The organism is Candidatus Skiveiella danica, assembly GCF_022705245.1.
GTDB classification, from domain to species: domain Bacteria; phylum Pseudomonadota; class Gammaproteobacteria; order Burkholderiales; family Burkholderiaceae_C; genus Skiveiella; species Skiveiella danica.
In genome coordinates this window covers 57672-112673 of the sequence record NZ_JAKJEW010000012.1, presented here as the reverse complement: position 1 = coordinate 112673, position 55002 = coordinate 57672, and the positions used below count along the sequence as shown (strand labels likewise).

Sequence of the window (55002 nt, the reverse complement as noted above, 5' to 3'; positions counted from 1 at the left end):
TCTGCGGCCGCGCCCAGTCCATCACCGCGGCCAGCGGCACGGTGTCGTCTTGCTCGCCGTGCACCACCAAGGTGCGATCATGGGCCTCGGGTGGCAGGGGTGCTACGTCAAAGCGCGACGCCGCGGTGCCGACCAGCACGATCTTTTCCAGCGGGCGCTGCGGCCACAGCGACGCCACCGCCTGGCAGGTGGTGAACGCGCCGAATGAAAACCCGCCCAGCGCCAGCGGCACGCCGGCCGGCGCCACCTGGTCCACCACGGCCAGCAAGTCGGCTGCCTCGCCCACACCGTGGCCGTGTACGCCTTGGCTGGCGCCCACACCCCGGAAGTTGAAGCGCACCGCCGCAAAGCCGCATTGCACGAAGGCCCGTGCCAGCGTCTGGACGACTTTGTTGTTCATGGTGCCGCCATACAGCGGGTGGGGATGAGCGATGACGGCCACGCCGCGAACCGACGCGCCTTGCGGGGCGTGCAGCGGCTCGTCGCGCAGGGCCTCGATAGCGCCGGCAGGACCGTTCAGGCGCAGTCGCTGGGTCTGGATGTTCACGAATCGGTATTGAATTGATAGCTGACAATGACCCGGCGACGCTGGGTTGGTGCCAAAAAAGCTGAAAACTATTGAAAAACCCGGTTTTTCAACGCCCCAGATGCGCCGGGGTGAGCAGACGCTCGACCACCTGGCCGTTCTTCAGGTGCGATTCGACGATCTCGTCGATGTCGCTCAGGTCGACATAGGTGTACCAGACGGCCTCGGGGTACACCACGGCCACGGGCCCGGCGGCGCAGCGGTCCAGGCAGCCGGCCTTGTTCACCCGCACCGCGCCCGGCCCGGCCAGCCCGGCCGCCTTGACCTGGGCCTTGCAGCGGTCGAACCCCGCCTGCGCATTGTGCGTGGCGCAGCAGGCTTCGCCGTTGCTGCGCTGGTTCAGGCAGAAGAAGATGTGGCGCTGGTAATAAGAAGAGGGGGTATCGCTCATGGGGGGATTCTAGTTTTCCGCATCCCGCCCCGACAGCCGCAGCAGCACATAGACCAGCGCCGCGTAGGGCCAGAGCCAGCCCAACCACTGCGCCAGCCCATGGAAACGGATGAAGCGGCCCTGCTCCCATACCTGCAGGGTTTGCGCGAAATAGGCGCCGATTGGCGCGTTGTTCAGCAGGCTCAGGTGCAGCACCAGGGCCAGCAGCGTCAACGCGGCGCAGGCCCGACGGGGCACGGCCACCAGCAGCAGCGCCACCACCAACGCGGTTCCGAGGCCGAACTGCACCGGCAGGGTCAGCCACGCCCAGGCGTGGGACGGCCCATAGCTCAGCGCGGCCGAAAGCGCCGAGACGCCCACCCCGACACCGATGGCGGACACCGCCAGCGCCACGCGCCGGCCGGCCGAGCGGGCGATGGAGTACGCCAGCAGGCACGGAATCAGCGCACCCAGCATCACGCACAGCAGTTCCGCGCCGGGCAACAACGGCTCCAGCTCGAAATCGCGCACCGGCACCCATTGCAGGAAAGGCGTTTCAGCCAGCCAGGCGGCCAGTGCGTCCTCGGCCCGCTCCAGCACCTGCCCCAGTCCCAGCGGCACCGAGGCCGGAAACAGCAGTGCCACCGGCCACAGGGCCAGCAGCACCAGCGCGCCGCGTGAATGGGCGGCAAACCAGCGCTCCCGAAAGCGGCTCCAGCGCGCGATGGCGCCCGCCTTTTCCAGCGCGAAGGCCATCAGCGCGCCCAGCCAGGCGCCGGCGAGGTTCAGCAAGAGGTCCACGTTGGAGGCCACGCGCATCGGCAGGTAGGTTTGCAGGGACTCCATGACCAGCGACAGCAGGCCGCCGCCCAGCGCGGCCAGCAGCACAGCGGGCAGGCGCGGGCTGGTGCGCAGGGCACTCAGTGCCAGCAGGAAGCCCAGCGGCCCGTAGCCGAGCAGATTGGCGGCGACGTCAAAGCCGGTCCAGTAGCGAGGCACGGGCGCTGCGAGGAAGGTCCAGGGCGCGATGCCAACAGGGCGCCAGCCGTCGAACGGGTACAGGCTGGCATAGATGACCAGCGCCGCGTAGATCAGCGCCAGGGGCCAGGCTGCGGTCTTGTGCATCGCCGCCGGACCGGCCTCAGAAGGGCTTGACCACCACCAGCACGACGGCCGCCAGCAGCATCAGCACCGGCGCCTCGTTGAACCAGCGGTACCAGACGTGGCCGTGCTGGTTGCCGTAGGTGGTGAATTTGCGCAGCAGACGGCCGCAGGCATGGTGGTAGCCCAGCACCAGCAGCACCACGAACAGCTTGGCGTGCATCCAGCCATTGCCCGGCCCCCAGCCGATGCCATAACCGATCCACAGCCACAGGCCCAGCCCCAAGGCGGGCACGGCCAGCAGCGTGGTGAAGCGCATCAGCTTGCGGGCCATGAGCAGCAGCCGCTCGTGCTCCGCCACCGACTCCGGCGCCACCATGGCCAGGTTCACGAAGATGCGCGGCAGGTAGAACAGGCCGGCGAACCAGCTGGCGACGAAGACGATGTGAAGGGCTTTGATCCAGAGCATCGCCAAAGTGTAGCCCCCATGGGTGCTCTCGCGCCTGCGGACGCACCGGCGGCGCTGACGCAGCCCCCAGGCGAGTCTGCCCGACGCAGGGCAAAAAAAACCCCAGCACGTGGCTGGGGTGGTAAGCCTTTTTGCTGTCACACATCAAGGCCCCGCTCAGGGAGGAAAAGCGGGGGACGGCGAACCGCCCGAGGGGAATGTATCAAATTGCGACAGCCGGTTCAAGGACTTGTCTCGGAATTTTCCGATCCCCAACCAACACCTAGGGAAAACCCGGAACAAGTCCTGTCACTGGTGCGCCAGACCGGCCCCGCGCACCCCCGGCCGGGCAGCCCCGCGGCGGAAATCGCCGGCGCTGCAGCGAAATCAGGCACAATTTTCCGCATGACCCTGCACGCCCCCTACCCCCAAGGCCGCCCCCGCCGCCTGCGCCGCGACGAATTCACCCGCAACCTGGTGCGCGAGCATGCGGTCAGCGTCAACGACCTGATCTACCCGGTGTTCGTGCTGGAGGGCGGCAACCGCCGCGAGGCCGTGGCCTCGATGCCCGGCGTGGAGCGCCTGAGCCTGGACCTGCTGCTGCCGGTGGCCGAAGACTGCGTCAAGCTCGGCATCCCGGTGATGGCGCTGTTTCCGGTGATCAGCGCCTCGCTGAAAGACCCGGTCGGCAGCGAGGCCGCCAATCCCGACGGCCTGGTGCCCACGGTGGTGCGGGCGCTGAAGAAAGAATTTCCCGGCCTGGGCGTGATGACCGACGTGGCGCTGGACCCTTTCACCAGCCACGGCCAGGACGGCTTGCTCGATGACACCGGCTACATCCTGAACGACGAAACCGTCGAGGTGCTGGTGAAGCAGGCACTCACACAGGCCGAAGCCGGCGTGGACATGGTCGCGCCCAGCGACATGATGGATGGGCGCATCGGCGCCATCCGCCAGGCGCTGGAAGCCGCCGGCCTGATCCACACCCGCATCATGGCCTACAGCGCCAAGTACGCCAGCGCCTTCTACGGGCCGTTCCGCGACGCCGTGGGCTCGGCGGGCAACCTGGGCAAGAGCAACAAGAAGGTCTACCAGATGGACCCCGGCAACAGCGACGAGGCGCTGCGCGAGGTGGCCATGGACATCGCCGAGGGCGCCGACATGGTGATGGTCAAGCCCGGCATGCCCTATCTGGACATCGTGCGCCGCGTGAAGGACGAGTTCCGCGTGCCCACCTTCGCCTACCAGGTCAGCGGCGAGTACGCCATGCTGAAGGCCGCCGCGCAGAACGGCTGGCTGGACCACGACCTCGTGATGATGGAAAGCTTGCTCGCCTTCAAGCGCGCCGGCGCTGACGGCGTGCTGACCTACTTCGCCCGCGACGCCGCCCGGCACATCAAGAACAATAGCTAAAAATGACCATTCCACGCTGGGAACTGGCCATTTTTGTTGAAATTCCGGGCTGACCGGCTTTCAGGCGACCCCACAGGGCACCCCATGCGCATTTTCAGCATCAGCCCTTCCGGTGTGACGGAATCCGCCACGCTGCCCACGCAGACGCCGGATCAGGGCTATGTCTGGATCGCCTGCGCGCGCACTGAATTCGAGACGCTGCGGGAAGAGGTCCAGGCCACGCTGCAGGCCCTGACCGGAACCACGCTGGTCGATCTGCACATCTCCGATCTGCTGAACCAGCAGCTGCCCTCACGTTTCGACTACACCTCGATGTACGACCTGCTGGTCTTCCGCCGGCTGAGCAGCAGCGACGGAGAACCAGCGCCCGCGCCGGCTCCGACCGGCGAGCCCCCGCTGGTGCCCCGCAGGCGCGGCGGTCCGCCGGTGCTGCGGCGCATTGACACCAGCCCGATCGGTTTCGCCGTATTCGACCAGGTGCTGCTGACGGTGCACCCACCCGACTGCGCCGCGCGCGATGCCTACGCCACGCGACTGCTCGCGGCGGCCAGCGCCTCGGCCGAGACGCGGGCCGCCAACGTCGACCCCCGTCTGGGCGGCGCCCGGCTTCCCGCCAGCCCGTCGGACCTGATGCTGCGCATCGTCAACCAGATCGTCGACGGCTACCTGGCGCTGCGTCGCGACCTGTCGCGCCAGCTCGACCACTGGCAGGCCGAACTGCTGGACCCTCGCACGCGCTTCTCCAACTGGTCGGCCCTTCTTGAGGCCCGCATGGCGCTGCACCAGCTCGACGACATCTGCGAGGACCAACGCACCGCCGTGCTGGACTGGACCGAAGCCGTCAAGGGCTGGCCCGTGCCCGACAACGCCGATGCGCGGCACGAGCACGAACTGCTGATGGTGCGCAGCCGCGACGTGCTGGAGCACATTGAACGCGTGGTACGCCACGTAACCCGGCTGGAACACAACGCTGAGACCGCCGTGCAGATGCACTTCTCGGCACAGGGCAACCGCACCAACAACATCATGCGCACCCTTACCGCGCTCACTGCGATCTTCCTGCCCCTGAACCTGATCACCGGCTTCTTCGGCATGAACTTCGAGACCTTCCCCTTCATCCACAGCAGCAATGGACTGTGGTGGACGCTCGGCGCCATGGTCTGCATCGCCGCGACGATGGGCCTGCTGTTCTGGCGCAAGCGTTACCTGGCGCGCACCGGGCGCTGAAAGCGGAAGGCACCCACAAAAAAGCCCGGCGGCGCCGGGCTTTTTTGTCACGCATGACCCGTGAAGGATCACATCATTGTGGCTTCGCCGCGGTGTGCATCCCCCGAGCGAGCGCGCTCGACAGCTTGGGCGTGAACCGTGGAACGGTCCACTGTCGAGGCCATCGGCGGCAAGACATCAGAGCCCGCCGGATGGAAATTGCGGGTGGATGACACTGTCGACGCTTCGGCCTGCACTTCGGCGCGGGTGCGCTGGCTGGTGACCTGCGCGGCAAACTGGGAACCGTCGGCCTCATCGGCCTGCGCCATGGAAGCGAAAGCTGCAAGGGCGGTCAGGACGGCAACAGCGAAAAACTTGGATGATTTCATGATGGTTTCTTTCAAAAGTAAAAACAGGCTCTATCTGTGAAAGGCGCCGGTGCCTTTCCCTCTCAGGCTTGCAGGGCTGCTTGCCTGTGAGAAGCAGATCGGTCCGGCCGGGCCCTTTAAAACAGGTCACAAACGCACCACAGCGTTGCCGCAACGGAAACAATGGACACCCTTGAACTGATACGAACTTTCCGTGAAGTCGCGCAACGCGGCAGTTTCTCGGCGGCGGCGCGCACGCTGGACCTGTCCCGGCCCAACGTCAGCAAATACGTGGCCGAGCTGGAAACCCGCGTGGGCGTGCGTCTGCTCAACCGCACCACCCGCAACGTGAGCCTGACCGACGCCGGCAGCCTGCTGCTGGAGCGCAGCACGCCGCTGATGGAAATGATCGACCTCACCCGCGCCGAGCTGCAAGGCCGCGCCCTGGTGCCCAGCGGGCGCCTGCGGCTGACCGCCCCGCACGGCCTGGCTCAGACCGGGCTGCCGGGGCTGCTGGGCGAGTTCATGCGCGAATACCCGGCGGTCACCCTGAGCCTGCACCTGGACAACCGGGTCACCGACATGGTCGACGAAGGCATCGACATCGCGCTGCGCGTGGGCCGCATCGGCGACGACAACCTGATCGTGCGAAAACTGCAGGCCGTGCCCTTCGTGGTGGCGGCGTCACCCGGGTATTGGGCCGAACGCGGCCTGCCCGGCCACCCCGACGATCTGGCCGGCCACTACGCGTTGACCTATTCCGTGCTCGGCCCGAATCCCGAATGGCGTTTTGAAGTGGGCGGCGAACCCCTGTCAGTGCCCGTGAGCAGCCGCATGGATGCCAGCGATGCCGCGCCGCTGGTCAGCGTGGCGCTGCAGGGGCTGGGCATGGTCTGGCTGCCGCGCCTGCTGCTGCAGCCGCACATCGACAGCGGCGCGCTGCAGCCGGTGCTGCAGGACTTCTCGCCGCGCGACGTGTGGCTGTACGCCGCCTACGTGCAGCGGCGCCACAACAGCGCCGCACTCAAGGCCCTGCTGGCGTTCCTGGAGACGCGCTGGCGTAATGCGTGATCCGGCCGCCGCGCGCAACGGTCAGACGAAGGGCGGCGCCAGCTGCTCGGCCGCCAGCACGCGTTGCACCGCCGGGCGGGCCAGCATGCGCTGAAGGTATGGGCCCAGGTGCGCCCGCCCACGCGCCGGCACCGAGGCGAAGTTGCGCGTCCAGCGGCACAAGGTGAAGACGTACGGGTCCAGCGCGCTGTAGGCGGCGCCCATGAACCAGACCTGGCCGTGGCGGGCCAGTTCGCCATCGAGCTGGTCCAGCAGGCCGGCGATCTTCGCTTCGGCCGCCGCCTTGACCTCGGCCGCACCGGCCGCGTTTCCCTGCGCGACCCAGCGCTCCGGGTAGAAATAGACGATCAGCGTGGCCTGCAGCGTGTTGGTCAGCCACATCAGCCATTTGTAGAAATGCGCCCGCTCTGCGCTGCCCACCGGCGGCGCCAGCCCTGCCCCAAGGTGCGTGTCGCACAGGTGCAGCACGATGGCTGCCGTCTCATACAGCACCAGCGGCGCGCCCGCCCCGCCCGCCATGCCGTCCTGCACCAGCACCGCGATCAGGCCGTTGGGGTTGAGCTTCAGGTACTCCGGCGACTTGTGCGCATTGACCGCCCGGTCCACCAGCACGCGCTGGTAAGGCACTGCGAGTTCTTCGAGCACGATGTGCGGCACCATGCTGGCCGTGCTGGGGTAGTAGTGGAGGTGAAGCATGGTTGATGAAGGTTGATCTCTCGAGAAAAGCCGCGACGGGCCGCTCATTTCACCCCGAACAGCCCCGCGCCGTTGTCCCAGGCCACCTTCTTCGCCACGTCGGGCGGCAGGTCGCCCAGCCAGGTGCGATAGCCCTTCATGGTGTCTTCGTAGTACATCCAGCGCTGGTTGACCCAGGTGTCGGAGCCGACCATGAAGCGCCCCGGGTACTTGAGCATCAGCGCGCGCCACTCGGGGCAGAGCTTGCCGCTTTCGCAGGTCAGCCCCGGCCGGTAGGAGAGCTCGCCCATCAGGCCCGGGTATTTCGCCAGCAGCGCGTCCACCCGCTCCACCGGCGCGCCGCCGATGCCGGTATGGGCCCAGATCAGGCGCGCTTTCTGCCCTTTGGAGGGGGTGGATGCCATCAGCAGGTCGATCGCCGTGTCGTCCACATGGGCCAGCACCACCAGTTGTTTCTCCTCTGCCAGCGCCATCAGCTTTTTCGCGACCGGGCCATTCGCGTTGGCACTGTCGTAGAGGTGGAATTCACCAATGCCGCGGTACGGCCCGGCGGGCGTGCCGCGTGCCAGCTCGGACTGGACCATTTCGTAGATGGTCTCGTCGCGGAACCAGCTGTCGTAGTCGGCGCGGTTGCGGTACAGGCGGATGAAGGGCACGACGGTCACGCCGGCGGCGCGGGTCTCGGCACGCGCCTCGGCCAGCGCACGGGTACCGTCGTTGGGCCGTGAGTTGGCCACGATGGCCTTGACGCCGCTGCGCTGCATGCGCGAGAGCACATCCGCCAGCGGATGCGGGCCGGAGCGGCCGTTCCAGGCTTCCTCGTTGTAGTGCAGGTGCGCGTCGAACAGCGGGCCGGTGTAGTCGGCGGCCATGGCCGTCGCACCGGAAGCTACAAAAAAAATAGCTGCCAACGACCGTCCGACGCTGGGATACCGCCAAAAAGGCTTAAAAAATTCAGTGAAATGCATGATCCGGCCTTTCAACAAATCAAACCCGCCGTTTCTGGCGACGTGCCGTGCGGCGCGGCTATCGCCACGCCACCCGACGCCCCTCAGCCGACGTGTTGCGCAAAGAAGGCCAGCGTGCGCTCCAGCGCCAACTTCGCGGCTTCGGCGTTGTACGAGGCCCGGTGGTCGCAGTTGAATCCGTGGTTGGCCGCATAGACCTTCACCTGCACGCCCGGCTGTGCTTTCTCGAAGGCCTGCACGGTGTCCAGCGGGATCCAGCCGTCCTGGTCGCCGAAGTGCGCCAGCACGGGCACCTTCGGCTGGCGGGCCGCCTCGGCCGGGGCGGTCATGCCACCCCCGTAATAGGGCGCCGCGGCGCTCAGTCCCGACAGCGTGCACGCGGCGCGCCAGGTGAGCAAGCCGCCCCAGCAGTAGCCGACGATGCCGACCTTGCCGCCGCTCGTTTTGGCGGCATGGTCGATGGCGGCCTGCAGGTCGGCCATCACGCCGGGCGCGGGCAAGGCTTCCACCGCGGTCTTGTAGCCGAAGCCTTCGTTCATGTCGGCCTCGGCGTAGCCCAGTTGCACATCGCCCTTGCCGATGCGGGCAAAGGTGGCGGGCGCCACGGCCAGGTAGCCGGCGGCGGCATAGCCATCGGCCACGGCGCGGATGTGCGCGTTGACGCCAAAGATCTCCTGCACCACGACGATCGCGCCTTTGGGCGCGCCGGCGGGTTGGGCCACGTAGGCAGGAAAAGCAAAGCCGTCTGCGGCCGTGAGCGTGGTGAAAGAACCCATGGGATGCTCCTTGAAGTGTGCGAGGTGGATGAAAAAAGGAGGGCTCGACGGCGCGGTTCAGGCGCGACCCAGCTTGCGCTCCACAAAGCCCAGGCGGTCCTGGCCCCAGAAGATCTCACCGTCGATCACATAGCTGGGCGCGCCGAACACGCCGGCGTCGATGGCTTGCTGGGTGTTGGCGTCGTAGCGTTCGTGCGCCGCCTGGCTGTGCGACTGCTCCAGCCGCGCGGGGTTCAGGCCCTGCTCGGCCAGCAGCTCGGCCAGCACCTTCTCGTCGTCGATGTGGCGCTCCTGCGCCCAGACCGCCGCCAGAATCGCACCGGTGATCTTCAGCGCGGCCTCGGTACCGTCGTGCAGGTCCACCGCGACGATCAGGCGCGCCGCATCGTCGCCGTTGACCGGGAAGTATTTCGGCTTGAGGTTCAGCGGCGCATGTAGAAACTCGCTGTAGCGCTGCAATTCCACCAGCCGGTAGGCCTGGCGCTGGGGCGCACGCTTGCCCACGGGCAGGCCCCCCGAGATGGGAAACACCTTGCCGCCCAGATCGATCGGCAACACCCGCACGGCGGCGCCGCTGGCGCGGGCGATGTCGCAGAAGCGCTGGTGGCCCAGGTAGGTCCACGGGCTTTGCGGGGCAAAGTAATAATCCACAGAGCGGCTCACGGCGTTCTCCTCGAACGGTTGTTGTTTTGGCAGGCACGGGACCCGTGTTGTAACCGGGTCGCCGATATTTTGCAGGAGACAGGACATGGACAAGGTGCTCTTGGTGACCGGCGCCAGCCGTGGCATCGGCGCCGCCACCGCGCGGCTGGCGGCGCAAGACGGCTGGGCGGTGGCGGTGAACTACACCGCCAACTCGCTCGCCGCCGACGAGGTGGTGCGCACCATCCGCGCCACTGGCGGCAATGCCATCACGGTGCAGGCCGACGTGGCCGACGAGGCGCAGGTACTGCGCATGTTCGAGACCCTCGACGCCAAGCTGGGCCGGCTCACCGGCCTGGTCAACAACGCCGGCGTGGTCGACGTGACCGCGCGGCTGGACGAAATGAGTGTGGCGCGCTGGCGCCGCATGTTCGACATCAACGTGATCGGCAGCCTGCTGTGCGCCCGCGAGGCGGTGCGGCGCATGAGTCCCCGCCACGGCGGCACCGGTGGAGCCATCGTCAATGTGTCGAGCGCGGCCTCGCGCCTGGGCTCACCGGGCCAGTACCTGGACTACGCCGCGGCCAAGGGCGCGATCGACGCTTTCACCATCGGCCTGGCCAAGGAGGTGGCTGCCGAGGGCATTCGCGTCAACGCCGTGCGTCCGGGGCTGATCGAGACCGAGATCCACGCCTCGGGCGGCCTGCCCGACCGGGTGCGCGACCTGCAACATCTGGTGCCGATGCAGCGCGGGGGTACGGCCCTTGAAGTCGCGCAGGCGATCGTCTGGCTGCTCTCGGATGCGGCAAGCTACACCACCATGAGCCTGCTGGACGTCTCCGGCGGACGCTGATCCTTTCCTACGTCTTCATGCGGCCCACGCGCCGCCCGAGCACCCCATGACCGAAAAATCCATCAAGTACTACTGGGAAGACATGCCCGTCGGCTCCACGCGCGACCTCGGCACCATCACGCCCACCGCCGAAGAAATCGTAGCCTTCGCCACCCAGTTCGATCCGCAGCCCTTTCACCTCGACGAAGAGGCCGCGAAGCAATCGGTGTTTGGCGGCCTGTGCGCCAGCGGCTGGCACACTTGTTCCATGGCGATGCGGCTGATGGTGACCAACTTCCTGCTCGAATCCTCCAGCCAGGGCTCGCCGGGGCTGGAGAACATCAAGTGGCTCAAGCCCGTCTTCCCCGGTGACACGCTGCGCCTGCAGCACACGGTGATCGAGTCGCGGCCCATGACGAAGCGCCTGGACGTGGGCCTTGTGCGCACGGTGTGGGCCATGTTCAACCAGCGCGGCGAGCAGGTGCTGCACATGGAGGGCTGGGGAATGTTTCGGCGAAGGACGCCTGGCGCGCCACAATAGCCCATGGACTTCAAGCCCCTCATCACCCTGCTGGCCATCGTCAATCCGCTGGCGATCGTACCGTTCTTCATCCATTACACGCAGGGCTTCTCGCGCGAGCAGCGCATCAAGACGATCTGGATCTCGTCCTTCAGCGCCTTCGCCGTGATCGCCACCAGCGCCCTGCTGGGCCTGAAGATCCTCGAATTTTTCAGCATCTCGCTGGCGAGCTTTCAGGTGGGCGGCGGCATGCTGCTGCTGATCAGCTCGTTGAACATGCTCAACGCGCAGCCCGCTGAATCCAAGCCGGCCAGCCACGAGCTGGAAGACGGCGTGGCCAAGGCCGCCATGGGCGCGAGCATCGCCGTGGTGCCGCTGACCATTCCGCTGCTGACCGGCCCGGCCACCATGTCCACCGTGGTGATCTATGCCGACCGGGCCAAGACCTTCTGGCAACTCGCCACGCTGGTGGGCTACGGCGCGGTGATCGCGCTGGCGACCGCGCTGAGTTTCGCACTGGCCGGCCCGATTGCCCGCGTGCTCGGCAAGACCGGCATCAACGTCATGACCCGCCTGATGGGCCTGATCCTGGCCGCGCTGGCCGTCGAGGTGATGGCCGAGGGGCTGCACAAGCTGTTCCCGGTGCTGGGGCGCTGAGAGACCATACCCCGGGGCGAGCATGGCCAAGCTGTTGTTGCTGGAAGACGACCCGGCCATTGCCCGGACCGTCATTTACGCGCTGGAGCGCGATGGCTTCACCGTGCTGCATTGCCTGCTGCTGGGCGACGCCCGCCGCGCCCTGCAGGCCCGCACCTTTGACCTGCTGATGCTGGACGTGGGCCTGCCCGATGGCAGCGGGCTGGACCTGTGCCGCGAGGTCCGCGCGCAGCGCCCGACCCCCATCCTGATGCTGAGCGCCCGCAACGAGGAGATCGACCGTGTGCTGGGCCTGGAACTGGGCGCCGACGACTATGTGAGCAAGCCTTTCAGCCCGCGCGAGCTGGTGGCGCGCGTCAAGGCGCTGCTGCGGCGCAGCGCGATGGCGCCGGCCTTGAGCAACAGCGCACCGGGTGGGTTCGAGGTGGACCTTGCAGGCCAGCGCATCCTGCTGCACGGCGTGCCGCTGACGCTGACCCGGCGCGAATACCGCCTGCTGGGCGCGCTGCTGCGCGGCCCCGGCCGCATCCACTCGCGCGAGCAACTGCTGGAGGCCGCCTGGGGCGACGACAGCGACAGCACCGACCGCACCGTGGACACCCACATCAAGACGCTGCGCGCCAAGCTGCGGCAGGTCGACCCGGCGCGCGAATACATCGTCACCCATCGGGGCATGGGTTACAGCCTTGAGCTGCATCCCATCTGAGCCATGAAGCTCGGCATCCGCCTCCTGTTCGTCTTCTTCCTGCTCAACGGGCTGGCGGCGTTCTTCGTGCTGCGGGTGTTCGTGGTGGAGATCCGGCCCAGCGTGCGCGAGGTCATGGAAGACATGATGGTGGACACCGCCAACATCCTGGCCGAACTCGCCAGCGACGACCTGGCCGCCGGCCGCCTCACCGAGGGCCGGTTTGCCGCCCATGTGCGCAACTACGCCAGCCGCCCGGTCGATGCCCGGATCTGGGGGCTGGACAAGCAGTCGCTGGACTTCCGTGTCTATGTCACCGATGCCCGGGGCCTGGTGCTGTTCGATTCGGAGAACACCGCGCAGGGGCAGGACTATTCCGGCTGGCGCGACGTGGCCCGCACGCTGCGCGGCGAATACGGCGCGCGGGCGACCCGCACGGTGCAGACGGACGAGCGCACCTCGGTCATGTACGTGGCCGCGCCGGTGCTGCGCGACGGCGCCATCCTGGGCGTGCTGACGGTGGCCAAGCCCCAGAGCACCGTGCAGCGCTTCGTGGACCGCGCGGAGCGCAAGGTGCTGCTGGGCGGCCTGCTGCTGCTGGCGCTGTCGGCCGGGGTGGGTGTGGCCGTCACGCTGTGGGTGGTCTGGAGCATCCGCAAGCTGCGCCGCTACGCACTGAACGTGCAGGCGGGCCAAAAGATGGACGTCCCCCTTGTGCCGGGCGAGCTGGGCGAGCTGGCGCAGGCCATGGAGGCCATGCGCGCCCGCCTCGAAGGGCGTGACTACATCGAAGGCTATGTGCGCGCCCTGACGCATGAGCTCAAGAGCCCGGTGGCGGCGATCCGCGGCGCAGCCGAACTGCTGCAGGACGACCTGCCGGAAGCGGACCGCGCCGTGTTCGCCGGGCAGATCGAGCAGCAGGTGCAGCGCATCCAGCGCCTGATCGACCGCCTGCTGGAACTCAGCAAGCTGGAGCAGCGCCAGAGCCTGCTGGTGGATGCGCCGACGTCCCTGCGCGACTGCGCCGAGGCGGCCATTGCCGAGGCGCAGGCCCGCGCCCGCCAGAAAAACGTCGCTATCACCCTGCAGGGCGACGGTGGCAGCGGGCCTTTCGAGGCCGCGCTGGTGGCGCTGGCCGTCAGCAACCTGCTGGACAACGCCATCGACTTCTCGCCCGTCGGCGGCAGCGTGCGGGTGGACCTGGCGGGCGGGCGCATCAGCGTGACCGACGCCGGCCCCGGCGTGCCCGACTATGCCCTGCCCCGCCTGGGCGAGCGTTTCTTCTCAACCCCGCGCCCCAACGGCGAGCGCACCGGCTCGGGCCTGGGCCTGGCCATCGTGCGCCAGATCATGGCGCTGCACCACGGCAACCTGAATATCGTCAACCTCGACCCGGCGGCCGGGCCGGGGCTTCGTGCTGAATTGAACTTCGCGATCTGAGACTTCACACCGGCTTCACACAGTTCATCAAGCCCTCACGCACGGACCGGAAACTGGCCTTCCATTCATCACGGAGGCTCTCTTGAAACACCCGGTATTCCTCAAAATGATGGCGGTCGGCGGTGTGCTGCTGATGCTCATCTTCGGCCTGGCCCTGATCGGCGGCATCGTCCGAGACCGCCAGGTTCACCGTGAAGCGGCAACCAGCAGCGTGGCGCAGAGCCTGGCCGGCAGCCAGACGCTGATCGGCCCACTGCTCCACCGAAGCTGCGTCGAAACCTGGGACGTGACAACGGGAAGTGACGCCAGCCAGACTCGCACCGAACAGCGCCGCGAGTTCGCTCTGACGGCCCTGCCCGACGACCTGAACGTGACCACCGGCGCCGCCATGGAGCCGCGCGCCCGGGGGCTGCACAAGGTCAACACCTTCGCGCTGAAGGCCCACCTGACGGCCCGCTGGGCCGACCTGGCCAGCCTGCAGCCCCAGGCCACGGTCAAGAACTCGCGCCTGCAGTGCGACCCACCCGTGCTGATGGTGGCGGTGGGCGACGCGCGCGGCATCCGCACCGCCCGGCTGCGCCTGGACGCTCAGGACCGAGCGCTCAAGCCCGGCACCCTGCACCGCGCCTACCCCCGCGGGGTGCACGCCACGCTGCCCGAAGCGACGCTCCAGAGCGGCGAGCCCTTCACGGCCGAGGTGGCGCTGGAACTGGCGGGCACCGAGCGCTTCTCGGTGGTGCCCCTGGCCGGCACCACTGCCGCGCGCTTCACCAGCGGCTGGCCGCACCCGTCGTTTGACGGGCGCTTCCTGCCCACCGAGCGCACCGTGGGTGATCAGGGCTTCGACGCGGTCTGGCGCCTGTCCGCGCTGGCCACCACCGCGCCGCAGGACATCGCCGCCGGCAAGCCGGTCTGCCTCGGGGCTGCGGCGGAAGACAGCCCCGCCCAGAAAGGCTGCACCGACGCCTTCGGCGTCAGCTTCATCGACCCGGTGAATCCCTACACGCTGAGCGACCGCGCCACCAAGTACGGCCTGCTCTTCGTCGCCCTGACCTTCGTCGCAGTCGGGCTGTTCGAGTTCATGAAAAACCTGCGGGTCCACCCGGTGCAATACCTCCTGGTGGGCAGCGCGCTGTGCATCTTCTTCCTGCTGCTGGTGAGCCTGGGCGAACACCTGCCGTTTGGTCTGGCCTACGGCATCGCGGCCACCGCGTGCGTCACCCTGCTGGCCTTCTACGCAAGCCACATGCTGGGCAGCGTGCGCCGCGGAATCCCCTTCGGGCTGGGCATCGCCGCGCTGTACGGCACGCTGTACCTGCTGCTGCAGCTGGAGCAGACCGCGCTGGTCATCGGCGCCGTGGCCTTGTTCGTCGTGTTGGCGGCGGTGATGGTGCTGACCCGGCGCATCGACTGGTATGCGCGGCTGGCGCCGGCTGCAGCGTCCACACCAGCGACCTGACACGCGGTGCAGGCCGTGGGCTGATCGCCTGCGGCCTGCACAGGCTGCGTCTGTACCAGGACGCCGTGTTTTTGATGCTTTCAAGCTTTTTTGGCCTTTCCCCAGCGCGGGACGGTCATAGTCAGCTATGGAAACAGTAGCTATCCCGCTTGAATTCCAGCGGCCTGCGCGGCATCGCCAGACTCAAGCGCTAGGTTCACCGAGACCGCCTCGCCCTCGACCCGCACCGGGTAAACGCGAACCGTCAGGCCTGCTTCCCCGCGCATGCAACCCGTGCGCCGGACAGCGCAGGACGGTGCCGCTGAGTGTGCCGCCACCCAGCCAGGCGCCGGCATGCGGGCAGCTGTCGGCAGCGGCGTGGAGGCCAACGTCCACGTTGAACAGCAGCAGGCTGTGACCGTCGATCCGCACGAGCTTGCGGCTGCCGGGGGGCAGATCCGACAGCCCCGCCACCGGTCTCCATGAATCGCTCATCGCACGCACCCTCAAATCACGCAGCCGCCATTGGGGCTGATGATCTGGCCCACCAGGTAGTGCGGGTCGCAGGCCAGGTGCACCACCGTGGCGGCGTACTCGTCCATCGTGCCCAGGCGCCCGGCGGGGATCAATTGCCAGAACCGGTTGCGTCCCGCCTCGTCCAGGGTCTGCAGGTAGGCCTCGAAGTCCGGCGTAAACACGCCGCCCGGCGCGATGGCGTTCACCTGGATGTTGGCGCCGGCCACCTCGGCCGCCATGGCTTTGGTGAAAGCCACGACGGCGCCCTTGGTCGCGCTGTAGTGCGGGCTGTGCACGCTCATCGCGGAAATGCCCGCCACCGAGGCGATGTTGACGATGCGGCCGTAGCGCTGCGGCTCCATCATGCGCAGGGCCGCCCGGGTGCAGTAGAAGACGCCATGCACGTTGACGTTCCAGAAGCGCAGCCATTCTTCGTCGCTCATGGCGCTGGTGAAGCCCAGCGAGCGGCGCGGCTCGGGCGTCGTGAGGTAGGCGTAGTGTTCGCTGCGGCGCTGCTGGTCGACCGGGCGCGCGGGGACCAGGGCGGCGTTGTTCACCAGCACGTGCACCGTGCCAAAGTGCTGCGCGGCCTGGGTGAACATCGCGTCCACGGCGGCGCTGTCGGAGACATCGCAGGGCAGGCTCAGGACCTCGCCACCCATCGAGCGGATCTTTTCTGCCGTGCCATTGAGCCGGTCTGGGTCGATATCACAGATCACCAGCCGGGCGCCGGCCGCGGCCAGCGCGATGGCCAGGGCGCCGCCCAGACCCGGGCCGGCGCCGGTGACCAACGCGACCGGTTCCTTGACCGACAGGGGATTACGCACCTTATTCCGGCTTGAAGCCGACCGCCTTGAGCGTGGCGACCTGGCGGTCGGAGGCGGCGCGCAGCGAGCGGGCCAGTTCGTCGGCGGACGCCGAGGGCACCATGTCCAGCCCCATGCCGGCAAAGCGCTGGCGCACGGCGGGCTGCTCCAGCACCTTCACCACGGCCTCGCGCAGGCGGGCTTGCGCGGCAGCCGGCACGTCGGGCGTGACGAACAGGCCCATCCATGCGGTTTCGGTCAGGTCCTTGTAGCCCAGTTCGGCAAAGGTCGGAACGTCGGGCAGCATCGACAGGCGCGCCGGCGCGGTGGTGGCGAACACCTTGATCTTGCCGCCCTTGATCATCGGGATGGACGTGGCGGGGCCGTCGAACATGAAGGACACGTGGCCGCCGATCAGGTCGGTCAGCGCGGGCGGCGAGCCTTTGTAGCCGACGTGCACCATGTCCGTGCCAGCCAGCTTGTTGAACTCCAGGCCCAGAGTGTGCGACAAGGTGCCCGGGCTGTAGGAGGCGTAGTTGACCTTGCCCGGATTGGCCTTGATATAGGCGACTACTTCCTTGACGTTGCTGGCCGGCACGTTCGGTCCGCCGACGAACAGCAGGCCGGTGCGCGCGATCTCGGCCACCGGACGCAGCTCCTTCATCGGGTCCACCGGCAGCTTCATCGCGTGCGGGATTTCCGAGATGATGCCGTTGACCGAGACCAGTACCGTGTGGCCGTCCCGCGGCGCCTTGAGCACTTCCTGCAGACCGATCAGTCCGGCGCCGCCGGGTTTGTTGTCGACCATGACCGGCTGCCCGAGCTGCTGCGCCAGGCCTTCAGACAGGGTGCGGGCCACGATGTCGGCTGTGCCGCCGGCCGGCGCGCCGACGACAATTCTCATGGGCTTGTCCGGGAATTGCGCCAGGGCGGCACCGGTTGCGGCCAGGGCGGCGCAGGCCAGGGCGGTCAGGGAAAGGACGCGGCGTGTGAAATTCATGGGTGTCTCCTCGGTGTTCAGGAAATGAAAGTTGGATACCTGCAGGCCAATCAGGCCGCCAGGCGCAGCGGCATGCCGCGCACGCCGGCAGGCCGGTTGGGCGCCAGGCCCAGGCGCTCCAGCGTTTCATCGGCGCTGGCGTAATGCTCGCCGATCCTGTAGATGGCCTTCGCCTGCGCGCCGGTGGCCACGTCGCGGTGCAGTTCACGGGCAATGCGCACCAGCTGTTCGACCTGCTGCACGCTGGTCATGCGCTCGCCCTTCCGGCCCCAGAGGTTGTCCTCGATGCCGCAGCGCACGTGCAGGCCCATGGCGATGGCCATCGCGCCCAGCGGCGCCACGGTGCGCATGATGCCCTCGATGGTCAGCACCGCGCCAGGGGGCGTGCGGCGCACGAACTCCATCAGGTTGTAGGGGCTGGGGCCGTCGGCACCGCCGCCAATCATCACGTGGTTCAGCACCAGCGGGCCGGTGTAGACGCCGCGGCGGATCAGCCGCTCGACCGTCTCCAGCTGGCCCACATCGCCCAGCATGAAATGCGGCTGGATGCCCGCAGTCTGCAGGCGCTTGAGGTGCTCGGCCACGAAGGCCGGGCCCGAGGGAATGGTCATCTCGCTGTAGGCAGCCTGGTAGGCCGGCAGCGCGAGGGACGTGCCGGCCACGTCGTCGGCGCTCATCAGTTCGCAGACATTCATCTGGTTGGTGTTGATGGCGATCGTCACCTGGTCCGGCGCGGGTGTCAGCTCAGCCAGCATGTGGCGGGTGTCGTCGCTGAGCCATTTGGCGTCGCCGCCCTCGTCTTCCGGCGCGAACGAGATCGACCCGCCGACCTGCAGCAACATGGAAGGCACCGCTTCACGCAGGCGCGCCAGCATCTCGTTGAACAGCGACAGGCGTTTGGAACCGTGGCCGTCGGCTTCGCGGCAATGCACGTGCAGCACGGTCGCACCGGCGTTGTAGCAGTCCACGGCTTTCTGGATCTGCTCGTCCATCGTCACCGGAATGTCGTCCGAATCGCCGGGCAGGAACTCGGGGCCGTACGGGGCGACCTGGATCACCAGGGGTTGCTGGTTTTCGGGGAGCAGGGAGTCGTCGAAGAATTGCATGGTGGGGTCCTTTGGGTGAGGGGAATAGTGGGGGCGAAAGATCAGGCGTGAGCGGCGTCGGCGTGAGCCTGTGAGCGGGTCTGGTATGCGGCCATCTCCTCCTGAAGGATGGGCGCGCCCAGGCTCATGGTGTGGATGCCGAGCACGCTGGTGAGCTGCAAGACGGCAGTGATCTGCTCCTGCGTGGCGCCCAGCTCCAGCGCCTTGCGGATGTGGCGGCGCACGCCGGGCGCGTACAGGTGGGTGCAGGAGGCATCGACCGCGATCGCGATGAACTCGATGGTCTTGGCGTCCAGCACCTTGTCCAGCATGGGCTTGAGCCCCACGGCCATGAAGCGCTCGGTCCACTCCGGGTCGAGCTCGGCAAAGGGGGTCCAGTTCGGGTTCCACTCGCCGGTGCGGCGCAGGTGGTCGCACAGCGGGGTGGTGGACGCGGCGGTGGGGGTATCGGCGGTGGTCATCGGGTCTCCGGCTCAGAAAGTGGACGGATTATTCGAGGCCGGGGCGTTTCTCGATTGACATAACGGGACATCGAATTAGCATTTCGGGACACCCTGTGAGAACCCCGATGCCTGAACTGGTCCGCTCTGCCGTGCTGACGAACTATGCCGAGATCGCGCGCAGCGTGGGGTTGGATCCCTACCAGATGGTCCGCTCGGTGGGGTTGAGCCAGGCCTGCCTGGTCGAGCGCGACCTGAAAATTCCCACCACGGCGGTGCGCCGCCTGCTGGAGGACTCGGCCGCCCTGTCCGGGGTCGAGAATTTCGGGCTGCGCATGGCGGAGACCCGGCGCCTGTCGATCCTGGGCCAGCTCGGCCTGGTGGCGCGTGATGCCCCCACGGTGCGCCACCTGCTGGACGTGATCGCCCAGTACATGCGGGTGCACAACGAGTCGCTGCTGCTGCGCATCGAGGAATCCGGCGGACTGGCGACCATCCGGCAGGATCTGGTGGTCGACGAGCCCGGGGCCATGCACCAGTCGGTCGAGCTGGCGCTGGGCGCCGTGATGCGCGTGCTGCGCATCTTTCTGGGTGACGACTGGTGGCCGCGGCGGGTGTGCTTCGTGCACCAGAGCCCGGTAGACCTCAGCCTGCACCGGCGCCTGTTCGGCCCGGCGCTGGAGTTCGGCTGCGAGTTCGATGGCATCGTCTGCAAGAGCAGCGATCTGGACACGCCCATTGCCTCCTCAGACCCGGTGATGGCAGGTTACGCGCGCCGGCTTCTGGAGAACACCGTCGGCATGGACCCCCAGTCGATCGACAAGGAGGTCCGCCAGCTGGTTCTGATCCTGCTGCCGACCGGACGCTGCTCCGTGGAGAACGTGGCCCGTCATCTGGGCGTCGACCGGCGCACGGTGCACCGTCGCCTGGAGCGGGATGGCATCACCTTTTCCGCGCTCGTCAATCAGGCCCGGCTGGATCTGTCCGAGCGCTACCTGGCGCACCCCACGCGCACCATGGCGGAGATCGCCGACCTGCTGGGGTTTTCCGGACCCAGCACCCTCGCCCGGTGGCACCAGGCGCAATTCGGGATACCCGCCACCCTGCGCCGCAAGGCCTTGCTTGCACAGGCCACCGGTCGGCCGGCCAAAGCCTGAGCGAGCCGTTCGATCAGCGGCCGCGCAGTTTTTCCACAGCGGCAGCGGTGACATCCGCCGCCGCCTGGTTGCCCCAGCTGATGCGCACGTAGTTGGCCAGGTCGGCAATCTGCTGGTCGTTCAGCTGCGAGGCAAAGCCCGGCATAGGGATGTACTTGCCTTGCGCCGGCACGCCCCCGAGCACCACCTTGACGATGTTGGCTGCATCGGGCGCTATCACGACCGGGTTGCCCGCCAGCGGCGGAAAGACGCCAGGCATGCCGCGCCCGCCTGCCTGGTGGCAGGCGCCGCAGTGGTCCATATACAGCGTGGCGGCCTGGGCGCGCGCCGGATCGGGCACCGGCTTGCCGGTGCGCAGCGAGGAGTTCGGCGGGATCGACTTGAGGTACTCGGCCATGGCCGCCAAGTCGGCGTCCGTCAGGTGCGAGGTGCTGTTGCGCACCACCTCGGCCATGGGGCCAAGCGCCGTGGTCTTGCCGGGCACTGCGCCGGTCTTGAGGTAAGTGGCGATATCGGCCGCCGTCCAGCTGCCCAGGCCGGTGTGCAGGTTGGACGACAGGTTCAGCGCAAACCAGCCATCGATGCTGGCGCCGGTGTAGGCCTTGTCTTTCTCGATGCCGCCCAGCGCGTTGCGCGGCGAGTGGCAGGAACTGCAATGGCCCAGGCCTTCCACCAGGTAGGCGCCGCGGTTCCACGACGCTGGTTTGCTGGCGTCGGGCTTGAAGGTGCCTTCGGTGAAATACAGCTCGCGCCACACCGCCATCGACCACCGCTGGTTGAACGGAAAGCGCAGCTGGTTGATGGCCACCGCGTTGACCACCGGGGCGAGCGTGCGCAGGTAGGCGTAGATCGCGTCGCTGTCCTCGCGCGTGATGCGGGTGTAGAAGTCGTAGGGCATGGCCGGGTACATGTCCTGCCCGTGGCGGTTGACCCCTTCGTGCATCGCCCGGTAGAACTGGTCTGCGCTCCACAGGCCGATGCCGGTTTTCGGATCGGGCGTGATGTTGGGCGCGAGCAGAGCGCCAAACGGTGTGTCCAGACGGTACCCGCCGGCAAAGGGCACGCCACCGTTGGCCGTGTGGCAGGAGATGCAGTCACCCGCTTGCGCCAGGTACTGGCCGCGCTGGGCCGGTGTCTGCGGCGCCGGCGTCGGCTGGGCAACCGGCTGTTGGGCTTGGGCGGCGGGGGCGGCGCTCAGCGACGCGATGAACATCAACGCCGCCGGCAGCACGGCCAGGGACTTGCGCAATGAATGAAGCATGGGGCTGATCCGTTTGGCGCACCCCGGCCATCCATGGCCCGGGCGCTGACTGTCGGTGGCGGATTGTGCCCGCATCCACGGCGTGCCGCAGCGGTTCTGGCGCGCTTGTCACGCGATCTTTTCAAGCTTTCTGGCTCGTTCCCGTCGTGGAACGGTCACATACTGCTACTTTTTCAGGACTTTCCCGGGCGCGCCAGGCGCATGCGGCAAGGCCCGCGCCTCGCGCACCAGCTCGCCGCAATCGCTGTCCTCGCCGGGGCCGGCATCGATCAACGGGATCAGCGCCAGCAGCGGGTTGATCAGGCCCAGCCCGACCGCGCCAATGGCACGCAGGGCCACACGCCCCTTGTCGACTTCGGTCGTCGGGCGGGCAAAGCTGCCGCGGATGTAGATGGGGCTGGTCAGGGCCAGCGGGCTGGTTTTCTTGGTCCTGGGGTTGAGCGTGAGGTCCAGCGTCTCATGGCCCAGGTCGATCGTGCCCGTGCCGATGAGGGTGGTGACCTGGGTGTCGAACACCAGCGCGCTGGCGGTCATCCGGCCCTGTTTCACGTCGAAGTCGGCCACGGCGCAGCGCAGCTTCACGAGCCGGTCGCCGGTCAGGTTCAGGCTCAGGATCTCCCAGAGGTGCAACCCGATTTTTTCCATCATCAGCTTGCTGACCTCGCCGCCCGCCACCACCAGCCCCAGCTTGCCGTTGGAGCTGGCCAGCAGACTGCCCACCGAATCGCCCTTGCCGGTCAGATCGAACTGCCCGTTGACCTGGCCGATGCTGTTCCTGTTCAGATTCACCGTCGGAAACAGTCGGGACAGCAACACCTTGCGGGCCCGCACCTGGGCATGCGCCTGGATCGGCTGGCTGCGCCCATCCAGCGTGACACGGGTGTCGAGCTGGCCGCCGGCCAGGCCAAAGTTGAGGGGGTCCAGGGTCAGCACCGCGTCCCGCAGGCTGAGGTGGGCCACCAGCTTCTCCAGCGGCAGGGCCTTGGCGTGGCGCAGGGATTTGGCGCTCAAGTCAACCTCGGCGTCCACCGAGTCCCAGCGGTTGGTCTTGAACGGCAGGTCGGGCAGCACACGAGCCCGCCCCACCGGTGACGCCGCCGCCCGCGCCGCGCTGCCCGGGCGCGCGCCAATGACCGGGCCCAGATCTTCCAGGGCGAGCACGCGAGAGGTCAGGCCGGCCGTCAGCGCGGGGCGTTTGCCCCCCGTGACCACCTGCACGAAGCCGGCGATGTCGCTGGCACCGACGCGCCCGGTAAATTGCTCGTAGCGCCAGGTGCTGCCCGTGTGCAGCAGGTGACCCGCCGTGCTATAGGCCCGCGTGGCCGGAAATGCGATGCCCAACAGCGGATAGAGCTGCTCCAGGCTGTCGCCGCGCAGCGCCATGCGCAGGTCGACGGCGTCCAGCGCCAGCAAGCCGGTCACGGTGCCCTCGAGCGTCGCCTCGGTGCGCCCCAGACTGACCTGCGCCTTCAACGGGTACGGATGGGTCGTGTCACGCAGCGCCAGCACGGGCCCGCCGCTGCCTTGGGCCTTGACCTCCAGCCCTTTGTAACGGCCGTTTGCGGTGAACTGGAGGTCGGCGGTGGCGCTGTGTTCGGTCCCATCCGCGCCGGTCGACAGTGTCGCCCGAAGGCGGGTCTTTCGGGCGACGTCGTCATACCCCAGCTGGGCACGGTCCAGCGCGATGCGCCCGATGCGGATGCGGGCGTTCTCGTCCTGCTGCGCCAGGTCCAGCAGCCAGTTCTTGCGCCCGTCAGCGGACGTCTCCAGGAACACCGTGGCCTGCTGCAGGCGCACTTCGGGGAAGGTGAGATGGCGTTGCAGCAGCTGGGGCACATCGACCGCCACCTCGACGCTGGTGGCCGCCACCATGTACCGTTCCTGGGTCCAGGCCGGGTTGGCAAAGGTCAGCGTGGCGCCGCGCAGGCGCACCTGGGGCCAACCGAACTTCACCGTCAGGTCGCCGTGGATGGCCAGTTCCCTTCCGGTCTTCTGCAGCACCACGCGCTCCAGAGGGGCGCGCAGCCAGTTCCAGCCGAAGACCGCGATGAACAGGGCGGCCAGCACCAGCGTGGCCAGCAGGGCCGCGGCCAGGCCCAGCAGAAAACGCATCAAGGACGTGAGAATGGTGGGGGTCGTGGGCACGGAGGGTTGGCATGACTGGATCCGGGAGCGTCCAGTGCCTGGCGCGAGTGTGGCGGGCGCCGCCCATTGGCTCTGTGCGCATGCCCACACAGGTCCCGGTGCGGCCCAGCCCCGGACGGGCAAGACCCGGCCGGTTCACGGGTCACCCAGCCGCGGGACCCGGCAAAAGATCAAAGTGCGCCGCCAGCAGCGCCAGGGCATGGCGCACCTTGGCCGGCTGCTCGCCGCGCCGGGGCGTGACGGCATAGACCGGCAGGTCGGGCAACTGCCAGCCCGGCAGCACCGGCACCAGGCGCCCGTCGGCCAAGGCGCGACGGTCGTCCTCGCTGACGACCACGCCGATGCCCCAGCCCTCGACGCACAGCGCGTGCAGGGCCGTGACCTGGCTGGCCTGGGCACGGCTGTTCACCTGCACCGTGGCCGTCTCACCGGCGTCGTTGTGCAGCACCAGGCTCTGCGTCGCGGTGCCGAAAGGCCGGGCGCCCAGCCAGTCGTGCTGCGCCAGGTTCTGCGGCGTGCCCGGCCAGCCGCGCTCGGCCAGGTAGGCGGGCGCGGCGCACATCTGGGTGCCCATGCTGCCCAGCCTGCGGGCCACCAGGCTGGAATCCGGCAGGCTGCCGGCGCGCAGGGCGATGTCCACCCGCGCGTCGATCAGGTCCACCAGCGCGTCGTCCAGCAACAGCTGCAGCGTGAGCCGCGGGTGCCGGCGCAACGGGGCCAGGGCCCGGGCCAGCAGGCCGCCGAAGCCGATGGGCGCGGCAATGCGCAGCTCGCCCTCCGGCTCGTCGCGGTGGCGTTCCAGCGCCTGCTCGGCCGCGCGCGCAGCAGCCACCATCGCCGTGCATCCCTCGATGTAGCGCGCGCCGGCCTCGGTGAGCGTGAGCTTGCGGGTGGAGCGGTGCAGCAGCGCCAGGCCGAGCGCGCCTTCGAGCTGGCGCAGGTGCTGGCTGACGGCCGAGGGCGTCATGCCCAGTCGCCGTGCGGCCGCGGTGAGCGAGCCCGCCGCCACCACCTCGGCAAAGACGGCCATGCGTTTGAGCTGGTCCATGGAAAACCTCGTTTATTTAGTTTTACTTCACAGTATTGGCGAAATTGACCGTCTATTCAAGGTTTCATGAAGTCATCAAAGTAAAGCCTTCCTGAACACACCGGAGATCTCCATGAAAGTCGCATTGATTGGCGCCACAGGTTTTGTCGGCGCCCCCGTCCTCGCCGAACTGCTGAGCCGCGGCCGCGCCGTCACCGTGCTGGCGCGCAACCCGGGCAAGCTCACGCCCCAGCCCGGCCTGACGGTCGTCGCCGCCGACGCGCTGGACGCCGCGCAGGTGGCCACCGCCGTGGCCGGGCACGACGCCGTGGTCAGCGCCTACAACCCCGGCTGGACCGAGCCGCGGATCTACGAGCTCTTCCTGCAGGGCACCCGCGCCATCATCGAGGGCGTGAAGCAGGCCGGCTTGAAGCGCCTGCTGGTCGTGGGCGGCGCCGGCAGCCTGTTTGTAGCCCCGGGCCTGCAGCTGGTGGACACGCCGCCCTTCCCCGCCGAATACAAGCAGGGCGCGCTGGCGGCGCGCGAGGCGCTGAACCAGCTGAAGCTGGAAACGGCGCTGGACTGGGTGTTCCTCTCGCCCCCCATCGCGCTGGCGCCCGGCGCGCGCACCGGCCAGTACCGCCTGGGGCTGGACGACCTGCTGCCCGGCGTGGGCGAGGCACCCGCCGGCATCTCGGTGGCCGACCTGGCCGTGGCCATCGTGGACGAGATCGAAACCGGCCGCCACATCCGGCAGCGCTTCACGGTGGCCCACTGAGGCGGCTCAGGGGCCGGTGCAGGCGGCTTGCGGCGCCGGAACGCGGGTTTTTCAGAATTTTCAAGCTTTTTTGGCCAATCCCCAGCGTGGAATGGTCCTGTCCAGCTATGAGTTTGATACCGGATCCAGCGCCGCGCTGAACAGAGCCCCTTACCTGGGTCGCGGGTTCATGTCGATATTGCGTGCCGTGCCCAGCAGGGTGGCGCACAGCGTCTCCTGCCCGTCGTCCGCCACGGCGTAGACATCGGCCGCGCACACCGTCAGCAGCTTGCCCGCATCGATCACCCGGCCACGCGCCCGCAAGGCGACCCCTTGCGCCGGCGCAATGAGCTTGAGGGTGGCGTCCACCGTCGCGTTGATCCAGCCCAGCGGCAGTGTCGTGCCGGCGGCGGCCACGGCGGCAAAGTCACCGATGGCAAAGACGGGCGTGGCCTGCAACTGGCCGGGCCGAAAGGTGAAGGCCTCCTGCACGAGGATTTCAAGATCCACCTCGCCGGGCGCGATGCGGGTGAACTTCAAGCCCAGGGTTTGGGCCATGGGCATGGACAGCACAAGGCGTTCGAGTTGCTGGAAGGCGGGCGATGCGTGGGACGCAGGGGCGTTCATAGGGTTTTCCTTTTTCGGGTGGATCCAAAGGCCTTGGCCGGCGATGCCGGCCGCCGTGCCTGCAGCCAGGCGATGTGGGCATGCAGCTCCGCGCGCAGGCTGTGCAGCTCACGCAGCTGCTGGTCAATCTCGGCGATGCGGTCCTGAAGGGCCTCGACCATCTGCCCGATGCCCAGGCGCCCGGTGCGAAACGCCGGCAGCTTTTCCGCAATGGCCGGCAAGGAAAAGCCGGCCTTGCGCGACATGGCGATGAAGACGACCTCGCGCCGCTGCGCAGGCTCGTAGGTGCGGTAACCGCCCGCGCTGCGCCCGGGCTTCAGAAGACCCAAAGCCTCGTAGTGCCGCAGGGCGTGGACGGTGACGCCGCACCGCGCGGCGAATTCGGAGATCTGCATGGATCGCAGCCTAGCAAGCTTCGCCCTGCCCGAAGCTTGGGCGCCTGTCACGCGGGTGATAGGGCCCTGCGCGGCGCACCCGCGCGGGTGCCTGCCGCTCAGACGTTCATGATCGCCACGGAGCGTGCATTCAGGTAGGCGTCCATCGCCTCGGGGCCGCCTTCCGAGCCGTAGCCGGAGTCCTTGATGCCACCAAAGGGCATCTCGGCCGAAGGCAGGGCCGGCATGTTGACCCACAGCATGCCGACTTCGACCCGGCGGGCCAGCAGGTCGGCGTTCTTCAGCGACTTGGTGAAGGCGTAGCCCGCCAGGCCGAACGGCAGGCGGTTGGCCTCGGCGATGGCTTCATCCAGCGTGTTGAACGGGCGGATTGCCGCCATCGGGCCGAAGGGCTCGTCGTTGAAGACCTTGGCCGACAGCGGCACGCCGGTCAGGATGGTGGGCTGCCAGAAGTTGCCGACATCGCCGATGCGCGCGCCGCCCGTGGCCACGGTGGCGCCGTGCTGCACCGCGTCCTGCGTGAACTCGGCCATGGCGGTGATGCGGCGCGGGTTGGCCAGCGGGCCCATCGTGGTCCCCTCGGCGGCGCCGTCGCCCACCTTGAGGCTCTGCGTGTACTTGACCAGCGCGGCGGCGAAGTCGTTCTGGATGCTCTCGTGCACGAGGAAGCGCGTCGGCGAGATGCAGACCTGGCCGGCGTTGCGGAACTTGGCACCGCCCGCAGCCTTCACGGCCAGCGCCACGTCGGCGTCTTCGGCCACGATCACCGGGGCGTGGCCGCCGAGTTCCATGGTCACGCGCTTCATGTGCTTGCCGGCCAGCGCGGCGAGCTGCTTGCCCACCGGCGTGGAGCCGGTGAAGGTGATCTTGCGGATCACCGGATGCGGGATCAGGTAGTTGGAGATGTCGGCCGGGTTGCCGTACACCAGCCCCAGCACGCCGGGCGGGATGCCGGCGTCTGCAAAGGCGCGGATCAGCTCGGCCGGCGAGGCCGGGGTTTCTTCCGCGGCCTTGACGATCATCGAGCAGCCCGTGGCCAGCGCCGCGGCCATCTTGCGCACCACCTGGTTGATCGGGAAATTCCACGGCGTGAACGCCGCCACCGGGCCCACCGGGTCTTTCAGCACCATCTGGCGCGTGGCCAGGTTGAAGCGCGAGGGCACGATGCGGCCATACACGCGAAGGCCTTCGTCGGCGAACCATTCAATGATGTCGGCGGCGGCCATGGCCTCGCCCTTGGCCTCGACCAGCGGCTTGCCCTGCTCCTGCGTCAGCAGGGCGCCAATGGCGCCGGCGCGTTCGCGCATCAGCGCGGCGGCGCGGCGCATGATCTTGTTGCGCTCGATGGCGGGCAGGTCGCGCCAGGTTTCGAAGCCCTTTTGGGCGGCGGCCAGCGCCGCGTCCAGATCGGCGATGCCGGCATGGGCCACGCGGCCGATTTCCTGGCCGGTGGCGGGGTTGAAAACCGCCAGGCTTTTGCCATCGGCGGCGTCCTGCCACTGGCCGTTGATGAAGAGCTGGGTGTTGGGGTAGGTCATGGCGTGTCCTTGTAAGCGGCCGACCGGGCCGGGCCCCGCATTGTCAGGCAAGGACGTCCGGCTTGCCGGGCGGCTGCAGGGCCCTGGCCGCCTCGCCTTCTGACGCCAGCCAGCGCACGAAGTCCTGCGCATCCGCGTTGGCGGCGGCGCGGGGCGCGACCGTCACGAAATAGCCGAAATGCGAAGCGGCCCCGCTGAAGGGGGCGACCAACCGGCCATCGCGCAACAGGGCATCGAGCAGCGGCAGGCGTCCGATCGCAACCCCCTGGCCGGCCACCGCAGCGGCCACCACGTCGGAGTACTGGGAGAACCGCAAGGTATTCTTCATGCGGATCTCCGGCAGGCCCATGACCTTGAACCAGGGCTCCCAGTCCATGGTCAGCGACTGCCCGCGCGGGGTGTCGATGGCCAGCAGCGTGTGATGGGCCAGATCGGCCGGCCGCACCAGCGGCTTCGAGCGGTCTTGCAACAGCTGCGGGGCACACACCGGCAGCACCTGCTCCTCGAACAGAGGCCGGCCCAGGCCCTTGTCGAGCGTGGTCAGCCGCACCGACACATCGATCGCGCTGCGCTGCAGGTCCAGCACCTCCAGCGTCGCGGAAATCCGCACGTCCACCTGTGGGTGGCTGGCGGTGAACCGGGCCAGGCGCGGGATCAGCCACAAGGAGGCAAAGCCCGGCGTGGTGGTGATGGCGATCTGCCGGCCCGGCTGCGTCGCACGCACGCTGGCAGTGGCGTCGCGAAGGCGTGCCAGGCAATCGACCACCGCGCGCTGCATCACCTGGCCGGCTTCGGTGAGCGCCAGGGCCCGGTGGCGACGCTCGAACAGGTGCGCGCCGAGCGCTTCTTCGACCTGCTGGATCTGCCGGCTGACCGCCGACTGGGTGAGGAACAGTTCGCCCGCGGCCACCGTAAAACTCAGCGTGCGCGCGGCTGCCTCGAAGGTGTACAGCAGATGCAGCGGCGGCAGCTCCGAGCGTCGGATGCCGTGGGCCACCGTGCCGGACGGGAGTGATTTGACATTCCTTGAGCGCATGCTATAGATTCGAATTCACCGTTTGTAGACTATGGCGGTGCTCAGTATATTCAGTCCCACAACGCATGTGAAAGGACTGTCATGAACACCGCGACCCACCACCTCGACCTGTCTCTCGAACCGAAGGCCCTGTTCAACGTTTCCGATGCCGCGGGTGTGCAGATCCTGTGCCGCAGCGGCAGCCTGTGGGTCACCCTCGACGGCGATCCGCGCGACATCGTGCTCGATGCCGGCGACCAATTCACCGCCACCGAGCACCGGCGCGCCCTGATCTATGCCCTGGGGTCAGCCTCGCTGAGCCTGTCGATGGCACCGGCTGCACCCCCCGTGAGCCGGACCTGGCGCGCCCGGGCCGCCGCCGCACCCCGGGTGAGCTTTCCGCTGCAACCCGCCTGAGCCGCTCCGGGCCCGCCTAGCGCCCCACTACCGACCAGCCGGCGTGCTGGTTGGCCTTGTCGTTCTCGTACTCCCAGGCGGTGCCGCAGCGGTCACACTCGTAGCGGGTGATGGTGACAGTGTGGGCGCCGCGCTCTTCCTTGCGGTTGCCGCGCTGCACCAGCTCCGCATGGCCCGGGGCGCGGCGCCAGTTGCGCTGGATGGCGGCACAGGAGTCGCACAACTCCATCTTCTTCAGTTCGCTCTGTCGAGCCTGTTCCTTGCTCATGGTGGGGGCCTCAGGGTTGCGGCCGGGGGGCCAGTTCGATCACCAGGCCTTGCGGCGTCACGGTCATGCGCCCGGGCTGCAGGCCTAGGCTGTCGGCCAGCGCCAGGTCGCGGGGGCGCACCTGGACCAGCACGACCTCGCGCAGCGCCTGCTGCGCCAGCGCCGGCCCCAGCCCGGTCAGCAAGGTGGAGGCCTTGGCCGGCAGGCCCTCGAACTGCAGCGCGAGCACCTCCAGTTCGGTGGCGCGCACGGTCTGGTCGGAGGGCTCGAAACGCAGGGCGAAGTCCACGTCCATGCTGCCGCTGTAGGTGCGCCGAAGCGCCGGGCCGCTGGCCTCCACGGCCATCACGGCATTGAGGCGATTGCGCTCGGGCCGCAGGCTCAGCCGTGGGGTCTGCAGATTGAGCTCGGCCAGCCCCGCCACCGGATAGCGCCGCGGAAAGCGCGTGGCCAGCTTCTCCTGCATCTGGTCCAGCGACAGCGTGACGCTGCGCGGCCCGGAAGGCGTACAGCCCGAGCCGGCCAGCGCCAGCCCCAGCGCGGCGCCCAGCAGCCAGCGGCGGCGGGACCGCCTCACTGGGCAGGCCGGTACAAGGCGCAGAGTTTGTTCCCGTCGGGGTCGCGCAGGTAGGCCAGGTAAAGCCTGCCCACGGAGGCCTCGCGCCAGCCCGGCGGGTCTTCGCAGGTGGTGCCGCCGTGGGCCACGCCCGCGGCATGGAAGGCCTCCGCCTGCTCGGGGGAGGACATGGTGAAGCCGATGGTGCCGCCATTGGCGTGCGTGGCGGGTTCGCCGTTGATGGGGATGGTGATGCCGAACGTGCCCGTAGGGCTGCGGTAGAAATAGCGGGCCTTGTTGGCCACGCCCGGGCCGATGCCCAGCGTGCCGAGCAGCGCGTCGTAAAACTTCCTTGAGGCATCAAGATCACTGACGCCGACCATCACATGACTGAACATGGCTTTCTCCGTTGGGGCCCGCTGCGGGCGAATGGGGTTGCCGGGGATGGTACTTGAACGCCGAAGGCACGGCAGGGCCGTGCAGAACCGGCTTCAACGGGAATTTCAAATGAAAACAGCCAAAATCCAGCGCCAGCCGGTCACAACACGCTATGAAAATATAACCCCTGAACCCGGCCGCCGCCGCTCAGTCGGCCTCCAGGCGCGGGCGCAGGAATCCCTCGGCCGGATCGCCGGTGTCGGGGTCGATCCAGTCGGCGATGCCGATCTCGTCCTCGGCCTCCTGCAAGGTCTCGCCGGGCTCAGGCGCTTCCCCATCGGCCTCGGCCATGTCAGCCAGCGCCTGTTCCACGCTGGCAAAGGGCCCGAACTCCTGCCGACTGTCCTCTGCCTGCCAGTAATAGCCGTCAGGCCGCACCATGATGGCCGCCGTCTCATCCACCCGGAGCAGCTCCTCGTCGGGCGCAATTTCCTCAATGTCGGGTTGCGGTGCATCGGTGCGCATGGTGGACTCCTATAAGGCCGGTTCTTCATCGTTATGCCAAGGCTACGCGTTTTGCCCTCTTGCCGGTTTGCCGCGGATCAATCTCCCGCGCTCCGAGCTTCGATTCGTCACAAGGCCCGGTTCTCGCCGCGCCCGGCAGCGCCCTGCTGAGTTCTGCTATCCAGCAGGCGCGTGAGTTGCTGCGTGGTATTGCGCAGGCGCTGGGCCAGCAGCTGGGTGATCTTGACCAGAAGCTTGGCTCCCACGGCCGGGTGTTCGTGGATCAGGCGGGCCACGGCCTGGCGGGTGAGCACCGCGAATTCCACGGCATCGATGGCGGTGCAACTGGCGTAACGCGGCTCGCCGTCGAGCATCGACATCTCGCCGACCGTGGCGCCGGCCCGGATGACGGCCAGGCGCACGGTTTCTCCCAGATCCGCACCGACGCGGCGGGTCACATCCACGGTGCCACTGAGCACCACCAGCATCCAGTCGCCCACCTCCCCTTCGGCCACCAGAACCTGGCCCGCGGTGGCCCGCGCGCCAAGCATGGCGGCGCCGACGATGTCGGCTTCGGCCAAGGTGAAGTCCTCCAGCAGCGGACTGTCGTGCAGCCAGTGCGGCCCGAAGGCGGAGAGCTTGAGGCCGGTGCCCGTCGGTTCCAGGCCGGCCCTCGCCAGGCTTGTTTCAAGCGGGGTCATGGTGTCCTGCGGCGCGCCGTGCAGCCCTGGCCCGCCTCAACGCACGCCCGCTGGCGCTTGGTACAGCCATTGAACAATCTCGTCGGTGGCCACATCGCTGGCGGCGGTGAGCGCGCGCACGCCACCAGGCGCATCGGCGCTGGCCGCAGGCCGCTGGACGGTGAAGCGACGCTGGGCCACCAGGCGCTCACGTCCGTTCACCGTCTCCAGCAGGGTGGCACGCAGGCGCACCAGACCCACCGAGCGATCGGGCGTCTCGAACACCTGCGTGAACTCCTCCAGCTCCAGCCGCAGGATCCAGCCAGCCGGCCCTTCGGCGGGGTTGAGCACCACGCGCTGCTGGCTGAGCTGGTCGCGCAGGCGTTGGCGCACGAGCTGTGCGGGCGGCATGCTCCAGCGGGCTTGGGCATACGGGCGCAGCTGCTGCACATCCGCATAGGCCAGCCGGTAGAGCACGGCCGTGCCGTCGACGGTGGCCGGCGCCTCGATGTCGGCCAGCAGCAGCGGCGACAAAGCAACCCCCGATGCCGCCGGCGCGGGCGTCGCCTTGGGAACCAGGCCAGGTCCGAAGTCGTAGACCGCGGGGCGCACCGGCTTGTCCGGCAGGGCGCTGCAGCCGCCGATCAACAGGATGGAAAGGAAAAAACCAGCCCATCCCAGCGCACGGCGGTCGCTGTTTGCTACGGAAGTTGAAGTCATGTTCGGTGACACTTTCATCGAATGCCGGCTCAACGGGCGGCGGCCGGCGCCGAGAAACCGGGCTCGCCGGGCCCGGGCGCCAAGGGGCCGTTGCCATACAGCAGGGATTGCGGGTTTTCGCCCAGGTTGCCGGCGGTGCGCCCCAACTGGCGCGCGGCGCGCGTGGCATCGTCGCTCATGCGGTTCAGGCGCGGCAGCGTGGTGGCGTTCAGCGTGCCAGCGCTCTGGGCCAGCGCATCCACGCCTTCGGCCAGCCTGTCCACCGCGCCGCCCTTTTCATTGAGGCGCTGCAGCGTCTGACGGGCTTCGCCCGAGGTGGCTTGCAGCGACTGCAGCGTGCCGCGCGTGGTGTTCAGCAATTCAGGTACGGTGACTTTGGCCACGCCGGGCGGTGCCTGCAGGAGGGCCCGCAGATCTTCGGCGAGCTGACGATAGCCCTGGGCGGCCTCACCCGCGTTGCCGACCACGCCCATCAGCAGCTTCTGGTTCTCCGGGGACAACAGCTGGTTGATGCGCCGGGTGGCCTCCTCCACCTGCACCAGCAGCTGGGTGCCCTGGTCGGTGATGCGGCCCACCAGGCCGGGGCGAACGGGGATGCGCGGAATTTCCCCGTCGACCGACACCAGCGGCGTCTTCGGGCCCGGTCCGTCTTCCAGCTGCACATGTGCAATACCGGTGACACCCTGGTAGCCGAGGGTGGCAAAAGTGGCCTGGGAGATCGGGGCGGTGGTGTCCACCGCGATGCGCACCAGCACGTTGCCTGGTACCTTGGGGTCGAAATTGATGGCGGTGACCTTGCCGACCGGCACGCCCTTGAAGCGCACCGCCGCCTGCAGGTTCAAGCCACTGACCGATTCGCGCGAGCTGAGTTCGTAGTTCACGCGCACGCCGCCTTCGCGGCTGAGCCACCAGGCCATGGCCACCAGCAGCGCCGCCACCATCAGCACAAAGGCGCCGGCGGCCAGGGCATGGGCTTTGTTTTCCATAAGGTTTCCTTTTTACACCGTGAACGGGTATTCGCGCAGCAATTCCATCGCGCGCTGGCCCCGTTCGCCGAGGAAAAAATCATGAATGAAGGGGTGCGGGAAGGCAATCACTTCGCGCGGCGGGGCGTTGACGATGATCCGCTGGTCGGCCACCACCGCCACCCGGGTGCTGAGCTCGAACAGCGTGTCGAGGTCGTGCGTCACCATCACCACCGTGAGGCCCAGTTCGTGGTGCAGCGAGCGCAACAGGTTGCAGAAGGCGTCGGCACTCTCGGGGTCAAGCCCGGCCGTGGGCTCGTCGAGCAACAACAGCGGCGGGTCCATGATCAGCGCACGCGCCAGCGCCACGCGCTTGATCATTCCGCCGGACAGCTCGGCTGGCATCTTGTGCGCATGTTTCACGTCCAGCCCGACCATCTGCAGCTTGAGCAGCGCAGCGTCGCGGATCAGGTTGTCGGGCAGACATTTGAGTTCGCGCAGCGCAAAAGCGATGTTCTCCAGCACGGTGAAGGCCGAGAACAGCGCGCCGTGCTGGAACAGCATGCCCACGCGGCTCGCCGCGCCCTTGGCGCCGAGCACCGCCGCCGGCTTGCCCAGCACGGTGACGGTGCCGCGCGAGGGCGTCTGCAGCCCCAGGATCTGGCGCAAGAGCACCGTCTTGCCACTGCCGGAGCCACCCACGATGGCCAGCATCTCGCCGTGCGGCACCGTCAGGTTCAGATCCTTGTGCACCACCATGTCGACGCCGGCGGTGTGGAACACCGACCACAGCCCGCGGATCTCAACCACGGGCGGGCGGACCGGGGATGGCGCGGCGGCCGCGTCGGGTGCGGTGGCGGGTGGCGGCGTCATGCGTCAGATTCCGATGTTCTTGAAGATCACGGCAAACAGCGCGTCGATCAGGATCACCACCGTGATCGAGGTGACCACCGAGGCCGTCGTGCCCTGCCCCAGGCTTTCGGTGTTGGGCTTGACACGCAGGCCGTAATGGCAGCCGATCAGCGCGATCATCAGGCCGAACACCACCGACTTGCCCATGGCCAGCCAGAGGTTGCTCACCATCACCGCGCGCGGCAGGTTGTTGATGAAGTACGAGGGCGTGATGCCCAGCACCAGATCGGCCGCCAGCATGCCGCCCACCAGCGCTGACACCGTCGTCCACAGCGTGATCAGCGGCATGGCCAGCGCCATGGCCATCGCCCGCGGCATCACCAGCCGGAAACCTTGCGGGATGCCCATGACACGCATGGCGTCCAGCTCCTCGGTGACACGCATCACCCCAATCTGCGCGGTGATGGCCGAGCCGGAACGCCCGGCGATCAGCACGGCGGCCAGCACCGGGCCGAGCTCGCGGATCAAGGACAGACCCAGGATGTTGACGATGTAGATCTCCGCGCCGAACAGCCGCAGCTGCTGCGAGGTGAGGTAGGCCAGCACCACCCCGATCAGGAAGCCGACCAGCGCGGTGATCGGCAGCGCGGTGGCGCCGATTTGATAGATGTGCCCGGTGACGTCACGCCAGGGGCCGTCGCGCGGGTCACGGACCAGGCGCATCAGGTCCAGCATGAGCTGGCCGATCAGACGCAAGAGGTCGCGGGCATGGTCGGTCAGCTTGAACAGCAACTCGCCCAGGCCCAGAAAGTATTCCCACAGCGTGCGCCGCCGATAAGGTGGCGGCACCACCGCGAAGCGGGCCACCCGCTCCAGCATGGCTCTTTGATCGGGCAGCACTTCCAGTTGCGCCGGCCACTGGTGGCCCCAATGGTTCCACAGCGCCTGCGCACCCAGATGATCCAGCCGCTGCAGGTCGCGCAGGTCCCAGCGGATCCCGGGCTCCGCCTTCAGTGCCGCCAGGCTGGCCTCGACCGCGGACCATACACCCGGCATCGTCAGCTGCGCGGCCGTCCAGCGGCCCAGCGTGCGCGCGACCGGGCCCTGCGGCGCGGGCTCTCGGGCGATGCGGGGGACGTTTTCCTCCATGGATCAGACAAGCCACAGCGTGAATCGAACCGGCATGGTACCAAGTTGAACCCCGCCGGGACGGGCGGGCCGCACCGTTGCCGGCGCAGGACCGTCACAAGGCGGTCACAAACACTCGAAAGAATCCCCCCCTATCGCATCTTTCAACCTGGAGTTATATCAATGACGAATCACACGCTGTCACCGACCCGCGCATCCGAATACGACGACAACGAGATCGTCAACCTCACTGCCAACGCCCACATGGACGACATCCTCGTGGTGAGACTGAGCCGGCGAAGCGCACTCAAGGGCGGCGTCAGTGTCACCGCCGGCGCCCTGCTGGGGGGGCTGGGCCTGTCCGCCTGTGGCGGGGATGACGATCCGGTGCCCGACGCTTCCAAGGCGCTGGCACTGGGCTTCACCGCCGTGGCCAAGAACCTGAACGACCTGGTGACCGTTCCCGAGGGCTACCAGGTCAGCATCCTGCATGCCTTGGGTGATCCGCTGCACTACGGCGACGAGTCGTGGAAGGACGACGGCAGCGAAAGTGCCGAGTCCTACAACCGCCGCGTGGGCGATGGCCATGACGGCATGTACTTCTTCGGCCTGACCGAAGACGGAAAATACGACGCTGCCCGCTCCGACCGCGGCCTGCTCGCCGTCAACCACGAATACGTCGTGCAGCCCTACAGCCTGCACCCGGCCGGCATCACGGCGGGTGCCGCCCGGGTGGCCGGCGAAGTGGAAAAGGAAATCTATGCGCACGGCGTGAGCGTGGTGGAAGTCAAGCGCGGGACCGGCAGTGACATGAGCATGGTGCGCGGCTCGCGCTTCAACCGCCGTGTCACCTCCGCCACCGAGATGGTGTTCACCGGCCCGGCCAAGGGCAGCGCGCTGGTCAAGACCAGGTTCTCCACCGATGGCCTGAAGACCCGCGGCACCAACAACAACTGCGCCAACGGATACACGCCTTGGGGCACTTACGTCACTTGTGAAGAGAACTGGCTCAACGTCGTCTCGCGCGCCGCTGGCGACAACGCCCAACGCGCGGCCAAGGAAATTGCCGGTCTGAACCGCTACGGCCTGCCGGAGAACCGAAAGAGCCCTTACCTCTGGGACACGGCGGGCACGGACGATCTGTTTGTTCGCTGGACCTCATCAGTCACCGGCGCCACAGCGGCAGATGACTACCGCAATATCGCCAACACCTTCGGCTGGGTGGTCGAGATCGACCCCTTCAACCCCGCCGCCACGCCAGCCAAGCGCACGGCACTCGGTCGCATGAACCACGAAGGCGCCTGGCCGGCACCCGCCGTGGTCGGCCAGCCGATCGTGATGTACATGGGCGACGATGCCCGCAACGAGTACATCTACAAGTTCGTCTCCAAGGCGGTGTGGGATGCCAAGGACGTCAATGGCGGCATGGCCGCCGGGGCCAAGTACCTCGACGAAGGCACGCTGTATGTCGCAAAGTTCAATGCCGACGGCTCGGGTCAATGGCTGGAACTGAGCTTCGGCAAGAACGGCCTGGACGCCAGCAACGCCACCTACGCCTTTGCCGACCAGGCCGACGTGGTGACGCACGCCCGCATTGCCGCCGACATCCGCGGTGCCACCAAGATGGACCGCCCGGAATGGGGCGGTGTGAACCCGCTCAATGGCGAGGCGTACATGACCCTCACCAACAACAGCAACCGCGTGGCCACCACCGCAACGCCCACCGGCAGCCAGCTCAAGCCCGATGCCGCCAATCCGCGCTACTACGAAGACATGAAGGGCACGACCTCGCAGAAGGGCAACCCGAACGGCCACATCATCCGCTGGCGCGAGGCGGGTGGCAGCGTCGCAGCCACCAGCTTTGCCTGGGACATCTACCTGTTTGCAGCCCAGTCCGATGCCGCCGCCGACGTGAACCTGTCAGGTCTGAGCGCCGTCAACGATTTCTCCAGCCCTGACGGCCTGTACTTCGACCCGCGCGGCCTGCTGTGGATCCAGACCGACGACGGCGCCTACACCGACGTGACCAACTGCATGATGCTGGCCGCCGTGCCGGGCAAGGTGGGCGATGGCGGCGCAGCGACCGCCGCCGGCGGCACCGCGACCTTGAAGGGTGCGAACGCCACCGCCGATACGGTGCGCCGCTTCCTGGTCGGACCGAAGGACTGCGAAATCACCGGCATCGCCGTGACGCCGGACGGCAAGACCCTGTTTTTCAACGTCCAGCATCCGGGTGAGAACGGCACGCTGGCCGCCATGACCAGCCATTGGCCCGCCAGCCAGACGGCAACCGGTTCGGCCAAGCGCCCACGCTCCGCGACTGTCGTGGTCACGCGCAAGGACGGCGGCGCTGTAGGCATCTGAGTTTCAAAAGGCAGGGAGGCAAAGCGTGGCCAAGGGGCCCCGCTTTTTTTCTGCATCCCAAAGCGCCTGCCTGGCGGATCCAGCTACCTGGGCCACAGCACCCACATCCGTAGCGGCTGCTTGAGCCGCCCGGCGAGTTCCCCCGCCTCGGCCCCCCAGCCCGCGAACCAGTCTGCGCGCACCGCACCGACGATGGCACTGCCGGTGTCCTGGGCCATCACAAGCCGGTTCAGGCTGGTCTGCGGACCGTTGGACACAAGCCAGACAGGCGTGCCGTAAGGGATGCTTTGCGGATCCACCGCAATGGAGCGCCCTGGTGTCAGCGGCACCCCCTGCGCGCCACGCGGGCCAAAGGCGGCGTCCAGGCCCGTGAGTGGCTCTTCGCGGAAGAACACCACCCGGGGGTTGCTCCACAGCAGCGCCTGGGTGCGCTGCGGGTTCTGCGCCAGCCAGGCCTTGATGCCTGGCCAGGACGCATCGCGCACCGCGCCCTGGTCCAGCAGCCAGCGGCCAACGCTCTGGTAGGGCTGGTCGTTGGTGCCGGCATAGGCCATGCGCACCATGCGCACGCTGCCGTCGGGCTCGGTCACGCGCAGACGGCCCGAGCCCTGGATCTGCAGCATCAGCGCATCGATCGGATCCGCCAGCCAGGCGATCTCGCGCCCAGCCAGGGCCGCACGCGGCTCGGGCAGGGTGTCGATCTCCTGGCGCGTGTACCAGGGCCGGCGCGCGCCCAGATTGGCCGGCGGGCGGTAGAGGGGCACGGTGTAGCCCGCTCGCGCCTTGCGCGAGGCGTCAAAAACCGGTTCGAAATAGCTGGTCAACAGGCCGTCCGCCGGCCCGGACAGGGGCTCGATACGGTAGGGCTGCAGCCGCGCGCGCAGCCAGGCGCGCTGCTCGTCGGCACTGGCGATGCTGAGCTGACGCACGTCCGCACAAAGGGAAGCCAGCGAGCCTGGGCGCTCGCAGCTCTTGACCCAGGCGTTCCAGGCCTCGTGCAGCGGGTCTTGCTCGAAGCCCGGCAGCTCGGCCCAGCGCACCGGCACCCAGCGGCTCCTGGCCTGCAGGATCGGGGGCGGCAGGGGCGCCCTGTCGTCGTCTGCGATCTGCGGCGACGCGGGCGCGGGCGCGGCCGGCGGCGGTGACGTGGCGCAACTGGCCAGCGTTCCTACAATGGCGGCTCCACCGAGTTGCCAAAGGAGTCGTCTGATGGGTCTGATCTTGCTAGAAGCGCTGGGTGCCTTGCTGCTGCTGGTGCTGATCGTCTGGTGGACGATGTTCGCCGGCCGCAAGGGCGGCGAACCGCCCGCGCGTGAAGATGGCGGGGTGCCAACGGCCGCCCCAACCAAAAAATCCGAAGAAAAGTCGCCCTGACCCAGCATCAGATGTTGATTGTTTGCTACATTTGTCGCAGCAAATTGGCCAGCTCGACGGCCGACTTGACGTCCATTTTGTCGAACACCCTGGCACGGTGCACTTCGACCGTGCGCACGCTGATGTCGAGTTGATCCGCGATCAGCTTGTTCGGCAAGCCTTCGACCACGAGACGCATCACATCGCACTCACGCTCGGTCAGTTCGCCAAGCTGAGCTTGCAGGCGCTCCTTGCGGGCGCTCACCTCCAGCACCGCAGCCGATTGCGCCAGCGCCTGCTCGATTCGGTCCACCAGCGCATTGTCGGAAAAGGGTTTTTCGCAGAAGTCAAAGGCGCCGCGCTTGACCGCATCCACGGCGGTGGGCACGTCGGCATGACCGGTCAGGAAAATCACGGGCAGCCTGTCGACGAGGCCGCGCTCCAGCAACCGGTCGAACAAGGCCAGCCCGCTCAGCCCTGGCATGCGAACATCGAGCATCAGGCAGGCGGGCTGCCGGCCCAGGTCCGAGCCCGGACGGGCGAGCATCGCCTCAAACGCCTCGGCGCTTTCGAATGCCTCACTCGGCAGTCGGCGCGACCGCAGCAGCCAGGCGAGCGCCTCGCGCACGCTGACATCGTCGTCGACGATGAAGACCATGCCATTCAGAACCGGTTGCATCGGATCATTCTATCGAGGGCACTTTGGCCTTGCGGTTGGCCACGGCCGGCAGCGTGAACCGGAAGACCGTTCCGCTGGGGGTGTTGGGCACGAAGTCCAGGTAGCCTCCATGCTGTTCGACCACCGTGCGGCACAGGCTCAGGCCGAGGCCCATGCCCTCGGTCTTGGTCGTGAAGAACGGGGTGAAGAGCTGGCGGGCCACGTCTCCAGGAATGCCAGCGCCCCCATCGGCCACCGAGAATTCCAGCCAGCGGTTGCCTTCTGCAGATGCCGCCCGGCGCACCCGAAACTCCAGCGGACGATCGCGCAGGTCGGGCAGATCCATGGCCTGCATCGCATTGCGCGCCAGGTTGAGCAGCACCTGCTCGACCATGATGCGGTCGCACAGCACATCCGGCAAGCCGTCGTCAACTTCGACTCGCACCCGCACCTGCAACTTGCGCGCCTGCAGGCTCACCAGCGGCATGATGTCGTTCAGCAGCGCATTCGGTGACACTTCCTCGCGCAGCTGGTCGCGTCGGCGGACGAAGTCGTGCACGCTGCGGATCACCTTGCCCGCGCGCTCGGCCTGCTCGGCGATCCGGCGAAGGGCCAATTGCAGGTCGGACCCTTTGGCCAGTCCCGGTTCAAGGCCGGGGGCCGTGTCCTGCAGCAGGTTCAACGACCCCGTCGCGTAGCTGGCGATCGCGGCCAAGGGCTGGTTGAGCTCGTGGCTCAGGAGCGAGGCCATCTCGCCGACAGTGGCCAGCCGCGCCGTGGCCTGCAGGCGTTCCTGGCTGGCGCGCTGCAGCTCCTCGACCCGCCGCTGCTCGCTGATGTCCAGCAGCGCGCTCATCCAGCCCGTCTGGCGCCCCAGCACATTGATCAGCGGCGCCTCGATGATGAGCACCGGAAAACGACGACCATCCTTGCGCATGAACACCGATTCAAAGCCCTCACGAGCCGGTGCGTGGTTGTGCTCGAGCCGAATCGCCTGGCGCTGCTGGTACTCGTCGGCCAGCTCCGGCGGCCAGTAAGGCGCCGGAGAACCGCGTCCGAGCAGTTCACCCGCGCTGAATCCCACCATCTCGCAAAACGCGGGGTTGACATAGGTGGTGCGACCTTGGAGGTCACGCGCGCGCAGTCCGGTCACCAGCGAGTCCTCCATGGCCTTGCGAAAGGCCAGCGCATCGGCAAGGTCACGCTCGGCCTTCTGCCGTCGGCGCATGTCGTTGCGAAGCAGCACCAGGACCGAAACCAGCGCGATCGACATCGCGGTGACCAGGGCGGTGAGCACGTTGGGGAACAGGTCGGGCGCCGAGCGCCATCCGTCCATGCGCAGCACCAGCGTGTTGCCCGGCAGGTCCAGCAGCTGCTGGGCCGTGAAGACCCGGTTGCCCCGGCGCACCGAACCATGGAGCGCCAGTCGGGTGCCGTCCGCCTCCGTGAACGAGACTTCCTGGCTGCGGGTGTAGGCCTGTCCGATCATTTCGGACAAGATGCCCTGCAGCGAATAGGTGGCCACGACATAGCCACTGAGGCGCCCGGCCGTCACCAGGGGCATGCACATCTCCATGACCTCCATCCCGAGGCCATCGGACTGCGGCACGAAGTAGCTGGCCGAATAGGCCGGCCCGTTGTACTTGCGTGCGGTCAGGCAGGCCTGCGCGATGTCGGCCCTGGCGTTGTCGCGCCCCATGCGGTCGAAGACGGGCGCGCGGAAAGGTGAATCGACACCGGCGAGCAAAGCCAGGCCGGGATCGCGCCACTCCAGCCGCGACCACTCCCTGTGCTCGTGCAGCATCGAGGCGGCATCGACCGACCAGCTGCCCGGCGTCGGACTGCCCGCATACAAGGACTGCAAGGCCTGCACGTTGCGCGTGAGCGCACTGCGGATGTCGCTGACCGCATCGGCCGTGTCGCGCTCGAGCCTTTCCTGCACCTGGCTGATTTCATAGCGTCCCGCCAGCCAGACCAGCATCACCAGCAGACCCGCCACCAGCAACACCAAAGCCAGCCAGAGGGATCCCCGACGATCCGACGGATGCGCACGCAGCCAGGCCGGAAACGGTGGGCGTTTCACAGGCGCCGATGCTCCAGCGCGGGCAACTGGGCCCGGCAACGGGCCAACTGGCGGGCATCAAGGTCTGCGAGCACCACGCCCTCGCCGTCGGCTTCACGGCGCGCCAGGATGGCTCCCCATGGATCCACCACCATGGTATGGCCCCAGGTGCGCCGACCGTTCTCGTGCAGCCCCCCCTGCGCGGCCGCCGCGACGCAGGCCAGGTTCTCGACGGCGCGCGCACGCAACAGCAACTCCCAGTGGGCCTGTCCGGTGCCATGGGTAAATGCACTGGGCACCAGCAACAGATCGGCGCCCTGCGCCGTGTAGTGCCGGTAAAGCTCCGGGAAGCGCAGGTCGTAACACACGCTGAGGCCCACCCGCCAGACGTGCCCGTCCACCGACGGCAGTTCAAACAGTTGCGGCAGGGCACCCGCCTGCAGCACCCGCGCCTCGTCATAGCGCTCGGCTCCATTGTCGAAGCGAAACAGGTGCATCTTGTCGTAGCGCGCCGCGCAACGCCCGTCGGGCGCAAAGACCAGCGCGCTGTTGAAGACGCGGTCCGCCTGCGGCGGGACTTCGGAGCCCTCCACCGTCAGCGGCAGGGTTCCGCCGACGAGCCACACACCATGATCGCGTGCCATCCCCGACAGAAACCGCTGGATCGGCCCACAGCCGAACGGCTCCTGGATGGCCAGCTTGTCCGTGTCGCGCTGGCCCAGCAGGCAAAAATACTCAGGCAGAACGGCGAGTTCTGCGCCCCCGCGGGCGGCCTCGGCGATAAGTTCACCGGCCCGATCGAGGTTGTCCGCCAATCGGGTGGACGACACCATCTGGATGGCCGCCACTTTCATGGCCTGGCAACCTCCGGCTTCTCGGCCGAAGACGGCGTTCGCGCCACCTTGGTCACGCGAGGATCGGTCCAGGTGCCGTCCACATGGAATTCCTGCGTCGCCGCCTGCATCATCGGGCGGCGCAGGACCAGCTGCGCCAGCACGGTGCCCAGTCCGAGCGCCGGGTTGATCGCGGTCGCAACGAGCGAGGCCGTTAGGCCATCGATCTCGGGCACGACGATCACGCGCAGATCCTGCGTCTCACGGTCGATATCGGCACTCCCTTCCATCAGCACGGCGGCATTCACCCCCTTCATCTGCAGATTGTTGGTCCGGGCAATGCCTTTGCTGATGGCCACGTCGCCCCGGACGAAGTCGAATGCAAAACCCTCACTGAAGACGTCGCGGAAATCCAGGGTGAGCCGCCGCGGCAGCGACTGCAGACTCAGCACCCCGAACAGCTTGGCGATGCCGGGGTCCGCCTTCAGGAACTGGCCGGACTCCACGCTCAGGTTGAATTGCCCGTCCAGGCTGGGGTAGTCAGGCGACAACGGCGAGCCCTGCCAGCCCACCTGGCCTTCGATCTTTCCCTTGCCCCGGCGAATCACGTCTTTCATTCCCAGACGCGCCAGCAGAATGCCGGCATCGGCGATGTCGAGTCGGAAGTTCATGTCCATGCGCCGGCGGTCACCGTCGCGTCGCTGCGGCGCCGGCGCACCCGCTGATCCTGTTGCCACCGCAGCCCACGCACCGCTGGCCGAGAGGCTGGCCTCGGGCATCGTGAAATTGAGCTTGTTCAGGCGCCACTCCCGGGGACCGGACTCGCGCGGTGTGCTGCCCGCACCACGGTTGATGGCTTCAATCTCGACCCGCCCCAGCTTCTTGCCGCGCAACTCGAAATCGTCGACCACGATGTCCAGCGCCGGGATGGATGTGGGCTGCTTGTCGAGCAGTTCCTCTACGTCGCGCGCAGCGGCCGGCGCCAGCGCCAGACGCGAAAGCCGCGCATAGACGCGTCCATCACCCGCACCCGAAGGCTGACGGTATTCCACGTAGCCGTTGAGCTGGTCCGCACTCACGTTCGCGCGCCAGTTCATGCCATCGCGGCTGCCCCCGATCACCACGCGCTGGAAGGTTCGCCCACCGGCGATCAGCTCGTTCGCCCGCACCGCCATGACCGTTGGAAAGTAACCCTGGGCCGATCCAGAACCGCCACCCGGCGCGTCGGTACTCGCCAGCGAAACGCCCGCTGCGCTGGACATCACAGCCTCCCAGGAGTCGATGTTCAGGCTCGCCAGATTGATGTTTGCGGCGACACCACGTTCGGGTAGCGGCGCGGATTCCCCGGCAGCCAGGCCGAAGCCGATACTGCCGCGCAGGACACGTGGCTCCGTGCCCGACAGGTCGCGCACAAAGGTGAGTGAGGCCAGGCGTCCGAGCTCCACCAGCAACTGGTCCTGCTTCGAAGCCGGGCCTGAAGCCGCAGGCCGCGCGATCAGCGTGTTCTCGTAACGAAGGGGCAGCACTGTGTCAGCCGCCTTTCCAAGCGGCAGGGGCAGGTTCAGACCCAGCCCCTGCAGGTTGCTCGAAAGCATCAGCTCGGGCACGCCATCGCGAAACCCCAGGCTTCCGGAATAGGCGGTGCCTCCGGTTGCATGGCGGGCCAGCCGCGAAAAGAAGCCCAGCTCCGTCGCCTGGCGCAGCCCGTCGGCCGTGACCGTGCCTTGCGCCCGCAGGAGAACCACCGACTCGGCACCCGTGGCGCCGGCTCGCGTCCCACCCTCCAGGCGCAGGTCGCCACCGAGCATGCGGGCCTGCCCTCCGATGATCTGGAACCCACTGTCGGAAAACGTGACGAGCCCGCGCGCCTTGGCCATCAGGGGCGTGTCGGGTGTCATGCGGACGTCGTTGCCGGCCAGCGTCACGGTGCCCTGCACTTTCGAACGCTCCAGCGTCGCCAAGGGAAGCTGCAAACGGAACCTGCCTGTCGCCTCGCCATTGACCGAAGCATGGGACAAAGCGTCTCCGGTCATCTGGCTGATGGGGGATTTGTTCACCACGGTCAGCAGCGAGGGGGCCGGTCCACGAATGTCCGCGCTGACAATGACGGTTGTCGTGTTCATGAAGTCGGGAATCTGTGCTTCGATTCGGCTGAGCTGCAACCCTTCGGCTTGCACCATGCGTGCGTTGGCACCGATCACCCGCATGCTGGCGCGGTCGAAGACCAGTTCGCCGGTGAGGCTGGTCAGCATCGGCCAGGGCGCCTGGCCCTGCGGCTGCAGCCCCGGCGGCACGTAGGCATAGTCCAGGTTGCGCACCTTCCCGGCGAACCGGAACTCACCCGATCGCGGGTCCGCGAAGGGAATGTCGTTCAGATCCCCCTTGATCCTGACCAGCAGATCGTTGACCTCACCTTTGAGCACCGAATCGCGCACGTAGTGGCGCACGTCGGCGGGGATACCCAGGGGAAGATAGCGGTGAACCCGCGCGCCGTCCGCGCGGCTGAACGAGCCCTTGAGATCAATCACACCAGGAAAGCGCGCCGCTCCGGCCCGATCGCTGGTGCGCCAGCTGCCCGAAAGCTCGCCTTGCGCATCGGAATTGGCAAACCGGACACTCAGCTGGCGCACTTCGATGCTGTCGCCCTTGACCTGCCACTGCGCATCCGCGGCCAGCGTCTCAACGGGAATCAAAGGGTCCTCGAAAGCGCCGGGAAAGAACAGGGTCCCGCGCGCGATCACCAGCCGCCCTTTGCCGCCGGTCTGATTCATGTCGACCTCGAGCGTGGCCCCCTGCACACCCGGCCAGTCGCCGACGGTTGACGTGACGCCCGGCTTTGCGGCGCCACCGTCCATTGCATGTGCCGACCGGACATCCAGCCCGGAAATCTTCGCACGAAGTTCGTAGGTTTCGGGCCGGGCCGTCTCGCCCTGCCAACGCGCCTGCACGGTCTCGACCAGACCCTTGACCGGATGCCCGCTGATCAGCGCATGGGTTGCCGTGGCCAGCGGCAGACGCCCCGCAATCTGGCTGACGGCGGCAAGGTCCAGCCGGTCGGCACGCAACTCGCTGCGCGCCGGTGCCCGCCCCTGGGCAGTGGAATGCGAGAACAGCAGATTGCCACCCGGCCAGAGCAGCCCGTCGCGCGTCTGAAATTGCAGGCCTTCGGTCTGGATCTCGAATCCGCCCACCGGCGCGCGGGCGCCAATCCGGCCGGTCAGCGTCAGGAATTCCAGCGGCTCCAGGCCCGTGCCCAGGCGGGCGGCCGCATCCACCAGCGCGACGTCGGCAACGCCCCCGACCCACTCCCCCTTGCTGATGTCCGCCCAGATCCGCAGCGCGCCCCGACCTCTCTGCAGGGCAACCCCTTCGCCCAGACTGAAGTTGGGGAAGATTCGGGCGATCTCCACCCGCGCAAAGTTCGCAAATACCTGGCCCTGCCAGTCCATCCAGCGACCCGGCTTGCCCGCCAGCAGCGGGCGCCGGAAACGGCCGACCAGTTGCAGGCGATCGCCCCAGCCCTCCGGAAGCACAGCATCGACCCGGAAGTCGTGGCTGCGAACACCGTTGCGCATGAGGAAATCCAACTGGCTGAGGATCAGGGGCTCGGACGCCTGCTGCTCATCAACCCAGCGCACGCTCGCATTGCGGATGACGAATTCATGCTGGGCGAAGAACCAGTCGGCGACCGGCGAATCGGTGTCCTGCGCCGACTTGATCAATGGCAGCCCGGCCACATAGATGCGTCCGTCGGCGCTGCGCCGCACTTCCAGAGTCGGCTCGTCGATGAAAAGCTGATCGAAGTCCAGGCGAAACAGCGAAGCTGCCGACAGTGAAGCCAGCACCCTGGGCAAGCGCAGGGTCTCTCGGCCTTGCGCATCGAACAGGCGCACGTCACGCAATTCGAAGGAAGGCACCATCCCGCCGGAACGCGCCTCGATCTCGCCGACCCGCACCGGCACCCCGAGTGCACCAGAAGCCATGGACTCCAGCCTCGGGCGGAAATCGGCGATTCGCGGCACAATGAAATAATGCACCGTCACCCATGCAAGCAACAGCAAGACCAGCGCCGCCAGCAGAAGCCGCACGATCCAGCGCATGGCGGAAGCGGATGCCCTAGCCAGCGGTGATGGGGACGGCGTCAAGTCATTCATTGGGCACTTGGATATGACAGGAATTATCACCGGCGCCGCTGCCGACGCTGCGCCCCAACCGGGTCGATCCAGCCTGGCGGGACCCGCAGACACGGGCATCGGCGCGGGAGATCCGGTAGCCGCGGCCGAGGCGGGATCGCGCTTCTTCCAGCGCTTGCAGCGGCGGTATGCGTCGCAGCTTCCCCTGCTGCCCGCGGGTGCGCCCACTCCCCCGAGCATCGCCACGACCTTCGCCACGCTGCGCGCTCAGGGAAACCCGCCGGGTGCTGCGCTGCGCATCCTGCGTCAGCTGGTCATGCACCGCCTGATCGTCCTGGACTGTGCGCAGCAAGCTCTTGATGTCATCACTCACGGCGTCACCGCGCTGGCGGAATTCGCGCTGGACGTGGCCTGCAACGAGGTGTTCACGGAACTCGATGCCCGCCACGGGGCGCCGATGTCCTCCCTCGGCAAACGCGCGCAGCTGTGGGTTGTCGGCATGGGCAAGCTCGGTGCGCGCGAGCTCAATGTTTCGAGCGACATCGACCTGATCTACATCTACGACGAAGACGGCGAAACAACCGGAACGCCGGACGGCCGCGGCCGGATCTCCAACCAGGAGTATTTTTCCCGCGCGGTACGTCTGATCTTCGGATTGATCGGCGACACCACCGAGCACGGCTTCGTGTTTCGGGTGGATCTGGCGCTGCGACCCAACGGCAATTCGGGGCCGCCCGCCGTGTCGCTGGGCGCCCTTGAAGAGTATTTCCAGGTGCAGGGGCGCGAATGGGAGCGATTCGCGTGGCTGAAGAGTCGGGTGATCGCACCACGCGAGGCGATCGATTCCGGTTCGGCCCGCGTCCTGGGCGGCACCGTTCTGCCATTCGTGTTTCGCCGTTACCTGGATTACAACGTCTTCGAGTCCCTGCGCACCTTGCACCGGCAGATCCGCGATCACGCGACGCGACGCAGCGCAGGCCATCCGGAACGTGCCAATGATGTCAAGCTGTCGCGCGGCGGGATCCGCGAGATCGAATTCACCGTCCAGCTGCTGCAGGTTGTGCGCGGTGGGCAGTTTCCGGAACTTCGCACACGCCCGACGCTGGATGCCCTGCAGAGGCTGGCACGCGCCGGGTTGATGCCTCAGGCCACCGCACAGGCGCTTGCCGACGCCTATGTCTTCCTGCGCCGCGTCGAGCATCGCATCCAGTATCTGGACGACCAGCAGACCCATGTTCTGCCGACGCAGGACAGCGATCTGGGCTGGATTGCATCAACGCTCGGATTTGCGAGCTGCTGTCCTTTCCTATCCGAACTGGACCGCCATCGCGAACTGGTGGCGCAGGAGTTTGACAAGTTGCTGGCTGGCGCCGGCGAGCAGGAATGCAAGGGTTGCAACGGAAATGGCAAGAGCCTGCCATCCGACTTCGAAGCTCTTCTGGAGCATCTGCCCGAAGCCTTGCGCGAGCGCATCCGGCACTGGTGCGTACACCCTCGTGTGGCCGCCCTTCGTGACGATGCGCGCGTCCGTCTGATCCGCCTCATACAGCGCACCGCCCTGTGGGTTCGAGAGGGGCGCATCAGCGAGGAGGCCGCGGTGCGGCTGGTGGACTGGATCGAGCCCCTGCTGCGGCGCGAAAGCTACCTCGCGATGTTGCTGGAGCGTCCGTCAGTGCATGAGCGCCTGCTGCGGCTGCTGGGTTCGGCCCGCTGGCCGGCACACTACCTGCTGCAGCATCCTGGCGTGATCGACGAGTTGGCCAGCGATTTCATGCTGGAAGAACGGTTCAGCGCCAGCGATTTCGAGCGTGAACTCGAGGATCGCCGCAACGCCTTGCGCCGAACCGGTGAGGACGACGAGGAGGGCCTGCTCAACCTGCTGCGCCGCGCCCACCACGCCGAAGTCTTTCGAACGCTGGCACGCGACGTGGAAGGTCACCTGAGCGTGGAGCAGGTCGCTGACGACCTCAGCGCGATGGCCGACATCGTGCTGCGCGTCACTGCACGCTGGTGCTGGGAGCGCCTGCGCAACAAGCATCGGGATGAACCACAGTTCGGCATCATCGGCTACGGCAAGCTGGGGGGCAAGGAGCTCGGATACGGCAGCGACCTCGATATCGTCTTCGTCTACGAGGACGACGACGAACGTGCGCCGGAAACCTATTCGGCCTTCGTGCGAAAGCTGATCAACTGGCTGACCGTCAAGACCGGGGAGGGAGACCTCTTCGAGATCGACACAGCGCTGCGCCCCAATGGCGGCTCCGGCCTGCTGGTGACCACGTTTGAGGCCTATGCCAATTACCAGCAGCAGCGCGGCAGCAACACCGCCTGGACCTGGGAGCACCAGGCCATGACCCGCGCCCGGTTTGTTCTGGGCAGCGAACCCCTGCGGGAGCGGTTCGACGCCGTTCGTCTAGCGGTCATTGGCGCCACGCGCGACACGAAGGCATTGCACGACGAGATCGTGGCCATGCGCGAACGGGTGCGTTCGGCCCACCCCGTGGCGGCCGATCGATTTGACGTGAAACACAGCATCGGCGGCATGGTTGATGCCGAGTTTGCGATGCAATTCCTGGTGCTTTCAAAGACCGCAACGCACCCGGAACTGGCGGACAACGTGGGCAACATCGCCTTGATGCACCGTTCCGAACAGGCAGGGCTTGTTCCGCAAGGTATCGGAAGCGCGGCGGCTGATGCCTACCGTGAACTGCGGCGCGTCCAGCATCGGGCCCGGCTCAATGAGGAGCCCACGCAGGTGGCGCCACGGGAGCTTGCCACCGAACGCGATGCCGTCACCGCTTTCTGCAAGGCCGTGTTTGGATGATCACTCACGGTGTGCTCGTGCTTTCGCCGCAGGCCTGACGCTTCAGAGGGCGAGGTCGTACTCGATGGTCAGCGGCGCGTGGTCGCTGAATTTCTCGCCTTTGTAGATGGCTGCTCTACGGGCCTTGTCCGCGATGGAGGGGCTGGCCAGCTGGTAGTCCAGCCGCCACCCGACGTTCTTTGCATAGGCCTGCCCCCGGTTGCTCCACCAGGTGTAGGCCGCATCTGTCGCCGTCGGCTCCAGGCGCCGGTAGACGTCGACCATATTGCCCTCTTGCAGGAGCTCCGTCACCCATTGCCGCTCCAGGGGGAGAAAACCGCTGTTCTTCTGGTTGCTGCGCCAGTTCTTCAGGTCGATTTGCTGGTGCGCGATGTTGACATCGCCGCAAAGTACAAATGCCCGCCGGGGATGCAGGGCGTCCAGGTGCGGACGAAACACGTCGAGAAACCGGTACTTGGCTTCCTGGCGCTCAGGGCCGGAGGATCCGCTGGGGAAATAGGCGCTGATGATGGACAGTGCACGCTTCGGTGTGTCGAACCGCAACTCCAGATAGCGTCCTTCGGCGTCGAATTCGGCCGACCCGAACCCGGCAATCACCTCGCTGGGCTCGTGCCGTGAATACACCCCGACGCCCGAGTACCCCTTTTTGTCCGCAAAATGAAAGTAGCCCTTCAGCCCGGCCAGTTCGTCGAAGCGCCCGATGACATCCGGCGCCTGGGCCTTGACTTCCTGTACGCAAATACAATCCGCACGATGCTGGCGCATCCACGGTTCAAGCCCCTTGGTCGTGGCGGATCGGATGCCGTTGAGATTGAGGCTGGTCAACTTGAACAAGGATATCCCCATGGTGTTTGATTCGGATCGTGCCGACGGCAACGCGATTGCACTGGAATTTGTCCAGTTTGCGGTGGAGTCCGGGGCCCTGCGTTTCGGAGAGTTCAAGACCAAAGCCGGACGCATGTCCCCCTACTTCTTCAATGCCGGCCTGTTCGATGATGGCGCCAAACTGGGCCGGCTTGCGCAATTCTATGCAAAGGCCCTGATCTGCAGCGGCATTGAGTTCGACATGATTTTCGGCCCGGCCTACAAGGGTATCCCGCTCGGTGCTGCGGTGGCCATCGAACTGGCGAGGCTCGGGCGCAACGTTCCGTTTGCCTACAACCGCAAGGAGGCCAAGGATCATGGCGAGGGCGGCACGCTGGTGGGCGCCCCGTTGAAGGGCCGGGTGCTGATTGTGGACGACGTGATGTCGGCCGGCACGGCTGTTCGGGAATCGATCGCGATCATCCGCTCGGCGGGGGCCATCCCCCATGCGGTGGTCATCGCCCTGGACCGGCAGGAAAAAGCCACCGAAAACGGTGTCGACGTCGATCACAGCGCCGTGCAGTATGTCCGCAATCAACTGGGGCTGGAGGTCTGCGCGATTGCGCGGCTGGCGGATTTGCTGCACTATCTCTCCGCCCGTCCCGGTGGGGAGATCGCCGACCACCACGCACGGGTTCTTGCCTACCGGCAGCGTTACGGCGTGGAGTAGATCCGGAAGTGAATCCAACGATTCGAAGCCTCGCCACAGCATTGTTGCTGTCATTCGCCACCATCACGGCGGCGCAGTCGGCCGGCATCTACACCTGCGTGGACGCCAAGGGGCGAAAGATCACCTCGGACCGTCCGATCGTGGACTGCATCGATCGCGAGCAGGTGGAGCTCAATCCGAGCGGAACGGTGCGGCGCAAGGTCGGCCCATCTCTGACCGCTGAAGAGCGTGCGGCGGAAGAGGCGAAGGAGCGGGAGGCGGCAGAAGAGCGGGCCCGGCGGGTGGAAGAAAAGCGGAGGGACCATGCCTTGCTGGTTCGTTATCCCTACCGATCGGTACACGATGCGGAGCGCCGTGAGGCGCTGGCCCAGATTGACGTGGTGATCAAGGCCGCCCAGCAGCGGCTGACCGAATTGCAGCAGCAGCGAAAAAAGATCGACACCGAGATGGAGTTCTACAAAAAGGACCCTTCAAAGGCACCGCCTTCCCTTCGCCGACAGATCGAGGACAACGCGCAGAGCACCAGCGTCCAGATCCGTTTCATCGCCGACCAGGAGGAAGAGAAGAAGCGCGTCAACGCGCGCTTCGACGAAGACCTGGTGAAGCTGGAGAAGTTCTGGGCCCTTTCACCGCCCAAACCAGGGCCCGAATCCAACCGGACTGGCGCATCCAGGCCCGTGCGCTGACGGGCGGCTCAACCGATTTTCTGGCGAAGCAGATCGTTGACCTGCTGGGGGTTGGCCTTGCCCTTGCTGGCCTTCATGATCTGGCCGACCAGCGCATTGAAAGCCTTGTCCTTTCCGGCCCTGAACTGCGCGACGTTGTCGGGATTGGCAGCAACGACCTCGTCGATGATCCGTTCGAGTTCGCCGGCATTGTTCATCTGCTTCAGGCCGCGCGCTTCGATGATGCCGTCCGCCTCCTGCCCTTCGGCATTCCACAAGGCCTCAAACACCTGGCGGCCCGCGGCGTTGGAGATCGTGCCATCAGCGATGCGGACGATCAACCCAGCCAGTTGCGCCGAACTGACCTTTGATTGCTCGATGCCCGTTTCACCTGCATTCAGACGGCGCGACACCTCGCCCATGATCCAGTTGCTCGCCAGTTTGGGCTGTCCGCTGGCCTGGGCTGTCGCCTCGAAGTAGGCCGCCATGGCCTTGCTCTGGGTCAGCGTGGTGGCATCGTATTCAGGCAGCGCATAGGTCGAGACGAAACGTTGGGCCATCACGCGCGGCAGTTCGGCCATTTCCGAGCGCACGCGTTCGACCCATCCCGGTGCGATCACCAGAGGCGGCAGATCGGGGTCGGGGAAGTAACGGTAGTCAGCGGCGTCTTCCTTGGTGCGCATCGCCCGGGTTTCGCCGGTGTCGGGGTCGAACAGCACGGTTGCCTGCTGGATCGGCCTGCCATCCTCGATCTCCTCGATCTGCCAGCGGATCTCGTAATCGATTGCCTGCTGCATGAACTTGAAGCTGTTCAGGTTCTTGATTTCGCGCCGCGTGCCCAGCGGTGCGCCAGGCCTGCGCACGGAAACGTTGGCGTCGCAACGGAAACTGCCTTCCTGCATGTTGCCGTCGCAGATCCCGATCCAGGTCACGATCTTGTGCAACTCCTTGGCATAGGCCACGGCTTCGGCGCTGGAACGCATGTCGGGCTCGGTCACGATTTCCAGCAGGGGGGTGCCCGCGCGGTTCAGGTCGATGCCGCTTTGCCCGACGAAATCCTCATGCAGTGACTTGCCCGCGTCCTCTTCGAGGTGGGCACGCACCAGGCGGACGGATTTCTTTTCGTCGCCCAGGAAGAATTCGACCGCGCCGCCTTGCACCACCGGGATTTCGAACTGGCTGATCTGGTAGCCCTTGGGCAGGTCCGGATAGAAGTAGTTCTTGCGCGCAAAGATGCTGCGCGGCGCGATATGGGATCCCACGGCGAGGCCGAATTCGATGGCGCGTTCGACCGCACCCCGGTTCATGACGGGCAGCGTTCCGGGCAACGCCAGGTCGACGGCGCAAGCCTGGGTATTGGGCTCGGCGCCAAAGGCGGTGGGTGCGCGGCTGAAGATCTTGGACTGCGTGGACAGCTGCGCGTGGGTCTCGAAGCCAATGACCACTTCATAGCCGCGCACAAGCAGGGATTTCAAGGAGGGGGTTGCAGGCGTGCTCATGCTCAGACTCCCTCGGGTTTGCGGGAATGGAAATCGGTGGCTTGCTGCAGACGATGCGCGGCGTTCAGCAGGCGGGACTCGGTGAAATAGTTTCCGATCAGCTGCAGCCCCACAGGCATCGCGCCGTCGCCAAACCCGGCGGGGACGCTCATGCCGGGCAAACCCGCCAGCGAGGCCGGCAACGTGAAAATGTCCGCCAGATAGTCGGCCAGCGGATCATTGCCATGCCCACCGAGCTTCCAGGCCACGGTGGGCGCGACGGGGCCGGCGATCAGGTCACAGCTCTTGAACGCCTGCTGGAAATCGTCGGCGATCATCCGGCGGATCCTCTGCGCCTGCAGGTAATAGGCGTCGTAGTATCCATGGCTCAGCACATAGGTGCCGATCATGATGCGACGTTTGACCTCGTCGCCGAAGCCTTCGGCGCGCGTCTTCTTGTACATGTCCACCAGATCGGCGAACGCCTTCGCGCGATGCCCGAATTTCACGCCGTCGAATCGGCTCAGGTTGGAACTGGCCTCGGCCGGAGCAATGATGTAGTAGACCGGGATCGACAGCTCGGTGCGCGGCAAAGAGATCGGCACCAGACGGGCTCCCATCTTTTCAAACTCTCCGAGGACGCCTTCGACGGCAGTCCGTACGTCGGCCGAGAGCCCTTCGCCGAAGAACTCCTTCGGAATGCCGATGCGCAGGCCATCGATGCTGTCGTTCAGCGAACGAGCGAAGTCTTCGGTCGGCAGATCCAGCGAGGTCGAATCCCGGTCCGGGTCCGGTCCGCACAGATTCGAAAGCAGCAAGGCGCAGTCCTCGGCCGAGCGCGCCATCGGTCCGGCCTGATCCAGGCTCGACGCAAAGGCGATCATGCCGTAGCGCGATGCCCGGCCATAGGTCGGCTTGATGCCGGTGATTCCGCAAAACGACGCCGGCTGGCGGATCGACCCCCCGGTATCGGTCCCGGTGGCGGCCGGCGCCAGACGCGCGGCCACGGCGACGGCGCTGCCGCCCGAAGATCCGCCTGGCACGCGCGCGAGATCCCACGGATTGCACGCCGGCTGGTAAGCCGAATTCTCGTTGCTGGATCCCATTGCAAACTCGTCGCAATTGAGCTTGCCCAGCGTCACGACACCGGCGTCGGCGAGCTTGCGCACCACGGTCGCATCAAATGGCGACCGGTAGCCCTCCAGCATTCTTGAGCCCGCGGTGCTCGGAAGATCTTTTGTGACGAAGATGTCCTTGTGCGCCAGGGGCACGCCTTCCAGCGGCCCAGCCGTTCCCGCAGCAAGGCGCGCATCGGCGGCCCGTGCCTGGTTCATCGTGACCTCTTCGTCAATGGCCAGAAAGGCGCCGAGAGACTCATGCGACCGGGCGCGGCCCAGGAAATGCTGCGCCGCCTCGACAGCAGATACCTGGCCGGCGCGAAGGCTGGCCGCCAGTTCGGCAACGCCGAGATCGTGCAAGGGTTTGCTGGCTGAATGCATCTGCGGCCTCATTCGATGACTTTGGGGACGAGAAACAGGCCGCGCTCGACGGCCGGCGCACTGCGCTGGTTCGCCTCCCGCTGGTTCGGTTCACTGGCCACATCGGCCCTCAGGCGCAACGCAA

The 55002-nt window shown here is 67.2% G+C and carries 56 protein-coding genes (2 of these 56 running past the window's edge); 17 read left to right on the top strand and 39 right to left on the bottom strand.

Going from position 1 to position 55002, the window contains the following annotated elements:
• From ACMUOY_RS09080 to ACMUOY_RS09065, 4 genes are all read right to left on the bottom strand, one after another.
• On the bottom strand, positions 1–547 hold the 5' portion of the coding sequence (locus ACMUOY_RS09080) for an alpha/beta hydrolase (RefSeq protein ID WP_413892388.1). 95 nt of this gene lie to the left of the window's left edge; only the first 547 of its 642 coding nucleotides appear in the window; it begins with the start codon at positions 545–547; its stop codon lies beyond the left edge, outside the window.
• A gap of 88 nt (positions 548–635) precedes the next feature.
• Positions 636–977, bottom strand: coding sequence for a (2Fe-2S) ferredoxin domain-containing protein (locus ACMUOY_RS09075; RefSeq protein WP_413892387.1), 342 nt, complete (start codon positions 975–977; stop codon positions 636–638).
• A gap of 9 nt (positions 978–986) precedes the next feature.
• On the bottom strand, positions 987–2081 hold the full coding sequence (locus tag ACMUOY_RS09070; RefSeq protein WP_413892386.1) for a VanZ family protein: 1095 nt from the start codon (positions 2079–2081) through the stop codon (positions 987–989).
• A 16-nt stretch (positions 2082–2097) separates the two neighbouring features.
• Positions 2098–2526 (bottom strand): CopD family protein, encoded by a 429-nt coding sequence (locus ACMUOY_RS09065; RefSeq protein ID WP_413892385.1) that lies wholly within the window; start codon positions 2524–2526, stop codon positions 2098–2100.
• A gap of 384 nt (positions 2527–2910) precedes the next feature.
• Here ACMUOY_RS09065 and hemB point away from each other — a divergent pair, with 384 nt between their 5' ends.
• Positions 2911–3918: a porphobilinogen synthase gene (gene hemB / locus ACMUOY_RS09060; protein WP_413892384.1), complete on the top strand. Its 1008-nt coding sequence runs from the start codon at positions 2911–2913 to the stop codon at positions 3916–3918.
• Positions 3919–4002: 84 nt separating this feature from the next.
• A complete protein-coding gene (locus tag ACMUOY_RS09055) occupies positions 4003–5145 on the top strand; it encodes a magnesium transporter CorA family protein (RefSeq protein ID WP_413892383.1) in 1143 nt (380 codons plus the stop codon).
• A 68-nt stretch (positions 5146–5213) separates the two neighbouring features.
• Here ACMUOY_RS09055 and ACMUOY_RS09050 read toward each other — a convergent pair whose 3' ends face one another.
• Positions 5214–5528 carry a DUF4148 domain-containing protein gene (locus ACMUOY_RS09050; protein WP_413892382.1) on the bottom strand — a complete coding sequence of 105 codons (315 nt, stop codon included), beginning with the start codon at positions 5526–5528 and terminating at the stop codon, positions 5214–5216.
• 147 nt (positions 5529–5675) lie between these two features.
• Between ACMUOY_RS09050 and ACMUOY_RS09045 the strand changes: the two genes are divergently transcribed.
• On the top strand, positions 5676–6563 hold the full coding sequence (locus tag ACMUOY_RS09045; RefSeq protein ID WP_413892381.1) for a LysR family transcriptional regulator: 888 nt from the start codon (positions 5676–5678) through the stop codon (positions 6561–6563).
• Between the two features lie 21 nt (positions 6564–6584).
• Here the strand turns inward: ACMUOY_RS09045 and ACMUOY_RS09040 are convergent, their stop codons facing one another.
• From ACMUOY_RS09040 to ACMUOY_RS09025, 4 genes are all read right to left on the bottom strand, one after another.
• Positions 6585–7259 carry a glutathione S-transferase family protein gene (locus tag ACMUOY_RS09040; protein WP_413892380.1) on the bottom strand — a complete coding sequence of 225 codons (675 nt, stop codon included), beginning with the start codon at positions 7257–7259 and terminating at the stop codon, positions 6585–6587.
• Positions 7260–7303: 44 nt separating this feature from the next.
• Positions 7304–8131: an amidohydrolase gene (locus tag ACMUOY_RS09035; protein ID WP_413892379.1), complete on the bottom strand. Its 828-nt coding sequence runs from the start codon at positions 8129–8131 to the stop codon at positions 7304–7306.
• A 179-nt stretch (positions 8132–8310) separates the two neighbouring features.
• Positions 8311–9003: a dienelactone hydrolase family protein gene (locus tag ACMUOY_RS09030; protein ID WP_413892378.1), complete on the bottom strand. Its 693-nt coding sequence runs from the start codon at positions 9001–9003 to the stop codon at positions 8311–8313.
• Positions 9004–9060: 57 nt separating this feature from the next.
• Positions 9061–9666, bottom strand: a complete 606-nt coding sequence (locus ACMUOY_RS09025) for a 2-hydroxychromene-2-carboxylate isomerase (RefSeq protein WP_413892377.1) — start codon at positions 9664–9666, stop codon at positions 9061–9063.
• Positions 9667–9751: 85 nt separating this feature from the next.
• Between ACMUOY_RS09025 and ACMUOY_RS09020 the strand changes: the two genes are divergently transcribed.
• From ACMUOY_RS09020 to creD, 6 genes are all read left to right on the top strand, one after another.
• Positions 9752–10498, top strand: coding sequence for an SDR family oxidoreductase (locus ACMUOY_RS09020; protein WP_413892376.1), 747 nt, complete (start codon positions 9752–9754; stop codon positions 10496–10498).
• Positions 10499–10544: 46 nt separating this feature from the next.
• Positions 10545–11018 carry a MaoC family dehydratase gene (locus ACMUOY_RS09015; RefSeq protein ID WP_413892375.1) on the top strand — a complete coding sequence of 158 codons (474 nt, stop codon included), beginning with the start codon at positions 10545–10547 and terminating at the stop codon, positions 11016–11018.
• A 3-nt stretch (positions 11019–11021) separates the two neighbouring features.
• Entirely contained in the window at positions 11022–11654 is a 633-nt protein-coding gene (locus ACMUOY_RS09010) for a MarC family protein (protein WP_413892374.1), read from the top strand.
• A 22-nt stretch (positions 11655–11676) separates the two neighbouring features.
• Positions 11677–12360, top strand: a complete 684-nt coding sequence (creB, locus tag ACMUOY_RS09005; protein ID WP_413892373.1) for a two-component system response regulator CreB — start codon at positions 11677–11679, stop codon at positions 12358–12360.
• 3 nt (positions 12361–12363) lie between these two features.
• Positions 12364–13779 (top strand): sensor histidine kinase, encoded by a 1416-nt coding sequence (gene creC, locus ACMUOY_RS09000; RefSeq protein ID WP_413892372.1) that lies wholly within the window; start codon positions 12364–12366, stop codon positions 13777–13779.
• 82 nt (positions 13780–13861) lie between these two features.
• Positions 13862–15238, top strand: coding sequence for a cell envelope integrity protein CreD (gene creD, locus ACMUOY_RS08995; protein WP_413892371.1), 1377 nt, complete (start codon positions 13862–13864; stop codon positions 15236–15238).
• Positions 15239–15421: 183 nt separating this feature from the next.
• Here creD and ACMUOY_RS08990 read toward each other — a convergent pair whose 3' ends face one another.
• From ACMUOY_RS08990 to ACMUOY_RS08970, 5 genes are read right to left on the bottom strand one after another with little or no spacing between them, the layout of a single operon-like run.
• Positions 15422–15712, bottom strand: coding sequence for a Rieske (2Fe-2S) protein (locus ACMUOY_RS08990; protein ID WP_413892370.1), 291 nt, complete (start codon positions 15710–15712; stop codon positions 15422–15424).
• Between the two features lie 11 nt (positions 15713–15723).
• Positions 15724–16560, bottom strand: a complete 837-nt coding sequence (locus ACMUOY_RS08985) for an SDR family NAD(P)-dependent oxidoreductase (protein ID WP_413892369.1) — start codon at positions 16558–16560, stop codon at positions 15724–15726.
• Between the two features lies 1 nt (position 16561).
• Positions 16562–17539 carry a tripartite tricarboxylate transporter substrate binding protein gene (locus tag ACMUOY_RS08980; RefSeq protein WP_413892368.1) on the bottom strand — a complete coding sequence of 326 codons (978 nt, stop codon included), beginning with the start codon at positions 17537–17539 and terminating at the stop codon, positions 16562–16564.
• Positions 17540–17589: 50 nt separating this feature from the next.
• Entirely contained in the window at positions 17590–18645 is a 1056-nt protein-coding gene (locus tag ACMUOY_RS08975) for a 3-keto-5-aminohexanoate cleavage protein (RefSeq protein WP_413892367.1), read from the bottom strand.
• Positions 18646–18686: 41 nt separating this feature from the next.
• The gene (locus ACMUOY_RS08970) at positions 18687–19106 is read right to left on the bottom strand and encodes a carboxymuconolactone decarboxylase family protein (RefSeq protein ID WP_413892366.1); all 420 of its coding nucleotides are present in this window, start codon (positions 19104–19106) and stop codon (positions 18687–18689) included.
• Between the two features lie 107 nt (positions 19107–19213).
• Here ACMUOY_RS08970 and ACMUOY_RS08965 point away from each other — a divergent pair, with 107 nt between their 5' ends.
• Entirely contained in the window at positions 19214–20242 is a 1029-nt protein-coding gene (locus ACMUOY_RS08965; protein ID WP_413892365.1) for an AraC family transcriptional regulator, read from the top strand.
• Positions 20243–20255: 13 nt separating this feature from the next.
• On the opposite strand, the gene ACMUOY_RS08960 is transcribed toward ACMUOY_RS08965, so the two are convergent.
• The 3 genes from ACMUOY_RS08960 to ACMUOY_RS08950 form a co-directional block, all read right to left on the bottom strand.
• Positions 20256–21503, bottom strand: coding sequence for a c-type cytochrome (locus tag ACMUOY_RS08960; RefSeq protein ID WP_413892364.1), 1248 nt, complete (start codon positions 21501–21503; stop codon positions 20256–20258).
• Between the two features lie 165 nt (positions 21504–21668).
• Positions 21669–23648: an AsmA family protein gene (locus ACMUOY_RS08955; RefSeq protein WP_413892363.1), complete on the bottom strand. Its 1980-nt coding sequence runs from the start codon at positions 23646–23648 to the stop codon at positions 21669–21671.
• Between the two features lie 142 nt (positions 23649–23790).
• Positions 23791–24696: a LysR family transcriptional regulator gene (locus ACMUOY_RS08950; protein WP_413892362.1), complete on the bottom strand. Its 906-nt coding sequence runs from the start codon at positions 24694–24696 to the stop codon at positions 23791–23793.
• 112 nt (positions 24697–24808) lie between these two features.
• Between ACMUOY_RS08950 and ACMUOY_RS08945 the strand changes: the two genes are divergently transcribed.
• Positions 24809–25453, top strand: coding sequence for an NAD(P)-dependent oxidoreductase (locus ACMUOY_RS08945; protein ID WP_413892361.1), 645 nt, complete (start codon positions 24809–24811; stop codon positions 25451–25453).
• A gap of 150 nt (positions 25454–25603) precedes the next feature.
• Here the strand turns inward: ACMUOY_RS08945 and ACMUOY_RS08940 are convergent, their stop codons facing one another.
• The 4 genes from ACMUOY_RS08940 to ACMUOY_RS08925 all read right to left on the bottom strand — a co-directional run bounded on the left by ACMUOY_RS08940 (position 25604) and on the right by ACMUOY_RS08925 (position 29028).
• Positions 25604–26059 (bottom strand): PaaI family thioesterase, encoded by a 456-nt coding sequence (locus tag ACMUOY_RS08940; protein ID WP_413892360.1) that lies wholly within the window; start codon positions 26057–26059, stop codon positions 25604–25606.
• The gene (locus ACMUOY_RS08935) at positions 26056–26454 is read right to left on the bottom strand and encodes a MerR family transcriptional regulator (RefSeq protein WP_413892359.1); all 399 of its coding nucleotides are present in this window, start codon (positions 26452–26454) and stop codon (positions 26056–26058) included. Before ACMUOY_RS08935 ends, ACMUOY_RS08940 begins: the two co-directional genes overlap by 4 nt.
• A 98-nt stretch (positions 26455–26552) precedes the next feature.
• A complete protein-coding gene (locus ACMUOY_RS08930; protein WP_413892358.1) occupies positions 26553–27992 on the bottom strand; it encodes an NAD-dependent succinate-semialdehyde dehydrogenase in 1440 nt (479 codons plus the stop codon).
• A gap of 43 nt (positions 27993–28035) precedes the next feature.
• Positions 28036–29028 (bottom strand): LysR substrate-binding domain-containing protein, encoded by a 993-nt coding sequence (locus ACMUOY_RS08925; RefSeq protein WP_413892357.1) that lies wholly within the window; start codon positions 29026–29028, stop codon positions 28036–28038.
• Between the two features lie 81 nt (positions 29029–29109).
• Between ACMUOY_RS08925 and ACMUOY_RS08920 the strand changes: the two genes are divergently transcribed.
• Positions 29110–29424 carry a DUF2917 domain-containing protein gene (locus ACMUOY_RS08920; RefSeq protein WP_413892356.1) on the top strand — a complete coding sequence of 105 codons (315 nt, stop codon included), beginning with the start codon at positions 29110–29112 and terminating at the stop codon, positions 29422–29424.
• A gap of 16 nt (positions 29425–29440) precedes the next feature.
• Here ACMUOY_RS08920 and ACMUOY_RS08915 read toward each other — a convergent pair whose 3' ends face one another.
• The 9 genes from ACMUOY_RS08915 to ACMUOY_RS08875 all read right to left on the bottom strand — a co-directional run bounded on the left by ACMUOY_RS08915 (position 29441) and on the right by ACMUOY_RS08875 (position 35496).
• Positions 29441–29692, bottom strand: coding sequence for a hypothetical protein (locus ACMUOY_RS08915; RefSeq protein ID WP_413892355.1), 252 nt, complete (start codon positions 29690–29692; stop codon positions 29441–29443).
• A gap of 10 nt (positions 29693–29702) precedes the next feature.
• Entirely contained in the window at positions 29703–30269 is a 567-nt protein-coding gene (locus ACMUOY_RS08910) for a DUF1439 domain-containing protein (RefSeq protein WP_413892354.1), read from the bottom strand.
• The gene (locus tag ACMUOY_RS08905) at positions 30266–30646 is read right to left on the bottom strand and encodes a VOC family protein (RefSeq protein WP_413892353.1); all 381 of its coding nucleotides are present in this window, start codon (positions 30644–30646) and stop codon (positions 30266–30268) included. Before ACMUOY_RS08905 ends, ACMUOY_RS08910 begins: the two co-directional genes overlap by 4 nt.
• Positions 30647–30833: 187 nt before the next feature.
• Positions 30834–31151, bottom strand: coding sequence for a hypothetical protein (locus ACMUOY_RS08900; protein ID WP_413892352.1), 318 nt, complete (start codon positions 31149–31151; stop codon positions 30834–30836).
• A 107-nt stretch (positions 31152–31258) separates the two neighbouring features.
• The gene (locus ACMUOY_RS08895) at positions 31259–31831 is read right to left on the bottom strand and encodes a cyclic nucleotide-binding domain-containing protein (RefSeq protein ID WP_413892351.1); all 573 of its coding nucleotides are present in this window, start codon (positions 31829–31831) and stop codon (positions 31259–31261) included.
• Positions 31832–31867: 36 nt separating this feature from the next.
• Positions 31868–32530 carry an ABC-type transport auxiliary lipoprotein family protein gene (locus ACMUOY_RS08890; RefSeq protein ID WP_413892350.1) on the bottom strand — a complete coding sequence of 221 codons (663 nt, stop codon included), beginning with the start codon at positions 32528–32530 and terminating at the stop codon, positions 31868–31870.
• A 29-nt stretch (positions 32531–32559) separates the two neighbouring features.
• Positions 32560–33516, bottom strand: coding sequence for an MlaD family protein (locus ACMUOY_RS08885; RefSeq protein ID WP_413892349.1), 957 nt, complete (start codon positions 33514–33516; stop codon positions 32560–32562).
• Between the two features lie 12 nt (positions 33517–33528).
• On the bottom strand, positions 33529–34368 hold the full coding sequence (locus tag ACMUOY_RS08880) for an ABC transporter ATP-binding protein (protein WP_413892348.1): 840 nt from the start codon (positions 34366–34368) through the stop codon (positions 33529–33531).
• A 3-nt stretch (positions 34369–34371) separates the two neighbouring features.
• Positions 34372–35496, bottom strand: coding sequence for an MlaE family ABC transporter permease (locus tag ACMUOY_RS08875; RefSeq protein WP_413892347.1), 1125 nt, complete (start codon positions 35494–35496; stop codon positions 34372–34374).
• 162 nt (positions 35497–35658) lie between these two features.
• Between ACMUOY_RS08875 and ACMUOY_RS08870 the strand changes: the two genes are divergently transcribed.
• Complete coding sequence (locus tag ACMUOY_RS08870; RefSeq protein WP_413892346.1) at positions 35659–37839, top strand: PhoX family protein; 2181 nt, start codon at positions 35659–35661, stop codon at positions 37837–37839.
• Between the two features lie 83 nt (positions 37840–37922).
• On the opposite strand, the gene ACMUOY_RS08865 is transcribed toward ACMUOY_RS08870, so the two are convergent.
• Complete coding sequence (locus ACMUOY_RS08865; RefSeq protein ID WP_413892394.1) at positions 37923–39116, bottom strand: murein transglycosylase A; 1194 nt, start codon at positions 39114–39116, stop codon at positions 37923–37925.
• On the opposite strand from ACMUOY_RS08865, the gene ACMUOY_RS08860 reads away from it, so the two are divergent.
• Complete coding sequence (locus ACMUOY_RS08860; protein ID WP_413892345.1) at positions 39049–39213, top strand: hypothetical protein; 165 nt, start codon at positions 39049–39051, stop codon at positions 39211–39213. The two genes, ACMUOY_RS08865 and ACMUOY_RS08860, sit on opposite strands and share 68 nt — an antisense overlap.
• Positions 39214–39238: 25 nt before the next feature.
• Here ACMUOY_RS08860 and ACMUOY_RS08855 read toward each other — a convergent pair whose 3' ends face one another.
• The 4 genes from ACMUOY_RS08855 to ACMUOY_RS08840 are packed head-to-tail and all read right to left on the bottom strand — an operon-like array spanning position 39239 to position 46845.
• Positions 39239–39871 carry a response regulator transcription factor gene (locus tag ACMUOY_RS08855; RefSeq protein WP_413892344.1) on the bottom strand — a complete coding sequence of 211 codons (633 nt, stop codon included), beginning with the start codon at positions 39869–39871 and terminating at the stop codon, positions 39239–39241.
• Between the two features lie 4 nt (positions 39872–39875).
• Positions 39876–41933: a sensor histidine kinase gene (locus ACMUOY_RS08850; protein WP_413892343.1), complete on the bottom strand. Its 2058-nt coding sequence runs from the start codon at positions 41931–41933 to the stop codon at positions 39876–39878.
• Positions 41930–42766, bottom strand: a complete 837-nt coding sequence (locus tag ACMUOY_RS08845) for a carbon-nitrogen hydrolase family protein (RefSeq protein ID WP_413892342.1) — start codon at positions 42764–42766, stop codon at positions 41930–41932. Before ACMUOY_RS08845 ends, ACMUOY_RS08850 begins: the two co-directional genes overlap by 4 nt.
• Positions 42763–46845 carry a YhdP family protein gene (locus ACMUOY_RS08840; protein WP_413892341.1) on the bottom strand — a complete coding sequence of 1361 codons (4083 nt, stop codon included), beginning with the start codon at positions 46843–46845 and terminating at the stop codon, positions 42763–42765. The genes ACMUOY_RS08845 and ACMUOY_RS08840 overlap by 4 nt, the downstream gene beginning before the upstream one ends.
• Positions 46846–46912: 67 nt before the next feature.
• Between ACMUOY_RS08840 and glnE the strand changes: the two genes are divergently transcribed.
• Complete coding sequence (glnE, locus tag ACMUOY_RS08835) at positions 46913–49702, top strand: bifunctional [glutamate--ammonia ligase]-adenylyl-L-tyrosine phosphorylase/[glutamate--ammonia-ligase] adenylyltransferase (RefSeq protein ID WP_413892340.1); 2790 nt, start codon at positions 46913–46915, stop codon at positions 49700–49702.
• Between the two features lie 42 nt (positions 49703–49744).
• Here the strand turns inward: glnE and ACMUOY_RS08830 are convergent, their stop codons facing one another.
• Positions 49745–50548: an exodeoxyribonuclease III gene (locus tag ACMUOY_RS08830; protein WP_413892339.1), complete on the bottom strand. Its 804-nt coding sequence runs from the start codon at positions 50546–50548 to the stop codon at positions 49745–49747.
• Here ACMUOY_RS08830 and pyrE point away from each other — a divergent pair.
• Positions 50547–51236, top strand: a complete 690-nt coding sequence (pyrE, locus tag ACMUOY_RS08825; RefSeq protein ID WP_413892338.1) for an orotate phosphoribosyltransferase — start codon at positions 50547–50549, stop codon at positions 51234–51236. The genes ACMUOY_RS08830 and pyrE overlap by 2 nt on opposite strands.
• Positions 51237–51244: 8 nt before the next feature.
• Positions 51245–51922, top strand: coding sequence for a DUF4124 domain-containing protein (locus tag ACMUOY_RS08820; protein WP_413892337.1), 678 nt, complete (start codon positions 51245–51247; stop codon positions 51920–51922).
• 8 nt (positions 51923–51930) lie between these two features.
• Here ACMUOY_RS08820 and gatB read toward each other — a convergent pair whose 3' ends face one another.
• The 3 genes in view from gatB to gatC are tightly spaced (at most 8 nt apart) and all read right to left on the bottom strand, a layout consistent with a single transcriptional unit that may run on beyond the window.
• Entirely contained in the window at positions 51931–53400 is a 1470-nt protein-coding gene (gene gatB / locus ACMUOY_RS08815; protein WP_413892336.1) for an Asp-tRNA(Asn)/Glu-tRNA(Gln) amidotransferase subunit GatB, read from the bottom strand.
• Between the two features lie 2 nt (positions 53401–53402).
• Positions 53403–54878 (bottom strand): Asp-tRNA(Asn)/Glu-tRNA(Gln) amidotransferase subunit GatA, encoded by a 1476-nt coding sequence (gene gatA, locus ACMUOY_RS08810; RefSeq protein WP_413892335.1) that lies wholly within the window; start codon positions 54876–54878, stop codon positions 53403–53405.
• An 8-nt stretch (positions 54879–54886) separates the two neighbouring features.
• A protein-coding gene (gatC, locus tag ACMUOY_RS08805) for an Asp-tRNA(Asn)/Glu-tRNA(Gln) amidotransferase subunit GatC (RefSeq protein WP_413892334.1) crosses the window boundary here: on the bottom strand, positions 54887–55002 show its end. The gene runs 184 nt beyond the window's last position; only the last 116 of its 300 coding nucleotides appear in the window; its start codon lies off the right edge, out of view; it ends in the stop codon at positions 54887–54889.

Bases quoted from the DNA above. Each gene is read 5' to 3' on its own strand.
- ACMUOY_RS09075 (WP_413892387.1), bottom strand. From the start codon at position 977: ATGAGCGATACCCCCTCTTCTTATTACCAGCGCCACATCTTCTTCTGC.
- ACMUOY_RS09070 (WP_413892386.1), bottom strand. From the start codon at position 2,081: ATGCACAAGACCGCAGCCTGGCCCCTGGCGCTGATCTACGCGGCGCTG.
- ACMUOY_RS09065 (WP_413892385.1), bottom strand. From the start codon at position 2,526: ATGCTCTGGATCAAAGCCCTTCACATCGTCTTCGTCGCCAGCTGGTTC.
- hemB (WP_413892384.1), top strand. From the start codon at position 2,911: ATGACCCTGCACGCCCCCTACCCCCAAGGCCGCCCCCGCCGCCTGCGC.
- ACMUOY_RS09055 (WP_413892383.1), top strand. From the start codon at position 4,003: ATGCGCATTTTCAGCATCAGCCCTTCCGGTGTGACGGAATCCGCCACG.
- ACMUOY_RS09045 (WP_413892381.1), top strand. From the start codon at position 5,676: ATGGACACCCTTGAACTGATACGAACTTTCCGTGAAGTCGCGCAACGC.
- ACMUOY_RS09040 (WP_413892380.1), bottom strand. From the start codon at position 7,259: ATGCTTCACCTCCACTACTACCCCAGCACGGCCAGCATGGTGCCGCAC.
- ACMUOY_RS09035 (WP_413892379.1), bottom strand. From the start codon at position 8,131: ATGGCCGCCGACTACACCGGCCCGCTGTTCGACGCGCACCTGCACTAC.
- ACMUOY_RS09030 (WP_413892378.1), bottom strand. From the start codon at position 9,003: ATGGGTTCTTTCACCACGCTCACGGCCGCAGACGGCTTTGCTTTTCCT.
- ACMUOY_RS09020 (WP_413892376.1), top strand. From the start codon at position 9,752: ATGGACAAGGTGCTCTTGGTGACCGGCGCCAGCCGTGGCATCGGCGCC.
- ACMUOY_RS09015 (WP_413892375.1), top strand. From the start codon at position 10,545: ATGACCGAAAAATCCATCAAGTACTACTGGGAAGACATGCCCGTCGGC.
- ACMUOY_RS09010 (WP_413892374.1), top strand. From the start codon at position 11,022: ATGGACTTCAAGCCCCTCATCACCCTGCTGGCCATCGTCAATCCGCTG.
- creB (WP_413892373.1), top strand. From the start codon at position 11,677: ATGGCCAAGCTGTTGTTGCTGGAAGACGACCCGGCCATTGCCCGGACC.
- creC (WP_413892372.1), top strand. From the start codon at position 12,364: ATGAAGCTCGGCATCCGCCTCCTGTTCGTCTTCTTCCTGCTCAACGGG.
- ACMUOY_RS08990 (WP_413892370.1), bottom strand. From the start codon at position 15,712: ATGAGCGATTCATGGAGACCGGTGGCGGGGCTGTCGGATCTGCCCCCC.
- ACMUOY_RS08980 (WP_413892368.1), bottom strand. From the start codon at position 17,539: ATGAATTTCACACGCCGCGTCCTTTCCCTGACCGCCCTGGCCTGCGCC.
- ACMUOY_RS08975 (WP_413892367.1), bottom strand. From the start codon at position 18,645: ATGCAATTCTTCGACGACTCCCTGCTCCCCGAAAACCAGCAACCCCTG.
- ACMUOY_RS08970 (WP_413892366.1), bottom strand. From the start codon at position 19,106: ATGACCACCGCCGATACCCCCACCGCCGCGTCCACCACCCCGCTGTGC.
- ACMUOY_RS08965 (WP_413892365.1), top strand. From the start codon at position 19,214: ATGCCTGAACTGGTCCGCTCTGCCGTGCTGACGAACTATGCCGAGATC.
- ACMUOY_RS08960 (WP_413892364.1), bottom strand. From the start codon at position 21,503: ATGCTTCATTCATTGCGCAAGTCCCTGGCCGTGCTGCCGGCGGCGTTG.
- ACMUOY_RS08950 (WP_413892362.1), bottom strand. From the start codon at position 24,696: ATGGACCAGCTCAAACGCATGGCCGTCTTTGCCGAGGTGGTGGCGGCG.
- ACMUOY_RS08945 (WP_413892361.1), top strand. From the start codon at position 24,809: ATGAAAGTCGCATTGATTGGCGCCACAGGTTTTGTCGGCGCCCCCGTC.
- ACMUOY_RS08940 (WP_413892360.1), bottom strand. From the start codon at position 26,059: ATGAACGCCCCTGCGTCCCACGCATCGCCCGCCTTCCAGCAACTCGAA.
- ACMUOY_RS08935 (WP_413892359.1), bottom strand. From the start codon at position 26,454: ATGCAGATCTCCGAATTCGCCGCGCGGTGCGGCGTCACCGTCCACGCC.
- ACMUOY_RS08930 (WP_413892358.1), bottom strand. From the start codon at position 27,992: ATGACCTACCCCAACACCCAGCTCTTCATCAACGGCCAGTGGCAGGAC.
- ACMUOY_RS08925 (WP_413892357.1), bottom strand. From the start codon at position 29,028: ATGCGCTCAAGGAATGTCAAATCACTCCCGTCCGGCACGGTGGCCCAC.
- ACMUOY_RS08920 (WP_413892356.1), top strand. From the start codon at position 29,110: ATGAACACCGCGACCCACCACCTCGACCTGTCTCTCGAACCGAAGGCC.
- ACMUOY_RS08915 (WP_413892355.1), bottom strand. From the start codon at position 29,692: ATGAGCAAGGAACAGGCTCGACAGAGCGAACTGAAGAAGATGGAGTTG.
- ACMUOY_RS08905 (WP_413892353.1), bottom strand. From the start codon at position 30,646: ATGTTCAGTCATGTGATGGTCGGCGTCAGTGATCTTGATGCCTCAAGG.
- ACMUOY_RS08900 (WP_413892352.1), bottom strand. From the start codon at position 31,151: ATGCGCACCGATGCACCGCAACCCGACATTGAGGAAATTGCGCCCGAC.
- ACMUOY_RS08895 (WP_413892351.1), bottom strand. From the start codon at position 31,831: ATGACCCCGCTTGAAACAAGCCTGGCGAGGGCCGGCCTGGAACCGACG.
- ACMUOY_RS08890 (WP_413892350.1), bottom strand. From the start codon at position 32,530: ATGACTTCAACTTCCGTAGCAAACAGCGACCGCCGTGCGCTGGGATGG.
- ACMUOY_RS08885 (WP_413892349.1), bottom strand. From the start codon at position 33,516: ATGGAAAACAAAGCCCATGCCCTGGCCGCCGGCGCCTTTGTGCTGATG.
- ACMUOY_RS08880 (WP_413892348.1), bottom strand. From the start codon at position 34,368: ATGACGCCGCCACCCGCCACCGCACCCGACGCGGCCGCCGCGCCATCC.
- ACMUOY_RS08875 (WP_413892347.1), bottom strand. From the start codon at position 35,496: ATGGAGGAAAACGTCCCCCGCATCGCCCGAGAGCCCGCGCCGCAGGGC.
- ACMUOY_RS08870 (WP_413892346.1), top strand. From the start codon at position 35,659: ATGACGAATCACACGCTGTCACCGACCCGCGCATCCGAATACGACGAC.
- ACMUOY_RS08860 (WP_413892345.1), top strand. From the start codon at position 39,049: ATGGGTCTGATCTTGCTAGAAGCGCTGGGTGCCTTGCTGCTGCTGGTG.
- ACMUOY_RS08855 (WP_413892344.1), bottom strand. From the start codon at position 39,871: ATGCAACCGGTTCTGAATGGCATGGTCTTCATCGTCGACGACGATGTC.
- ACMUOY_RS08845 (WP_413892342.1), bottom strand. From the start codon at position 42,766: ATGAAAGTGGCGGCCATCCAGATGGTGTCGTCCACCCGATTGGCGGAC.
- ACMUOY_RS08840 (WP_413892341.1), bottom strand. From the start codon at position 46,845: ATGCGCTGGATCGTGCGGCTTCTGCTGGCGGCGCTGGTCTTGCTGTTG.
- glnE (WP_413892340.1), top strand. From the start codon at position 46,913: ATGACAGGAATTATCACCGGCGCCGCTGCCGACGCTGCGCCCCAACCG.
- pyrE (WP_413892338.1), top strand. From the start codon at position 50,547: ATGGTGTTTGATTCGGATCGTGCCGACGGCAACGCGATTGCACTGGAA.
- ACMUOY_RS08830 (WP_413892339.1), bottom strand. From the start codon at position 50,548: ATGGGGATATCCTTGTTCAAGTTGACCAGCCTCAATCTCAACGGCATC.
- gatB (WP_413892336.1), bottom strand. From the start codon at position 53,400: ATGAGCACGCCTGCAACCCCCTCCTTGAAATCCCTGCTTGTGCGCGGC.
- gatA (WP_413892335.1), bottom strand. From the start codon at position 54,878: ATGCATTCAGCCAGCAAACCCTTGCACGATCTCGGCGTTGCCGAACTG.